Origin of the sequence: Salmonella sp. 32100201201700099SM (assembly GCF_017572645.1) — a bacterium.
In the GTDB taxonomy this organism is placed as follows: domain Bacteria; phylum Pseudomonadota; class Gammaproteobacteria; order Enterobacterales; family Enterobacteriaceae; genus Salmonella; species Salmonella enterica.
Map to the genome: position 1 here is coordinate 229,336 of NZ_JAGERQ010000002.1, position 57,197 is coordinate 286,532.

Genomic DNA, 57,197 nt, shown 5'->3' on the forward strand with positions numbered 1-57,197 from the left:
TCCGCCGGCGACCATTACGCTGGATGCTAAAGGGAATGAGCGGCAGATTAATCTCGATAAACTCACCGTCGCCGCTCTGGAGGGAAAAACCGAACTGAAAGCGCTGGTGGACTGGCAGCAGGCGATTAGCTGGCGTAGCGAACTGACGATGAATGGCATCAATACCGCTAAAGAGATCCCGGACTGGCCCGCGAAGCTTAACGGCGTCATGAAAACCAAAGGCAGCCTCTACGGCGGCACCTGGCAGATGGATGTCCCGGAACTCAAGCTGACCGGCAATGTGAAGCAGAACAGCGTTAACGTCAACGGGACGCTAAAGGGCAACAGCTACATGCAGTGGACGATCCCGGGGCTGCACCTTGCGCTGGGCCCAAACAGCGCCGATATAAAAGGCGAGCTTGGCGTTAAGGAGCTGAATCTTGACGCCGCCATCGATGCGCCAGGGCTGGATAATGCGCTGCCAGGGCTGGGCGGCATGGCAAAAGGAATCGTTAAAGTCCGCGGTACGGTAGAAGCGCCGCAGTTGTTGGCGGATATCACCGCCCGCGGCTTGCGCTGGCAGGAGCTGTCTGTCGCCCAGGCGCGCATTGAGGGCGATATTAAATCCACCGATCAGATAGCGGGCCATCTCAACGTTCGCGTAGAGCGGATTTCGCAGCCCGACGTTAACATCAATCTGGTGACGCTTGACGCCAAAGGCAGCGAGAAGCAGCATCAGCTACAGCTCCGTGTTCAGGGAGAACCGGTATCCGGTCAACTCTCCCTGACAGGCAGTTTTGATCGCGAGGCGGCGCGCTGGAAAGGGACGTTAAGCGACACCCGTTTCCAGACGCCAGTGGGGCCATGGTCGTTGACCCGCGCGATTGCGCTGGACTACCGTAATAAAGAACAGAAAATCAGTATCGGGCCGCATTGTTGGCTGAACCCGAACGCCGAGCTGTGCGTACCGCAAACCATTGATGCGGGCGCCGCAGGACGGGCGGTGGTCAATCTCAACCGCTTTGATCTGGCGATGCTGAAGCCATTTATGCCTGATACCACTCAGGCCAGCGGGATCTTTAGCGGGAAAGCGGACGTGTCGTGGGACACCACCCAGGAGGGATTGCCGCAGGGGAAGGTCACGCTTTCCGGTCGTAATGTGAAGGTCACGCAGACCGTCAATGACGCGCCGTTACCGGTCGCGTTTGAGACGCTGAACCTCAGCGCCGATCTGCACAATAATCGCGCCGAGCTGGGATGGCTGATTCGCCTGACGAACAATGGTCAATTCGATGGCCAGGTGCAGGTAACCGATCCTCAGGGGCGGCGCAATCTCGGCGGTAACGTCAACATGCGCAATCTCAATCTGGCGATGGTCAACCCTGTCTTTTCGCGCGGCGAAAAAGCGGCGGGAATGTTAAACGCCAGACTACGCCTGGGCGGCGATGTACAAAGCCCGCAGTTGTTTGGTCAGTTGCAGCTTAGCGCGCTGGATATTGACGGTAATTTTATGCCGTTTGAGATGCAGCCGAGCCAGCTCACCATGAACTTTAGCGGTACGCGTTCGACGCTCGCCGGTATCGTGCGAACACAACAAGGGCAAATTAACCTGAACGGTAACGCCGACTGGAGCCAGATTGACAACTGGCGCGCGCGGGTGACGGCGAAAGGCAGCCGGGTGCGGATTACCGTTCCGCCGATGGTGCGCCTGGATGTCTCGCCGGATGTGGTCTTTGACGCGACGCCTTCGCTGTTCACGTTGGATGGGCGTGTGGACGTTCCGTGGGCGCGAATTGTGGTGCACGACCTGCCAGAGAGTGCGGTTGGCGTCTCCAGCGATGTGGTTATGCTCAATAATGACCTGCAACCAGAAACGCCGCAGACCGCGTCTATTCCCATCAACAGTAATCTGACGGTTCACGTCGGCAACAACGTGCGTATCGACGCCTTCGGGCTTAAAGCGCGTTTGACCGGCGATTTGAAAGTCGCGCAGGATAAGCAGGGGCTGGGGCTAAATGGTCAAATCAATATTCCTGACGGCCGATTCCGCGCCTACGGCCAGGACCTGCTTGTTCGTAAAGGCGAGCTGCTGTTCTCCGGCCCGCCGGATCAGCCGCTGCTCAATATCGAAGCGATCCGTAACCCTGACGCCACCGAAGACGATGTCATTGCGGGCGTGCGCGTCACAGGCACAGCTGATGAACCCAAAGCGGAAATCTTCTCCGATCCGGCGATGCCGCAGGCTGAAGCGCTTTCTTATCTGCTGCGTGGGCAGGGGTTGGACAGCAATCAGAGTGATAGCGCAGCAATGACTTCCATGCTTATTGGCCTGGGGGTTGCGCAAAGTGGTCAGGTTGTGGGTAAAATCGGAGAGACATTCGGTGTAAGTAATCTGGCGCTGGACACGCAAGGGGTGGGCGATTCGTCCCAGGTTGTGGTCAGCGGCTATGTACTGCCGGGTCTACAGGTGAAGTATGGTGTAGGGATATTTGACTCTCTGGCGACGCTCACGTTACGTTATCGCCTGATGCCTAAGCTATATCTGGAAGCAGTGTCTGGCGTAGATCAGGCACTTGATTTGCTCTATCAGTTTGAGTTTTAGCAATGCGAATATTTGTCTATGGCAGTTTACGACAGAAACAAGGCAACAGTCACTGGATGACCAATGCCCAATTGCTTGGCGATTACCGTATCGATAACTACCAGTTGTATAGTCTGGGCCACTATCCAGGCGCAGTTCCGGGAAACGGAGCGGTATACGGTGAAGTTTATCGAATTGATAACGCCACGCTGGCCGAACTTGATGCTTTGCGCACCAGGGGCGGTGAATACGCACGCCAGTTAATCCAGACGCCTTACGGCAGCGCATGGATGTATGTATATCAACGTCCTGTTGATGGGTTAACTCTGATTGAAAGCGGTGACTGGTTAGACAGAAACCAGCCCTGAACTGAACACGCCACCCTCGGGTGGCGTTGTTTTTTACATTCTGGCTGATGGCGTTAACGCCGGGCATGGTGAGCTCTTATTCTGCCGTAGATCAATAATGACGCGCCGCCCAGGATAACAATGCATCCGAGAACCATAAATCCCTGCATATAGCTGCCGGTTGTCCGGTAAAAATAGCCGACCATTAGGCCTGCCAACGTACCGCCGCCGCCGGCGCCGATGCCATTAATAATACCGGAGGCTGGGCCAATCGCATGGGGTTTAACGTTCGACTGGATAATCGACCAGATATTGGGGGTAAAGCTGGCGGCATAATAACCCATCGCCAGGGTAATGAGCGTGATTTTAAAGCCCGGCGCATCGACAAATGGCAGGAGAAATAACATCACGCCGGGGATTAGTAGGCCCAATGAAGCAATAAGTACACGTTTTTGTGTCTTATCACTGATCCATGAGATGGGGATTGCCAGTATAACCGCAGTCAGATAAGGCAGAGAACTGACCAATGCTTTACTGAATCCGGTATAGCCGAGAGAATTGACAACCATGGGGATCCATAACGTAATTCCCCAGAACAACATCCCTTGAGTGATGTAGGTAAAAATAAGGAGTAGGAAGGGAGTTCCGCCCAGCGATTCCAGAGTAAGTTTAGTTTTCTCTGTTGGCGCCGGCGCACGATAATAAGGCGCTTCTTCCTGTTTTTTCAGCATTGTTATATAAAGTGGAACCACAACAACAATGCCGATCACACCAGTGATAATAAAAACATTTCGCCAACCGAAGGCAGCATCCAGCGGGGACAAAATCATAAATCCCAGGCCTAATGCCAGGAACTGTCCATAATACTGGATAATGCTGTTCGCCTGCGTCCGTTCTTTGTCTGAAAACCAGTCGCTGGCGAAGCGGGACTGCTGCGGCCAATAAATGCCTTCGGTAATGCCAAGCACCAGCCGACAAATCAAAATAACGTACACTGACGAGGTAAATCCGACAAAAACGGTCGCAATCGACCAGATTAGCACCATCAGAATGACTATTTTTTTCGGATCGTATCGCTGGGTAAATACGCCGCCAAAAATATTTGAAAAGGCATAGCCAATAAGAAATATGGTTAATACAATGCTGGCTGTTGCGCCATCAATATTCAGGTCGTGTGTAATCGTAGGTAACGTAACGGAAAGATTAGAACGGTCAAGATAAGCAACAAAAAGGCCGAACATTAATGTCGCGCCGATCCGTAGCCATTTTTGCATTGAGGTCATTTTTCAACTCCGTTTGGCCGCGTGCCAAAATCAATTTGACGAAATAATATTTCACCGGATTTTATGGTCATTTGTGGTACCAGCACATGCGTCCCCGTGAGCGTTTCACCATGAATATCGGCAAATTCAACATGCCTGTTTTTTAATTTAAAGATGGCGATATCGGCAAATGCCCCAGGGGCCAGCGTACCAATTTCTGCTGCCATACCCATTAAAACTGCTGGGGTATGGGTACAGGCGTTAATGACATCGGCAAGCGTGACGCCGAGTGCTAAATATTTCGATAAAATCCATGGTAAGGCGTAAACAGGCCAGGCGAGTTTAGTGATGGTTGAGAGATCGCTACTGATGATATCCGGAAGAAAGCCATTGGCGATGGCCCGGCGTGCCGTGTTCATTGAAAAATGGCTGCGACCATTGGCGGCATCAAATATAACGCCTCGTTCTCTTGCATGACGGACTTCGGCTAAGACCGCGCCTTCATCAGTAAGAATGGTGCTACCTTTGCCGTGAAACGCATGAGCGATAATATCGCCGCGGCGTAGCAAGGAGACAAGTTCTTTCATGGGAACGACGGGATGAGTCGAGTGTATTGCTACGGGGCACCTTAAATCGTTGGCAATACGAAGGGATTCAGTCAGCGGTTTTAAGCCATATTCAGCAATGTCCTCAGTCTGAACCTTGAGTTTTAATCCCTGAAGAACGTTGCGATACTGGCGAAACAGCGCGTGGATCTTATTTTCATCAATATTGTCAGGATCATAATTTTCTTGTGACCAGATTTGGCCCGGCGGCGACACGGTCAGAAACGCTTTGATTCGAACTTTGCTGGCGCAAATCACCGTTCGGTAGAAGGCATCAAAGTTTGCCGTACCGGCAGAACCTGCATCCACGACGGTGGTGACGCCATTCGGCGGCATGTACATATCAGGCCTGACGCCGCCTTCCGTCGCATCATAAAAAACATGCGCGTGATAATCGATAAGACCGGGAGTGACGATCATGCCGTCGGCATGGATAATCCGGGTCTCCGAAGTTACAGGATATTTATCGGCATCAACGATAATATCGTTAATGATGCGTAACTTGTTAATCTCATTAATATTACGAGCGGGATCGATGATATGTCCACCGGTAATTAATATATCATTTTTCATCATAATCTCTTAAAATAGTAAATAATTATGGCAGCCCTTGAAAATATATTAAAAAGTGTGTTTTGAGCGGATGTTATGTTGGATTGAAAATACAGTTATTGGTAGGGAGAGCTTAGGATACCTTATTAAAAAGGTAATCGGGCTTATGCACTAAATAAGAATTTAGCGCTTGCTAATATTTAGGGCGTAAGTCCATGGGAGTCTGGGGGCATTCACAAAACAATTATTATCTTAAGCTTTTTAGAGAAAACGTGAGCGTATTCAACCCTTTTTAATAAAAAATAAGGTAAAGTCTTATTCATTCTGTGAATGTTAAACTAATAATGATAAAAATTGTGTTCTATTCATTAGCCAATAAAAAGGCCCTCATTACTATGAGAGCCTTTATCTTGACGATTATGTAAAAGCGAACTTATTTCTTCGCTGCGCGCTCGAAAGAGGCAACGATTTCCGCTTTAGCCGCTTCGGCGTTGTCCCAACCGTCAACTTTCACCCATTTGCCTTTTTCGAGATCTTTATAATGCTCGAAGAAATGAGTGATCTGCGCTTTCAGCAGTTCCGGCAGATCGTTCACATCTTTAATGTGATCGTACTCTTTGCTCAGTTTGGTGTGCGGTACGGCAACCAGTTTCGCATCTTCACCGGATTCGTCGGTCATTTTCAGTACGCCAACCGGACGGCAACGGATGACGGCGCCTGGCTGCAGCGGGTACGGCGTCGGGACCAGAACGTCTACCGGGTCGCCGTCCAGAGACAGGGTATGGTTGATGTAACCGTAGTTGCACGGATAGAACATCGCGGTGGACATGAAGCGGTCAACGAACAGCGCGCCGCTCTCTTTGTCAACTTCGTATTTGATCGGATCTGCGTTAGCCGGGATCTCGATAACGACGTAGATATCTTCCGGCAGTTCTTTACCCGCCGGGACGTTGAGTAAGCTCATGTCTGTTTCCTTTGAATTTATGACAAACAAGTGGCGAGTATTATAGCCAACTCACGCCGAAAGTCTTCGCTTGTTTTCGTTTCCGCCTCATCTGGCGCGTCGTTGCGGAGCATAAACGACAAAGGTTAAGAACCGAAAAAATCACGGGCCTGATAAGGCAACGCCGCCATCGGACATCTTATTGCCCAATGGCGGCTTCATGCGTTATTCCGCATGGTGGTAAAGATTACGCGTCCGGGTATTCGCGGATAAAGCGTTCCACATCGTCAACCATATGGCGGTTGCCGACGAAGAACGAGCGGCGCTGGTGCAGGCTTTCCGGAATGATATCCAGAATACGTTCTTTACCATCGCTTGCTTTGCCACCGGCCTGTTCCGCGAGGAACGCCATCGGGTTGCATTCATACAGCAGACGCAGTTTCCCCTGCGGATGGCTGGCGGTGCTGGGGTAGAGATAGATGCCGCCTTTCAGCAGGTTGCGGTGGAAATCGGCCACCAGAGAGCCAATGTAACGTGAGGTATAAGGGCGACTTGTTGAACTATCCTCTTCCTGGCAGAATTTGATGTACTTCTTCACGCCATTCGGGAACTTAATGTAGTTGCCTTCGTTAATGGAGTAGGTTTTACCCTTTTCCGGGAAACGCATACGTTCCTGGCACAGACAGAACACGCCCAACGACGGATCGTAGGTGAAAGCGTGTACGCCGCAGCCGGTGGTGTAAACCAGCATGGTGGACGAGCCATACACGACATATCCCGCAGCGACCTGTTTGTTGCCGGGTTGCAGGAAATCTTCTTCGGTGACCGGCGTGCCGACGGGCGTCACGCGGCGATAAATCGAGAAAATCGTACCGACAGAGACGTTAACGTCGATGTTAGAAGAGCCATCCAGAGGGTCCATCAGCACCACATATTTCGCGTGTTCGCAGCCTTCAAAGACGACAATTTCGTCCTCTTCTTCCGATGCGATGCCCGCTACAATATCGCGCGCTTTTAGTGCAGCTTTCAGTTTCTCGTTCGCGAACAGATCGAGTTTCTGCTGAACCTCGCCCTGTACGTTCTCAGCACCGCTGGCACCCAGGATATCGACCAGACCGGCCTTGTTGATATCGCGGTGGATGATCTTGGCGCCCAATTTTATTGCCGACAGCAAAGCAGTGAGCTCACCGGTAGCCTGAGAGAACTCGTGCTGCTTTTCGACAATAAATTCACCTAACGTTTTCATAACACTTTCCCTGCAATTGATTGGAGTAAAGCGACCGTAACAATCTTAACAAACATTTCAGATGATGCGCTCAGGTGAATCGCGCCAGCAAAGTACAGATTTACCTGAAATGCGTTTCTCACTTGCCAGACATGTGCGTAAAATGGCTCGCAGATAAAAAAAGGATAGTGACGTATGCGCATTCATATTTTGGGAATTTGTGGCACTTTCATGGGGGGGCTGGCGATGCTGGCTCGCTCGCTTGGTCATGAAGTAACGGGTTCGGACGCCAATGTGTATCCGCCGATGAGTACCTTACTTGAGAAGCAAGGCATTGATCTGATCCAGGGTTATGACGCCAGCCAGCTCGATCCGCAGCCGGATCTGGTGATTATCGGCAATGCGATGACGCGCGGGAATCCGTGCGTGGAAGCGGTGCTGGAAAAAAACATTCCCTTTATGTCTGGTCCACAGTGGCTGCATGACTTTGTGTTGCGCGACCGCTGGGTACTGGCGGTCGCCGGTACCCACGGTAAAACCACGACCGCAGGCATGGCGACCTGGATACTGGAAGCGTGCGGGTACAAACCGGGCTTCGTGATCGGCGGCGTACCGGGCAATTTTGAGGTTTCCGCACGCCTGGGCGAGAGCCCATTCTTTGTTATCGAAGCGGATGAGTACGACTGCGCGTTCTTTGATAAACGTTCTAAATTTGTGCATTACTGCCCGCGGACGCTGATCCTCAACAACCTTGAGTTTGATCATGCCGACATCTTCGACGATCTGAAAGCGATCCAGAAGCAGTTCCACCACCTGGTGCGCATCGTGCCGGGGCAGGGGCGCATCATCTGGCCGGAAAACGACATCAACCTGAAACAGACCATGGCGCTGGGCTGCTGGAGCGAGCAGGAGCTGGTGGGCGAGCAGGAGCTGGTGGGCGAGCAGGGACACTGGCAGGCGAAGAAGCTGACTACGGATGCTTCCGAGTGGGAAGTGTGGCTGGACGGCGAAAAAGTCGGCGATGTGAAATGGGGCCTGGTCGGCGAACATAACATGCACAACGGTCTGATGGCGATTGCCGCCGCGCGCCACGTGGGCGTCGCGCCCGCAGAAGCAGCCAGCGCGCTGGGGTCATTTATTAACGCCCGCCGCCGTCTGGAGCTACGCGGTGAAGCGAACGGCGTGACGGTGTATGACGATTTTGCTCACCATCCTACGGCAATTCTGGCCACGCTGGCGGCGCTGCGCGGTAAAGTGGGCGGCACCGCGCGCATTATCGCGGTACTGGAGCCGCGTTCTAACACGATGAAGATGGGGTTATGCAAGGATGACCTGGCGCCGTCGTTAGGGCGTGCGGATGAAGTGTTCCTGCTGCAGCCGCCGCATATTCCGTGGCAGGTTTCAGAAGTGGCGGACGCCTGCGTACAGCCTGCTCACTGGAGTGGAGATGTCGATACGCTGGCGGATATGGTGGTGAAAACCGCACAGCCTGGCGATCACATCCTGGTGATGAGCAACGGCGGTTTCGGCGGCATCCATCAGAAATTGCTGGATGGGCTGGCGAAAAAAGCACTGGTTGTGGGGTAAAAAATGCCCGGTGGCGCTGCGCTTACCGGGCCTACAATACGTACATTCCCGTAGGCCGGATGCGGCGCTGCGCGGTAAAGTGGGCGGCACCGCGCGCATTATCGCGGTACTGGAGCCGCGTTCTAACACGATGAAGATGGGGTTATGCAAGGATGACCTGGCGCCGTCGTTAGGGCGTGCGGATGAAGTGTTCCTGCTGCAGCCGCCGCATATTCCGTGGCAGGTTTCAGAAGTGGCGGACGCCTGCGTACAGCCTGCTCACTGGAGTGGAGATGTCGATACGCTGGCGGATATGGTGGTGAAAACCGCACAGCCTGGCGATCACATCCTGGTGATGAGCAACGGCGGTTTCGGCGGCATCCATCAGAAATTGCTGGATGGGCTGGCGAAAAAAGCACTGGTTGTGGGGTAAAAAATGCCCGGTGGCGCTGCGCTTACCGGGCCTACAATACGTACATTCCCGTAGGCCGGATAAGGCGTTAGCGCCGCCATCCGGCAGACGCTATCAACATGTAAAATTACCCTTCGTTTTCCGCCAGCTCGCGCAGATACTGGAAGATCTGACGCGCTGATTTCGGCGGTTTGTTGCCTTCTTTCTCTTTCTTCGCATTGCGGATCAATGAACGAAGCTGTTGACGATCGGCGTGCGGCCACAGGGTCAGTACTTCGGCTACCGCGTCATCGCCTTCGACGATCAGACGATCGCGCAGATGCTCAAGCTTGTGAAACAGCACCACCTGCTGATTATGGCGGTTTTTCAGCTTGTCCAGCGCCTGGCGAATAGGTTCAACGTCGCGTTGGCGCAGCATTTTTCCGATAAGCTGCAACTGGCGGCGGCGTCCTTCCATTTTGATACGCTGGGCCAGTTCAATGGCGTCGCGCAGATCGGTGTCCAGCGGGATCTTATCCAGCGCGTTTTTCCCCAGATCCACCAGTTCCGCGCCCAGGCGTTTTAATTCCTCGGCATCGCGTTTAATTTCACTTTTACTGACCCAGATAATTTCATCGTCTTCGTCTTCTATGTCATCACCGGGAACGTCGTCGAGCCAGTCTTCGGGCTGCTTTGTCATGTCAGGCTCCTTAAAAAAAGAGGCTAATGTTACCAGTTAAGATGCGCACTGAAAAACGGTTCTCTGTTAGACTTCAGAGAAACTCTCTCTACATTATGGCATTTGCAATGAAAGTAATCTCACAAGTTGAAGCGCAGCGTAAGATTCTGGAAGAAGCAGTTTCGACAGCGCTGGAGTTAGCCTCAGGCAAATCGGATGGGGCGGAAGTCGCCGTCAGCAAGACCACCGGCATTAGCGTCAGCACCCGTTATGGTGAAGTAGAGAATGTCGAATTTAATAGCGACGGCGCGCTGGGCATTACGGTGTATCACCAGAACCGCAAAGGCAGCGCCTCTTCGACGGATTTAAGCCCGCAGGCGATTGCCCGTACCGTGCAGGCCGCGCTGGATATCGCGCGTTACACGTCGCCGGACCCGTGCGCAGGCGTGGCGGACAAAGAACTGCTGGCGTTTGACGCGCCGGATCTGGATTTGTTCCACCCGGCAGAGGTTACGCCAGACGAAGCCATTGAACTGGCCGCGCGTGCGGAACAGGCTTCTCTAAAGGCGGATAAACGCATCACCAATACCGAAGGCGGTAGCTTTAACAGCCATTACGGCATTAAAGTGTTCGGCAACAGCCACGGTATGTTGCAGGGATATTGCTCCACGCGCCATTCGCTCTCAAGCTGCGTCATCGCCGAAGAGAACGGCGATATGGAGCGTGATTACGCTTACACCATCGGCCGGGCAATGGCGGATCTGCAAGCGCCGGAATGGGTCGGGGCCGAGTGCGCGCGCCGTACCTTATCCCGCCTGTCGCCGCGCAAGCTCTCCACCATGAAAGCGCCGGTCATTTTCGCCAATGAAGTGGCGACAGGGCTATTTGGTCATCTGGTCGGGGCGATTGCCGGCGGCGCGGTATACCGTAAATCCACTTTTCTGCTCGACTCGCTGGGCAAACAAATTCTGCCGGAATGGTTAACCATCGAAGAACACCCGCATCTGCTAAAAGGGCTGGCGTCTTCACCGTTCGACAGCGAAGGCGTGCGTACGGAGCGCCGGGACATTGTGAAGGATGGCGTACTGACGCAATGGTTGCTGACCAACTATTCCGCCCGCAAACTGGGGCTGAAAAGTACCGGTCATGCTGGCGGCATTCATAACTGGCGTATCGCCGGGCAGGGGCTGAACTTTGAGCAGTTACTGAAAGAGATGGGCACCGGCCTGGTGGTGACGGAACTGATGGGCCAGGGCGTCAGCGGTATTACCGGCGACTACTCCCGCGGCGCTGCGGGATTCTGGGTTGAAAATGGTGAAATCCAGTACCCGGTAAGTGAAATTACCATTGCCGGTAATTTAAAAGAGATGTGGCGTAATATTGTCACCGTAGGCGATGATATTGAAACGCGCAGTAATATACAATGTGGTTCGGTATTGTTACCGGAGATGAAAATCGCCGGACAATAATACCCGTCATACTTCAGGCTGCAGGCGCGTTGGCTGCCTGCAACTCGAATTATTCAGAGTATTACACTTATCGTTAATAATAAAAAGGAAGTGAGCAATGCGTAAAAGCCTGTTAGCTATTCTTGCTGTGTCATCGCTGGTATTCGGTTCGGCTGTTTTTGCTGCCGATCTTGAAGATAATATGGATATTCTCAATGATAACCTGAAAGTTGTTGAGAAAACGGATAGTGCCCCTGAGCTGAAAGCGGCATTAACTAAAATGCGCGCGGCCGCGCTGGATGCTCAAAAAGCTACGCCGCCAAAGCTGGAAGATAAAGCGCCGGATAGCCCGGAAATGAAGGATTTTCGTCACGGTTTTGACATTCTGGTCGGCCAAATTGATGGCGCGCTGAAGCTGGCGAACGAAGGTAACGTTAAAGAAGCGAAAGCGGCGGCGGAAGCGCTAAAAACCACCCGCAATACGTATCATAAGAAGTATCGTTAATTTTTGTGGGATGGCGGCTTCGCTTTATCCGCAGGTCGCCATCCGGCAAAATGTAATACCCATCACACTTTCTCACTTTATACGACAACGTCATTGTTTCGCCATTTCCTCTTTATGCCGCGATAGATCTCACACTTTCCCGGCGATAATTCATCAATGCCGCTTTTTCTGTGGCGCAGATCACCTATCCCACTCGCGTTTCCACTTCGAGGTGGAAAATAACTCGCTACAAACTTTTAACCCTTACCGCTAGTTTTATCTCATTGCCATTAATGGGGTGAGACGCGTGGATAACGGAGCAGTAAAACACGATGCCGGTGAGCGAATTAACGAACTGGCTGAACAGGTGTTAACGCAGGTGGATGGCCTGCTGGGGCGACATCACATTGTCCCCAATGCGGTACAGACGCAAATGCTGACCTCGCACGTTCGCGCGATGGCGCACCGGTCAATTACCGGCGAGCCTTTACCGGAAGTCGATGCCAGCTTGTTTGATGAAATCTCAGCCGAATCAATGGCGCTCGCCCGCGAAATCGTGGCGGCGTTTGGCAACCTTCCTGACGAAGAAGCCTGGCTATTATCGGTACATTTTGAAGTCGCGAAAGACAACCTCTAAGGAGCAAAAAATGGAACAGATTACCGTCGTGATTGGCGATCGCCTGGGTAAAGGCCAGAAAGTGGCGGCAGGCGTGGAAAAAGCGGGCGGTCGCGCGGTCGTCGTACCGGGCGTCGCGGCAGACATGAAGCTGGGCGATGTGATGAAAGCGGAAAACGCCACTTTCGGCATTTCATTTTGCGGCAGCGGCGGCGCGGGCGCTATCACCGCGCAAAACAAGCATGGCTACAAAGCCAAATATGGAATGCGGTCAGTGGATGAAGGCGTCACCGCTATCAATGAAGGCTGCAACGTGTTGGGTTTCGGCTTTATGGATAAAGAAGAGCTCGGCGAGCGCCTGGTGCAGGCGTGGCAAAAGAAATACGGCGCCTGATGATGAAAGAGCAATTCACCACCACGGTGAGAGTAAAAGGCAAGGGCGACGCCAAAGCACGCGCCTTTGCCGATGCGCTGAACCATGTTCAGTCGGCGGTGATGAGAGAGTCGCCGTATATCTTACTGCGTATTGAGCCACAGGATGTGCGGATTGTTCAGGCGCATGAGTCGGTGCGTAAAGAGGCCTTTCTGTTTTTCTTTTTGCGCCGGGAACGACGCACTTACAGCGTGGAGCTGGATGTGACCGTCAACGTGACCGCCATCAATCTCGACAGGGTGGATTTCGTCGCGAAACGCTGATTTTTATTAAAAAGGCATAGTTATGTTCCTGATAATACTAATTAAATCGCTCATTATCGGCGCGCTGGTCGGCGTAGGGGTGGGCGCTGGGGCTGCACGCATGTTTCACGCGCCAACCACGCAGGGGATGGGTGCGTTCCGTACGTTGGGCGAACTCAACTCTTGTGAAGGCGACCCGGCATCTCACTTCTCCTTTGGACTGGGTTTCTTCTTTAACGCCTGGGCGTCGTCTGTGGCGGCCGGATCGTTCACCCAGGATGTCGATCACCGCATCATCCCTAACTGGGGCGCGGCGGCGCTAATGATCAAAAACCGTAACGTCGGCGAGACGCTGCACGACCCGAAAAAAATGGCGATCGCCTGCGCCGTCATCGGCATGATCGTCGTGACGTTCCTTAACCTGACCGCCTCATCCGTGCCAGAAGCGCTACAGGTGACGGCGGTTAAGGTGCTGGTACCGGCGGCAAACCTGCTGGTCAACATCGTCATGCCTGTGATCTTCTGGTTAGCGGCGATCGACGCTGGTAAAAAATCGGGTTTCTGGGCCACCGTTTTCGGCGGCGCGGCGCAGCTCATCATGGGGAACGCCGTACCGGGGCTGGTACTGGGTATTTTGATCGGTAAAGGCGTAGAAGAGAGCGGCTGGAACCATGTCACCAAAGTGATGATGGTCGCCATCGTTTTGCTGTTTGTGTTGAGCGGCTTCTTCCGCGGCTTCGACATGAAAATGATCGAGTCTTTCAACATGACGGTACCGAACTGGCTTGAACTGATCCACAACTCGCTCAGCGGCAAATAACGGAGGCCACAATGGAAGAGAATAAAGGTTTTTGGTATGCCGACTGGTCGTTCCCGATCTTTGTTGGCCTGCTCTCCTCCGGCGTTTTCGCCGGGACGCATATGTACTATCTGTACGGTATCGGCGCATTTAACGAAGTCGCTTTTGTGGCGATGTTGAAAGCGGGGATGGATACCGGCGTCTACGGCACGGTCGCCGCTTTCGGCGCCAGCTTTTTATTTGCCCGCATTATCGAAGGTTCGCTGGTCGGGATTCTGGATATCGGCGGGGCAATTCAGACTGGCGTGGGCTTAGGGGTTCCGGCGTTACTGCTGGGGGCTGGCTTTGTCTTCCCGGTGGCGAACTTTATCGCTTCGCTGATAACCGGTCTGGTGATTGGCCTGGCGATTGGCTACATCATTATTCTGGCGCGTAAGTTCACTATTAATCAGAGCGACTCCACGTACGGGGCGGACGTCATGATGGGGGCCGGTAACACTTCAGGCCGTTTTCTGGGGCCGTTGATTATCCTCAGCGCCATGACGGCATCGATTCCTATTGGTCTGGGCTCTCTGGTGGGCGCGCTGCTGTTTTATATCTGGCAGAAGCCGATTACCGGCGGCGCGATTTTAGGCGCGATGATCCTCGGTTCCATCTTCCCGGTTGCGATTAGCTAACTGTTGATTTGTAGGCCGGATAAGGCAGTTGCGCCGCCATCCGGCAAAGGAGAGAACGATGTTTGATTTACTCCTGCGCCATGCGCGTCTGGTCGATGACACGCTGACTAATATTGCCCTGCAAGATGGCAAAATCGCGGCGTTGGGCGACGTTGATGATCCGGCGCTGAAAACCATTGACCTGCGCGGCGAGTGTTACGCCAGCGCGGGTTGGATTGATTCGCACGTCCACTGTTACCCAAAATCGCCGATTTATTTCGATGAGCCGGATAGCATCGGCATCGCGACGGGGGTGACGACGGTGATTGATGCAGGCAGCACTGGCGCAGACGATATTGATGATTTCTATGCTCTGACCCGTCAGGCGACCACCGAGGTTTATGCGCTGCTGAATGTTTCACGCGTTGGGCTTATTGCCCAAAACGAGCTGGCTAACATGGCCAATATTGACGCCGATGCGGTCCGGCAGGCGGTAAAACGCCACCCGGATTTTATCGTCGGCCTCAAGGCGCGGATGAGCAGCAGCGTGGTAGGCGTTAACGGCATCACGCCGCTGGAACGCGCTAAAGCCATGCAGCAAGAAAACGGCAACCTGCCGCTGATGGTGCATATTGGCAATAACCCGCCGGATCTGGACGAAATAGCGGAGCGTCTGACGGCGGGCGATATCATTACCCACTGTTACAACGGTAAGCCGAACCGTATTCTGACGCCGGAAGGCGAGCTGCGCGCCTCGGTGACACGAGCGCTGGCGCGCGGCGTGCGTCTGGACATCGGGCATGGCACCGCCAGCCTGAGCTTTGCGGTGGCGAAACGCGCCATTAGCTTGGGGATTTTACCGCATACCATCAGTTCCGATATCTACTGCCATAACCGCATCAATGGCCCGGTGCATTCGCTGGCTAATGTGATGTCGAAATTCCTCGCCATCGGCATGTCGCTGCCGCAGGTCATTGCGTGCGTGACGGCCAATGCCGCCGATAGCCTGAATCTGAAAACCAAAGGTCGTCTTCAGCCTGGTCTGGATGCCGACCTGACCCTCTTTACGCTTAAACGCCAGCCCACCGTGTTGGTAGACGCGGAAAACGACAGCTTACAGGCTGAAGAATTGCTGACGCCGCTTGCCGCGATACGCGCAGGCAAGGGCTATATGACCGAACAAGGGAGCGCGGAACATGCCTTCGATTTTTGAGAAGTATCAATTAAAACAGGTGATTAACGCCTCCGGACGTATGACGGCGCTCGGCGTCTCTACGCCGCGCCCGGAAGTGATAGACGCGGCGATGGCCGGAATGAATCAGTATTTCGAGATGAAAGATCTGGTGAATAAAACCGGTGAGTACATTGCGAAATTGCTGGAGGTGGAAGGGGCGACGGTAGTCTCCTGCGCCAGTGCGGGCCTTGCCCAGTCGGTTGCCGCGGTACTGGTTCAGGACAGCGACTGGCTGCTGGAAAATCTGCACGTTACACCGATTGAAAATAACGAAATCGTCCTGCCAAAGGGCCACAACGTCAACTTTGGCGCGCCGGTGGGAACGATGGTGGCGCTGGGCGGCGGCAAACTGGTGGAAGCCGGTTACGCCAACGAATGTTCCGCCGCGCAGTTGGCGGCGGCCATTACGCCGCGCACGGCGGCTATTCTCTATATCAAATCTCACCACTGCGTACAGAAAAGTATGCTCAGCGTGGAGCAGGCTGCGGTGGTGGCGCGCACGCATAATCTCCCGCTGATTGTGGACGCGGCGGCGGAGGAAGATTTGCAGTGCTACTACCGCGTGGGCGCAGATCTCGTTATCTATAGCGGCGCGAAAGCGATTGAAGGGCCGACCAGCGGGCTGGTGATTGGCAAAACGCAGTATGTTGAGTGGGTAAAACGTCAGTCAGCGGGCATTGGTCGGGCGATGAAGGTCGGCAAAGAAGGAATTGTTGGCCTGACCTGCGCCATTGAATTGTACCTGCGGGCGCAAAAAGAGAGCGGCGCGGAGATGGTAGAAAAAATGGCGCCCTTTATCGACACGTTGAACACGTTTAACGGCGTCAGCGCCCGCGTGGTGTGGGACAGCGCCGGACGCGACATCGCGCGCACGGAAATTAAGTTTGATGAAGCCGTTACCGGCATCGCCACAGGCGAACTGGTAGACGCGCTGAAGCAAGGGGAATACGCGATTTACTTTCGCGGATACAAAGCCAACGAAGGGATTATTGAAGCGGATGTCCGCAGCGTCGATCGCGCGCAGTTAGCGATTGTGGCGCGTCGTATTAGTGAGGTGATTAATCAGGAGAAAAAAGCATGAAACTGACCCCTAACTTTTACCGCGATCGCGTTTGCCTGAACGTACTGGCCGGTTCGAAAGATAACGCCCGGGAAATCTACGCGGCGGCGGAAGGTCATGTGCTGGTTGGCGTGCTCTCCAAAAACTATCCGGATGTGGCAAGCGCAGTCGCAGATATGCGTGAATATGCGGCGCTTATCGATAATGCGCTCTCCGTCGGACTGGGGGCAGGCGATCCTAACCAGTCGTCGATGGTGAGCGAAATCTCGCGTCAGGTACAGCCGCAGCATGTCAACCAGGTGTTTACCGGCGTAGGGGCCAGTCGGGCGCTGCTGGGGCAAAATGAGACGGTGGTCAACGGTCTTGTCTCGCCGACCGGCACGCCGGGACGGGTGAAAATTTCCACCGGCCCGCTAAGCAGCCGCGCGCCGGACGGCATCGTACCCATAGAAACGGCGATTGCGCTACTCAAAGACATGGGCGGCAGCTCCATTAAATACTTTCCGATGGGAGGGCTCACCTGTCGCGACGAGTATAAAGCGGTGGCTGAGGCCTGCGCCCGTCATGATTTCTGGCTGGAACCGACGGGCGGCATCGATCTGGAAAACTTCGCCGAGATTCTGCACATCGCCCTTGATGCAGGTGTAAGCAAAATCATTCCTCACATTTATAGTTCGATTATTGATAAGGTGAGCGGCAACACCCGTGTGGACGATGTGCGTCAGTTACTTGCTATCGTCCGGTCGCGTGTCGGCTAATCATGAGGAGAGAGACGTGCGATTCCCCAACCAACGTTTAGCGCAGCTATTTGCGATGCTGCAAAACGAGACGCTGCCGCAGGACGAACTGGCGCAGCGGTTGTCGGTCTCCACGCGTACCGTTCGGGCGGATATCGCCGCGCTGAACATGTTGCTGACGCCGCATGGCGCGCAATTTACTCTCAGCCGCGGCAACGGGTATCAGCTCAAAATTGATGATCCGGCACGTTATCAATCCCTGCAAACGCAGCAATCTCCCACGCTGGCGCGCGGTCCGCGCACCAGCCAGGAGCGGATCCACTATTTGCTGGCGCGTTTTTTAACCTCCGCCTTCTCGCTGAAGCTGGAGGATTTAGCAGATGAATGGTTTGTCAGCCGTGCGACGTTGCAGAACGATATGGCGGACGTGCGCGAGCATTTGCTGCGTTATCATCTGACGCTGGAAACGCGTCCGCGTCATGGCATGAAATTGTTTGGCGGAGAGATGGCGATTCGCGCCTGTCTGACCGACCTTTTATGGACGCTGGCGCAGCAGGAGCCCTCCCATCCGTTAATTGTTAGTACCACGCTGAACACCGAGGTGTCTCAACGGCTGCAGTCTCTTTTGCCGGATATTTTCTCTCATTGTCAAATCCGCCTGACCGATGAGGGCGAGCTGTTTCTGCGTTTATACTGCGCGGTGGCGGTACGGCGTATTCGCGAGGGGTATCCGTTATCGGAATGCGTGGCAGAGGAGGTCGATGAAAAGGTGCGCCATGCGGCGCATGAGATTGCGGAGCTACTACAACAGCTGGCTGACAAGCCGCTGTCGGAGCCGGAAGTAAGCTGGCTGAAGGTGCATATTGCCGCCCGCCAGGTACAGGAGATTGCCCCCAGCGCCATTAATGCCGATGATGAAGAGGCGCTGGTGCACTATATCCTCAATTTTATTAATACCCAGTACAACTATAACCTGTTGAATGATAAACAGCTTCACGCGGACTTGCTGACCCACATCAAAACGATGATCACCCGCGTGCGCTACCAGATCATGATCCCCAACCCACTACTGGAAAATATTAAGCAGCACTATCCGATGGCGTGGGATATGACGTTGGCGGCGATATCGAGTTGGGGAAAATACACGCCGTATACCATTAGCGAAAACGAAATCGGTTTTCTGGTGCTGCATATTGGCGTTGGGCTGGAACGTAGTTACAACATTGGCTACCAGCGGCAGCCGCAGGTACTGCTGGTGTGCGATGCTGGTAATGTGATGGTGCGGATGATTGAAGCGGTACTGGCGCGGAAATACCCGCAGATTGAGATTGCCCGCACTCTGACGCTACGCGACTATGAGGCGCGGGACAGTATTGTGGAGGATTTTGTGATTTCCACAGCGCGGATCGGCGAAAAAGATAAGCCGGTCATCATGATCGCACCCTTTCCTACCGACTATCAATTGGAGCAGATCGGTAAGCTGGTGCTGGTGGACAGAACCCGTCCGTGGATGCTGGATAAATATTTCGATGCCTCGCATTTTCGCATCGTGGAGGGGGAAATAGATCAACAGGCGCTGTTTAAAACGCTGTGCGATCAGTTGCACGAGGAAGGCTTTGTTGATGCGGCGTTTCTCGATTCGGTTATTGAACGTGAAGCTATCGTCAGTACGTTATTAGGCGACGGGATTGCCTTGCCACACGCGCTGGGGCTGCTGGCGAAGAAAACGGTGGTTTATACGGTGCTCGCGCCGCAGGGGATTGTCTGGGGTGACGAAACGGCGCATGTTATTTTTTTACTCGCCATCAGCAAAAGTGAATATGAAGAGGCGATGGCCATCTACGATATTTTCGTCACTTTCCTGCGCGAACGCGCCATGACGCGCCTCTGCGCATGTCAGAATTTTACGCAATTTAAAACGGTCGCGATGGAGTGCGTGAGTCGTTTTTGAGAGGCGTTATCCAGAATTCGATGTAATGCGAATGTAATGCTAAACTGCATTACACATTCGATTCTCCTGGAGGCATAATGGCCACGCTGAACGTCCGTCTGGATGACAAACTCAAAAATGAGGCTTATGCCGTGCTGGAAAAACTGAACATTACTCCAACGGAAGCCGTGCGATTACTGTTCCAGTACGTCGCGGAAACGGGGCGCATGCCAGTGAAAACCGTCACTCTTAGCGACAGTGAAGATGCATTGATTCAGACAGTTCGGGAGAGGCTGTCTAGTCCGCAAAAGGGAATCAAGGTTAGTCTGGATGACTTATGAACTGGAATTCGACCCGAGGGCCTTAAAAGAGTGGCATAAGCTGGGCGATACGGTGAAGGCTCAGCTTAAGAAAAAGTTGGCTGATGTGCTATTGAACCCCAGAATCGACTCTGCCCGTTTAAACGGTCTTCCTGACTGCTATAAAATTAAGCTTAAATCGTCCGGTTATCGTCTGGTGTACCAGGTTCGGGATGACGTTGTGATTGTGTTTGTTGTTGCGGTCGGCAAGCGAGAACATTCAGCCGTCTATCACGATGCAAACAAACGGCTTTAGCGATCAACGCAAATGATGCACTACCTGGTTGCTGCTACCGCGCCAGATAAGCGCCGGGTCTTTCAGAGCCTGCACAAATTTGCCATCGACCAGCACGTTGATGAGATCGACTACCTGCATCTGTGCGGCGTTGAGTTCATCGAGCTTGTAGCCGGTCCACACCCAGATATCTTTCCCCGGGCACTCCGCGTGGATGCGTTGTACCAGTGCCAGGATATCCGGTACGTTTTGCGGATGCAGCGGATCGCCGCCCGACAGCGAGATCCCCTGACGGTGAATGCGCGTGTCGTTCAGATCGGCAATGATCTTATCTTCCATCTCTTTGGTAAACGGCTGGCCGGAATTGAGCCGCCAGGTGCTTTTGTTATAGCAGCCAGGGCATTCGTGCACGCACCCTGACACAAACAGGGTGCAGCGGGTGCCGGGGCCGTTAACGATATCGACGGGGTAGTATTGATGAAAGTTCATGTTTCCTCGTTGCATTTGGCGCTGTAGCGGCGTTGGCCGCTCTCACTTACCCAGGTCACTTACTTATGTAAGCTCCCTGGGATTCGTTCGTTTGCCGCCTTGCTACAACACCAACTGCTTAGAGGAAACTCATGAAATTGGAACTATAGCCAGCGGTTGTAGGCCGGATAAGGTGTTTACACCGCCATCCGGCATTTACGCATTGCAAACGGAGGATTAACCTATCTGCCCGTTGCCTAAATGCTTCACGCGGCGCTTCACTTCTTCCTGCTTACCGGCGTTAAACGGGCGTGCGTCCGGGCTGCCTAAATAACCGCACACGCGGCGGGTGACCGAGACGCGCGCGGCATCGTGGTTGCCGCATTTCGGGCAGGTGAAACCTTTACTGGTACATTCGAACTCGCCGGTAAAGCCGCACTCGTAGCATTCATCGATCGGCGTGTTGGTGCCGTAATAGGGTACATGCTGATAGCTGTAATCCCAGACATCTTCCAGCGCTTTCAGGTTGTGCTGAATGTTCGGGTATTCGCCGTAGCAAATGAAACCCCCGTTCGCCAGCGGCGGATACGGCGCTTCGAAATCGATTTTGTCGTACGGGTTGACCTTCTTCTCCACGTCGAGGTGGAAGCTGTTGGTGTAGTAACCTTTATCGGTTACGCCCGGCACCACGCCGAACTCGGCGGTATCCAGACGGCAGAAGCGGTCACAGAGGTTTTCACTTGGCGTGCTGTACAGGCTAAAGCCGTAGCCGGTCTCGTCTTTCCACTGATCCACGGCCTGGCGCAGACGCTCCACAATCGCGATGCCTTTAGCGCGAAGTTGCTCGCTGTCGTACAGGTGTTCGCCGCCAAACAGCGCGTTAATGGTTTCATGGATACCAATGTAGCCCAGAGAGATGGACGCACGACCATTTTTAAAGATTTCAGACACGTCGTCGTCCGCTTTCAGCCGCACGCCGCAGGCGCCTTCCATATACAGGATAGGCGCGACGCGGGCTTTCACGCCTTCAAGGCGGGCGATACGGGTCATCAGCGCCTTCCGCGCCAGCGCCAGACGTTCATCCAGCAGTTTCCAGAATGTGGTTTCGTCGCCTTTTGCTTCCAGCGCGATGCGCGGCAGGTTAAGGCTAATCACGCCCAGGTTGTTACGCCCGTCGTGGATCTGCTCGCCGTTTTCGTTCTCCCACACGCCGAGGAAGCTGCGGCAGCCCATTGGCGTTTTGAACGAACCGGTGACTTTGACCACCTGATCGTAGTTGAGAATGTCCGGATACATGCGCTTGCTCGCGCACTCCAGCGCCAGTTGTTTAATGTCGTAGTTCGGATCGCCAAACTTGTGGTTCAAACCGTCGCGGATAGCGAAGACCAGTTTCGGGAACACGGCGGTTTTGCGATTTTTACCCAGACCGGCGATACGGTTACGCAAAATAGACGCCTGGATCAGACGCGACTCCCAACTGGTGCCGAGGCCAAAACCAAAGGTCACGAAAGGCGTCTGGCCGTTAGCGGTGTGCAGCGTGTTAACTTCGTATTCCAGCGACTGGAAGGCGTCGTAGCACTCTTTTTCGGTGCGAGAACGCGCATACCCTTCGGCATCCGGGATCTGCCACTCATCGGCGGTTTTGCGGTGCTTGTTATAGCTTTCGGTGACAAACGGCGCCAGCACTTCGTCGATACGGTTAATGGTGGTGCCGCCATAAATATGGCTGGCGACCTGCGCGATAATCTGCGCGGTAACGGCAGTGGCGGTAGAGATAGATTTTGGCGGTTCGATCTCGGCGTTACCCATCTTAAAGCCCTGGGTCAACATGCCTTTCAGGTCGATCAACATACAGTTGAACATCGGGAAGAACGGCGAATAGTCGAGATCGTGATAGTGGATATCGCCGCGCTCATGCGCTTGTACTACGTCACGCGGCAACAGGTGCTGGCGGGCATAGTGTTTGGCGACAATCCCGGCCAGCAAATCGCGCTGGGTGGGAATGACTTTACTGTCTTTGTTGGCGTTTTCATTGAGCAACGCGGAGTTGGTTTGCTCTACCAGGCCGCGAATTTCCTGGTTCAGACGACCACGCTTTTCACGCTGAATGTCGCGATCGTGACGGTATTCGATGTAGGCGCGGGCAAGCTGTTTGTACGGGCCGGACATCAGTTGGTTTTCAACCGCAGTTTGGATCTCGTTAATATCCACCTGACTGCGCGCGTTCATTTGGCTGCTAACGACTTCTGCGACGGTGGCACAGTAATCTGCGTCATCGACTCCCGCTGCTTTAGCTGCACGTAGAATGGCTTCCTTAATGCGCTCTGATTTGAATGGCACTTTACAGCCATCTCGTTTCATCACATGCGGTGTCATGATCACTCCATATTTGTAAGAACAGGTTATCCACAGAGGCCGGGGAAGCCATAACAGGTTTATTCATCTCTTTTCCAACGACTTCCCGCAATCCTGACCCAGGTTATCCACAATTCACCTTGTGTCGAGTGAACGGATGTTGTAGCAATTGTAGTCAATTAATACAACATATTGGGTCGGTGTGCATTTTAAAGTCTATATGTAGTGATTTGCATCAAGGATGTTTGCAATTTTATTGATGTAGAACAAGGTAAAAATCAGAGCGTACAGATGGCGGGCGCTGTAGCGTTTGTAAAAGATAGCAAGAAAAATCTGATTAATTATTCAACAAAAACAGTCAGTAACCTGGAGCAACGCCACAGCCCGTGTCAATAGGTTTGTGGCGTTTATCCGTATAAGGACGTCGCGTTAGCGTTGTAACCACCAGATGGCTTCAAATGGGCGCAGCGTCATCGCAGCTGGCTGGCTGGCGACCTCGCCATAATTATGCAGTAGCGCCTGCCACTGTCCTTTGATATGCGGTGGATGCCACTCCTGGCACTGGTTACTCAGATTGGCGACAACCAGCAGGATTTGCCCCTGCCACTGGCGGCGATAACACCATACTGATGGGCTATCCGGGAGGAGATCCTGATAATCGCCCCAGATCAATACAGGCTGGGTTTTACGTAGCGCAATCAGCTTTTGATAGGTGTAAAACACCGAGTTTTCATCGCGTAATGCCGCCGCGACATTAACCTCCGTATAATTATCGCACAGGCTTATCCACGGCTCGCCCTGGGTGAAACCGGCGTTTTTACCGTTGTCCCACTGCATCGGCGTGCGGCTGTTGTCGCGGGATTTACTGGCCAGGATAGCCAGTAGTTCGTCGGGGTCGCGTCCGGCGGCGCGTAGCGCGGCAAACATATTATGACTTTCCACGTCGCGATAATCGGTGATGCGGGTAAAGTGTGGGTTGGTCATGCCGATTTCTTCGCCCTGATAGATATAAGGCGTCCCTTGCATACCGTGCAGCGCCATCGCCAGCATTTTCGCGGCTGGAACCCGGTATTCCCCCTCGTCGCCAAAGCGGGAAACGATGCGCGGCTGATCGTGATTACACCAGAATAACGCGTTCCAGGCGACGTTATGCATCCCCTGTTGCCAGTGGCGGAACAACGCTTTCAGCGCCACATAATCAGGTTTTGCCAGCGTCCACTTTTCGCCATTGGGGTAATCCACCTTCAGATGATGAAAATTGAAGGTCATTGAGAGTTCGTCGCCGCTAAGCGCGGCATATTGCTGGCAGTTTTCCAGCGTGGTAGAGGACATTTCGCCTACCGTCATCAGATTACGCGGCGTAAAAACGTCACGGTTCATTTCGCGTAAAAACGTATGCGCGCGCGGCCCGTCGGTATAAAAGCGGCGTCCGTCGCCCGTCGGATCGTCAGGAAAATCCTGATCTTTGGCGATCAGGTTCACCACGTCCAGACGTAGGCCATCCACGCCGCGATCGGCCCAGAATTCACAAACCTTTTTCAGCTCGGCGCGTACGGCGGGGTTTTCCCAGTTCAGGTCGGCCTGTTCAGGCGCGAAAAGGTGTAAATAATATTGTTCGCTCTGGCTATGCCAGCGCCAGGCGCTGCCGCCAAATTTGGATTGCCAGTTATTCGGGCAGACATCCGGCGTGCCGTCGCGCCAGATGTAAAACTGACGGTATGGGCTCTCTTTGTTCAGCGCTTCGCGAAACCAGGTGTGCTGGGTAGAAGTATGGTTAAACACCATATCCAGGATGATGCGAATGCCGCGTGCTTTCGCCTGCGCGACCAGCTCGTCAAAATCATCCAGCGTGCCGTAGGTCGGGTCGATAGCCGTATAATTTGCGACGTCATAACCGTTATCCACCTGCGGCGAGATATAAAACGGCGTGAGCCAGATGGCGTCCACGCCGAGTCGCTGTAGATAGTCAAGGCGCTGCGTGACGCCGCGTAAATCGCCGGTGCCGCTGCCGGTCGTGTCCTGAAAACTTTTCGGGTAGATCTGATAAATAACGCCGTTTTGCCACCAGAGGGGGATAGTCATTGTAGTTTCCTGCAAGTACGTTGGGACGCAACTGCGCCCCGAAGAAGAATTAGACAATTTGTAATGTGCCCTGACGATGCTTACGCTGATAGATAAAGGTGGTCAGAATCACCGGGATAACGATCGCGATAACCATCGCCATCGCAAACACCTGCCAGTAAGTCGGCTGGATAGAGAGAATGCCCGGCAGGCCGCCAACGCCGATGCCGTTTGCCATTACGCCATTCAGACCACAGAGCAGACCGGCAAGGCCAGAGCCGATCATCGCGCACAGCATCGGGAAGCGATATTTGATGTTGATGCCGTACATTGCCGGTTCGGTCACCCCCAGATAGGCGGAGATCGCCGCCGGAACGGAAATTTCACGTTCATTGTGTTTACGGCTGGAGATGATGATGCCCACCACGGCGGAGGCTTGCGCGATATTCGACAGCGCAATCAGCGGCCAGACTGGCGTACCGCCCATGCTCTGAACCATCTGCATATCGATAGCGAGCGTGGTCTGGTGGACGCCGGTAATGACCAGCGGGGCATACAGGAAGCCGAACAGCGCCGCGCCTATCGGGGCGAAACTGCCGGTCATCAGATAACGTACCGCAAAGGCCACGCCGTCGCCGATCATACGACCAAAGGGGCCAATAAAGGCGTGGGCGAGAAAGACGGCCAGTATCAACGAACACACCGGGACGACGACCAGGTAGAGATAATCCGGCACGATGCGTTTCAACCGCGTTTCAATAAACCCAAGCGCCAGTCCTGCCAGTAGCGCCGGGATAACCTGCGCCTGGTAGCCTATTTTCTCAATACTAAATACGCCGAAGTTCCAGACGTCCGGCGTTTGCTGGCCCAGCAGATACGCATTCATCAACTGCGGCGACACCAGCGTTACGCCGAGCACGATACCAAGAATCGGCGTGCCGCCCATTTTTTTCACCGCCGACCAGCAGATCCCCACCGGCAGATAGAAAAAGATCGCTTCGCCGATCAACCATAAAAAATCATAAAGCGTTTTTAGCGCCGGATGCATCTGCGCCAGCGTTTGACCGTGGCTCATCGGCACATCGCCGATCACGTTACGAAAGCCTAAGATCAAACCGCCGCTGATCAACGCCGGTAGTAGCGGAAAGAAGATCTCCGCAAAGTGGGAAATTAACTGCTCATGCCACTTCATGTTCTGGCGAGCGGCTTTTTTGGCCTGCTCTTTATCAGCATACGCTTTGCCGGTGGTCTCCAGCAGCGCGTTATAGTAATCGCCAACGTCGGTGCCAATCACCACCTGAAACTGCCCGGCGTTGGTGAAACAGCCTTTAACCATCGGCAATTGTTCGATCTCTTTTGGTCGGGCGTTCGCGGGCTGGTGGAGCACAAAGCGCAGGCGAGTAATGCAGTGGCTCACCGCGGCGATGTTGTCGCGCCCGCCAACCAGGTCAATCAGCCGGTCGATATCGGCTTGTTTTACTTTGCTCATCGTAAAGCCTCATGGCAGAGGAGGTAAGTTATGGGTTGGCGCAAGAGTAGCTCTTCAACGTTGGTTTAAAAATGGGAACGTTCCCGAAACACGGCGAAGATCACAAATTACTCGTGGTATTCCGTTTAATCAGTCACTCAGGCGAGGGTAGAAGGAATGACGATCCGGCGCGGATCGCAGCGGCCATTGATCTGTTCGATCAGCTGCGAAGCCGCCTGCCGTCCGGCTTCAGCATAGCCAGGATCGACAGTGACGATCTCCGGGTGCAGGAATTTTATCAGCGGCGTGTTCCCGACGCTTGCCAGTTGCAGCGTTTCAATACGTTGCTCCTGTAAATACTTACTGGCGCCCAACGCCAGCGTATCGGTGGCGCAGACTAACGCGGTGGTATCCGGCATGATGACACTTGCCGTATGCTCATAGCCCTGCTTCATGGCAAGACCGGGCAGGGCGGCGACGGGATGAAGTTTATGTTTTTTGCAAAACGCCAGGTATGCGTCATGCCGACGTTTGCCGGTGGTAATATCGCTATGGGGAACGCCCAGAAAGCTAATGTTGCGGTGTCCCTGCTCATACAGCCGCTGCATAAGGATATGAATCGCGCCCTCGTCGTCGTAACAGACGGAGGCAAAACCTTGCGCATCTCTTGCCAGCAGCACCAGCGAAGCTTTCCAGGGGGAGATCAACTCTTCTGTGATGCCGGTAAAGCCAAACAGCACCACGCCATCAATGTTACGTCGTCTGAGCATGCCCAGATGTTCCATTACCAGCGTCGGAGAGAACTGACTTTCCATCATAATAGGGTCGTAGCCCTGTTCGTAAAACGCAGGCAGCATGGTCTGAACCGCGAGGTTTTCAGACAACGAATCAAGGCGAGTGACGATAATAGCGACCACTTTATCACTTTGTCCCCGCATCGCGCGGGCGGAGCGGGACGGGGAGAAACCGTGTTGATTCATCACCGCTTCGACACGCTCGCGGGTACGTTCGCTTACGCCGCTTTCATTGTTAAGCACGCGGGAAACGGTTGATTTCCCTACGCCGCTCAGGCGGGCGATGTCTTTGATAGTGAGCCGGTTTTGCATCCTGTTTTCCCGTGGCGTGACGCTGATGGTGATAAAAAGAGTAACTTTACTCAAGCGAAGGGCAATGGGCAAAGTCTGGTTTATCGTTGGTTTAATTACGTAACGGTATGATACCGCCATAATTGCCACAAAACTTATGGATTTATGCGTATAATCCGCGGCGCAAATTATTTACTTACCGGAGGCGACATGGACCCTGAACCCACCCCTCTCCCGCGATGGAGAACTTTCCTTTTCCGGTAAGCCTGCCTCTGCTGTCTTACCGGTGTGTAAGACAGTGACACAATAACGTCCCTGTTTTTATTTAAACATTGCTCATCGGGCAAAGCTTTGCCGCGCCTGAAGAATTTTCTGCGCCTGACTTCGGCGCGGAGGGATTACCTATGCTAAAAACCATTACCCGCCAGCTTTTTGCCCGGCTTAATCGTCATTTGCCTTATCGTCTGGTTCACCGCGATCCGCTGCCCGGCGCGCAGACCGCGGTAAATGCGACTATCCCGCCTTCGCTGAGCGAGCGCTGTCTGAAAGTCGCGGCAATGGAGCAGGAGACTCTCTGGCGCGTTTTTGATACGCACCCGGAGGGATTAAACGCCGCCGAAGTGACGCGCGCGCGTGAAAAGCATGGCGAAAACCGCCTTCCGGCACAGAAACCCTCGCCGTGGTGGGTGCATCTGTGGGTATGTTATCGCAATCCTTTCAACATCTTACTCACGATTCTTGGCGGCATTTCTTATGCCACGGAGGATCTGTTTGCCGCAGGCGTTATCGCCCTGATGGTCGGTATCTCAACACTGCTGAATTTTGTGCAGGAAGCGCGCTCGACGAAAGCGGCGGACGCGCTAAAAGCGATGGTGAGCAATACCGCTACCGTACTGAGGGTTATTAATGAAAATGGCGAAAACGCCTGGCTGGAATTACCCATCGATCAACTGGTGCCCGGCGATATTATTAAACTGGCGGCGGGGGATATGATCCCGGCGGATTTACGGATTATCCAGGCGCGCGATCTGTTTGTCGCCTAGGCGTCGCTGACCGGCGAATCTCTGCCGGTCGAGAAAGTCGCCACGACGCGTGAGCCCCGGCAAAATAACCCGCTTGAGTGCGACACGCTGTGCTTTATGGGGACGAACGTCGTGAGCGGAACGGCGCAGGCCGTGGTGATGGCGACCGGCGCCGACACCTGGTTTGGTCAATTGGCGGGGCGCGTGTCGGAACAAGATAACGAGCAGAACGCTTTCCAGAAAGGAATTAGCCGCGTCAGTATGTTGCTGATCCGCTTTATGCTGGTCATGGCGCCGGTAGTACTGATTATTAATGGTTACACGAAAGGTGACTGGTGGGAAGCGGCGCTATTTGCGCTCTCGGTCGCGGTAGGACTCACCCCGGAAATGTTGCCGATGATCGTCACCTCTACCCTCGCGCGCGGGGCGGTGAAGCTCTCGAAACAGAAAGTTATCGTGAAGCACCTTGATGCGATTCAGAACTTCGGCGCGATGGATATTCTGTGCACCGATAAAACCGGCACATTGACGCAGGACAAAATTGTGCTGGAAAATCATACGGATATTTCTGGTAAGCCCAGCGAGCATGTACTGCATTGCGCCTGGCTGAACAGCCATTATCAGACCGGTCTAAAAAATTTACTGGATACGGCGGTCCTGGAGGGAGTAGACGAAACCGCCGCGCGTCAGCTCTCCGGACGCTGGCAGAAAATCGATGAGATCCCGTTTGATTTTGAGCGTCGCCGGATGTCGGTGGTGGTCGCCGAAGATTCGAACGTGCATCAACTGGTCTGCAAAGGCGCGTTACAGGAGATCCTGAACGTGTGTACTCAGGTGCGCCACAACGGCGATATTGTGCCGCTGGACGACAATATGCTGCGCCGGGTGAAACGCGTTACCGACACGCTGAACCGTCAGGGGCTACGCGTGGTCGCCGTCGCGACCAAATACCTGCCTGCGCGTGAGGGCGATTACCAGCGTATCGATGAATCTGACCTGATCCTGGAAGGGTATATCGCTTTTCTCGATCCGCCGAAAGAGACCACCGCGCCGGCGCTGAAAGCGCTGAAGGCGAGCGGAATTACGGTGAAAATTCTCACCGGCGACAGCGAGCTGGTAGCGGCGAAAGTTTGCCATGAGGTTGGGCTGGATGCGGGCGATGTCGTTATTGGCAGTGATATTGAAGGGTTAAGCGACGACGCGCTGGCGGCGCTGGCCGCCCGTACGACGTTGTTTGCGCGTCTGACGCCGATGCATAAAGAGCGCATCGTCACTTTGCTCAAACGCGAGGGGCATGTGGTCGGTTTTATGGGCGACGGGATTAACGATGCTCCGGCGTTGCGGGCGGCGGATATTGGTATCTCGGTAGATGGCGCGGTGGACATCGCCCGTGAGGCGGCCGATATTATCCTGCTGGAAAAGAGCCTGATGGTGCTGGAAGAAGGCGTCATTGAAGGTCGTCGTACTTTTTCTAATATGTTGAAATATATCAAGATGACGGCCAGCTCAAATTTCGGTAACGTGTTTAGCGTGCTGGTGGCGAGTGCCTTTTTGCCGTTCCTGCCAATGCTGCCGCTGCACTTGCTGATTCAAAACCTGCTGTACGATGTATCCCAGGTGGCGATTCCGTTTGATAATGTCGATGAAGAACAAATTCAAAAGCCGCAGCGCTGGAATCCGGCTGATTTGGGGCGCTTTATGGTCTTTTTCGGTCCGATCAGCTCGATTTTCGACATTTTGACCTTTTGTCTGATGTGGTGGGTATTTCATGCGAATACGCCAGAAACGCAAACCTTGTTCCAGTCCGGCTGGTTTGTGGTGGGATTACTGTCGCAAACGCTGATTGTGCATATGATCCGTACCCGTCGTCTGCCGTTTATTCAAAGTCGCGCCGCCTGGCCGCTGATGGCGATGACATTGTTGGTGATGGTGGTGGGAGTCTCGTTGCCGTTTTCGCCGCTGGCGTCTTACCTGCAGTTGCAGGCGCTGCCGTTAAGCTATTTCCCGTGGCTGATTGCTATTCTGGCGGGCTATATGACGTTAACCCAGTTAGTGAAAGGGTTTTACAGCCGACGTTATGGCTGGCAGTAAACACTTTCGTCGGGGATTCGCCAGCGTGCTTAATCCCCGATATCGCTAACCAGGCCAGATGCCCGTAAAGCTCGACAAGTTTAACGCGATCGGCTTTATCTTTAAATTTCAGGGCTTATTCAAGCAACTGTAGAATGCTATATGCAGGCATAAAAAAGAGGAATGTCCAGCTAAGTTTGTAAAATACATTCTCTGCCCCCGAGCCAGAACGAGAGGAGGAGATGTCCCACCGCCGGATATGTTTTGCAGATATGCGACGAAAGCGGCGAATATAGCTAATGCAATAAACTAAGTAAGGAGGAATCGCTAAGGCGGCAGTGGGTTTAGGAAACATAAGGGTAAGCAATATGGCTGCGACAATGAAGCATAAAAAGACTATCTTCGCGGTAGATTCTATCTGTTTTAATTCCTGGCGTACGCTTTCAGCATGCTTCTCTTGCCAGCGACGGAGCGTGCTGTTGCTAAATCCATATTCTTCGCACAACGCCTTATTCGGTACGCCGTTTTTCGACTGTTGCAGAAAATCGGCTATTTGTTCCTCGGTAAAACGCGATCTTACCATTGCCGCCTCTCCATGGCTGTTGGTGCCCCGAACCGGGCAAACTTGCGCCGCCCGGCGGGGATAACGTCCGGCGCTTAGCGACGAACAGCGATCGCTTCAATCTCAATTTTCACGTCTTTCGGCAGACGGGCAACTTCCACGCAGGAACGCGCCGGGAAGGTGGCGTTGTGCTCGGTGAAGAAGGCTTCGTAGGTGGCGTTGACGGTCGCGAAATCGTTCAGGTCTTTCACGAATACGGTCGTTTTCACAATGTCGCCTACTTTCAGGCCAGCGGCTTCCACGATAGCTTTAACGTTTTCCAGCGACTGACGTGCCTGAGCGGATACGTCTTCCGCTACGGCACCGGTTTTCGGATCGACCGGGATCTGACCGGAAGTGATTACCATGCTACCCAGGTCAACGCCCTGTACGTATGGGCCGATTGCTGCTGGTGCATTTTCCGTCGCAATAGTTTTGCTCATGATTTCTCCTGAATTACAGCGGTAATAGAATGTCCCCGCTCATTATAGGGAGTCGGGATCTCATAACCAACCCAAATTAGTTGGCCAGCACCACATAATGCGAAAACTCTTTTTCACAGTATTTGCATTTGAGGGCGATATCATTGGCGCGTTTTTTCACTGCAAAGCTGGAGGATACCGGTTCCGCGTGGCTGATGCAGTTGCTGTTCGGGCAAACCAGCACATTATTAATACGCTCTGGCAGGCTGGGGCGTGATTTCCCGACTACGTCGTAGTTGTCGATGCGGTTAACGGTGGCCTGCGGCGCGTACAGAGCAAGTTGGTTAATCTGCTCATCGGTGAGGAAGGTGTTTTCTATTTTGATTAAGTCTTTACGCCCCATCTCGCCAGACGGGAGATTCAGACCGATAGTGATTCGCTGATCGGTCTCGGTCAATTTAAACAGACTCAGCAGTTTAAAGCCTACCTGCGCAGGGATATGGTCAATCACGGTGCCGCATTTAATGGCTTCAACCTGCAGTTTGTTATCGTGTGTCATCGCTTTTCTCCCTTACAGACTCAGTTCGCTATTCAGTACCAATGCCAGTAACGCCTGGCGAGCGAAAATACCGTTGCCCGCCTGTTGGAAGTACCAGGCGTGTGGCGTTTTATCCACATCCGTGGTGATTTCATCAATCCGCGGCAGCGGGTGCAGTACTTTCATATTTTCACGCGCGCCGTTCAGGTCGCTGGCGCGCAGAACAAACTGCGCCTTCACATTGGCGTACTCCGACGGGTCGAGACGCTCTTTCTGTACGCGAGTCATATAGAGGATGTCGACGTCGGCCATGACCTCTTCAATAGAACCATGCAGGCTCCAGGCCATCCCTTTTTCATCCAGCATATCCAGAATGTACTGCGGCATCGCCAGCGCGTCCGGCGCGATAAAATAAAAACGGTTGCCGCTAAATTTCGCCAGCGCCTGGGTTAGCGAATGCACGGTGCGGCCATATTTCAGATCGCCGACCATCGCGATATGCAGGTTATCCAGACGGCCCTGCGTTTCCTGGATGGTGAACAGATCCAACAGGGTTTGCGTCGGATGCTGATTCGAACCGTCGCCCGCATTGAGCACCGGCACCTGACCGGAAAACTCCGTCGCCAGACGTGCCGCGCCTTCTTGCGGATGGCGCATCACAATCGCGTCCACGTAAGTGCTAATCACTGAGATCGTGTCGGCTAACGTTTCTCCTTTTTTCCCCAGCGACGTGTTGGCGCTGTCGGAGAAGCCCACTACGCTGGCACCCAGGCGATGCATTGAAGTTTCAAACGACAGGCGGGTACGCGTGGAGGCTTCGAAAAAGCAGCTGGCGATCACTTTATGTTTCAAAAGCTCCGGCTGCGGGTTGGCTTTTAATTTCGCCGCCGTCGCCAGTACCAGATTAAGATCGTCGCGGCTGAGGTCGTTTATGGAAATGATATGTTTTTGATATAGCGGGTTAGCCATGTTTATCTCCTGACGCCTGGGCAAAAAAAAGCCCCTCAATTGAGGGGCTTGGTATTGGTTTTCAACGGAAAGAAAAACGGCAGGCCTGCGTCTTTTTTCAGACGCGGTAAGACAGAATGTCGTACACACTGAACCATGCTTCCTCCCGGCAAATTGTCCGCGATTATACTCAGCTCTGTTTTGGGATCAAGCGAATTAATGCATGATTTACTTGTCGCAAACGGTTCTTATGAATTTAAATTCATTTTAAGCAAATAATTAATTTGTTTGTGTACCAGCGCCGTGCGCTGAACGACCCGCGGTGCGACCCAGACAATACTGCTACCGGCAACGACGCCGAGAATTTCCGGCAATGCGTGGTAATCCAGAATTCTCGCGACGGCGCGACCATAACCTGCCGCCGTATGGATAAGGATAAATTCGCTATTATGTTCAACGCTAACGACCATTTCGGCTATTGAACGTCCGGCATCCGGCGAAGGACGCCGCTGGGGATTTACGGAATAAATCTTTTGTCCCTTCGTATTTCTGATTTTTATTGCGCCCAGCAGTTTGAGCAGGCGCGAAACCGTAGACTGACTGATACCTTCAAATCCCTCATTTTGTAAATCGCGGCGAATCTCCTCCTGGGACAGGTAACTTTTTTCACTAATCAGGCGCTGACAAACCGCCAGTTGCTGTTGTTCTTTGGCGGAGTAATCATCGTATTCCTTCATAAATGCACCTTATCTTTATTATTAATATCAACGGACTGGCGAAATTCATCACATTTGTCACATTGATTGCGGATCAATCGGGCGGTTTTGCAGGAAAATGAGAAGCCGATCAAAAAAGGTGACGGCGTGCCTGATGGCGCTGTGCTTATCAGTCCTGTCGGATAAGACGCGTCGCCATCTGGCTCGTTACATCATCGCTCCGATGCTCAGTACCGCCATATTCAGCAATGTCAGGATCAGTAACAGCGGCGCGACCCATTTCAGATAGCGAACATAGGGAACCCGCGCGATCGCCAGACCGCCCATGACCACGGCGGAGGTGGGCGTGACCAGGTTCACAATCCCGGAGGCCGACTGGTAGGCGGTTACGACCAAATCCCGCTGTACGTGGGCAAAATCCGCTAACGGCGCCATAATGGGCATCGTCAATACGGCAAGACCGGAAGAGGAGGGCACCAGGAAGGAAAGCAATACTTCCAGCCAGTAGGTTACGTTTATGAAAATAGTGGTAGAGAGGCCGGAAACCAGACTTTCCGCGCTGTGCAAAATGGTGTGGGTAATCATACCGTTATCCATGACCACCACAATGCCGCGCGCGATACCAATAATTAGCGCCACGCCGAGTAAATCCCGCGCGCCGTCAATAAAGGTACTGGTGAACGCTTCCTCGCCCATCCGCGTTATCACGCCAACGATAATCGCCGCCGCCAGAAAGACGCCGGAGATTTCCGCCATCCACCAGCCGAGAACCGCCACGCCGTAAATCATCACCGCGAAAGAGGCGGCGAAGATCAGCAGCACCCATTTCCGGGTAGCCGTAAACTCCAGCAGTGTATTCGCGATTGCCGAGAAATGAGCGCGATTTTCCTCCATTTTATCCGCCACGATAGAAAGCTCAGGATGGGCGCGGACTTTGCGCGCATAGCGCATTACCCAAAACACGCACAGTACGTAGCCGACAATTAACAGCAGTACTCGCATCAGCATTCCCTGAGTAAAAGGGATGCCGGCGGCGTTGGCGGCAATGACCGTGGCGAAAGGGTTAATGGTCGAACCGAGCGTGCCTATCCCTGCGCCGAGCAGTACGGTTGCCGCCGCCACTAACGGATCGAAGCGGGCCGCCATCATGACCGGCACCAGCAGCGTGTAGAAGGGCAACGACTCCTCCGCCATGCCATAGATAGTGCCGCCTGCGGCGAACAGCGCCATCAGAATGGGGATCATCCACTCATCTTTGCCGTTGAGTTTGATCGTTACCCGTTCAATACCGGCATCAATCGCCCCCGTTTTATTCACCACCCCCAGAAAGCCGCCGATAATCAAGACAAACAGCGCGACGTCAATGGCGCCGGCGGTGTAGGTTTCGTGATTATAGAGGCCGTCAATCGGCGCCAGTAAAACAGCGGTAATCCCTTGCGGATGCGCGTCCACGGGAGCATACGTTCCCGCCACCGGCACCTCTTTTCCCAGCGTGGCGTTCATCGCCATTTGGTATTTTCCCGCCGGCACAATCCAGGTCATCACTGCGACCAGGGCAATAAGAATAAACAGGATGGTATAAGCGGTGGGAAATTTAAATTTACCCATGATGTTCTCTCCTGATATCACGGATATGCGCCGCAAGGGCGCATATCCTGTGGGATTAGTCGCCGAGCGTCGCCACCATGACCGCTTTGATGGTGTGCATCCGGTTTTCCGCTTCATCGAAGACTATCGAGCCTGCGGACTCGAACACCTCTTCCGTGACCTCCAGTCCTTTCAGGCCGTAAGCCATTTCGATTTCGCGTCCTACTTTGGTGTGCTCGTTATGGAAGGCGGGTAGGCAGTGCATAAACTTCACATCAGGATTACCGGTAGCGTTTACCACCTGCTGGTTGACCTGATATGGCGTCATCAGACTGACGCGCTCCGCCCAGGCTTCTTTGGGCTCTCCCATCGAGACCCAGACGTCGGTATAGAGGAAATCCACACCGTGAACGCCATCTTCAACGCTCTCCGTTAAGGTGATACGAGCGCCGGTAACGCTGGCGATTTCCCGGCACTGTGCGACCAGCGCGGCATCAGGCCAGAAGGACTTTGGCGCTATCAGGCGGATATCCATGCCCATCTTCGCCGCGCCCACCATCAGCGAGTTGCCCATGTTGTTGCGCGCGTCGCCCAGGTAGGCGAAGCTCAGTTCCGGCAGCGTTTTACCCGGCGCATGTTCCAGCATGGTCATTAGATCGGCCAGGATCTGTGTGGGGTGAAATTCATCGGTCAGGCCGTTCCAGACGGGAACGCCCGCGTATTCCCCCAGCTCTTCCACAATGTGTTGACCAAAACCGCGATATTCGATGCCGTCATACATCCGCCCCAGGACGCGAGCAGTATCTTTCATGGACTCTTTATGGCCGATCTGCGAGCCGCTTGGGCCGAGATAAGTCACCTGCGCGCCCTGGTCGAAAGCGGCGACTTCAAACGCGCATCGGGTGCGGGTAGAGGTTTTTTCAAAAATCAGCGCGATGTTTTTGCCGATCAGTGTTTGCTTTTCGCATCCGGCTTTTTTTGCGGCTTTCAGCTCAATAGCCAGATCGATGAGGTGTTGGATTTCCGCCGGGGTGTAGTCAAGCAGCTTCAAAAAGTTACGATTTTTCAGTGAAATAACCATTACAATATCCTTGTTAAAATGAATTGCCTGATGGCGCTGCGCTTATCCGGCCCACGGTTATGCGCGCTCTGTAGGCCGAATAAGGCGGAAGCCGCCATCCGGTAAAAAGCCTTATGCGTCAACGTCGGCGGTTTCACACCGAATCAAAGTACCTTTCTCGCCCGCGAGAATGGCTTGCCCATCCGCCAGCGAGCCGATTCCGGCAATGCCGCGGCAATGGCTGACAAACTCAGCGCAGGCGGTCACTTTCGGGCCCATCGAACCGGCGTCGAACTGCATTTCACGAAGCAGCTCCGGCGTAACCTGCGCCAGCGGGCGTTGGGTGGGCTTGCCCCAGTCGAGATACACCGCGTCGGCATCGGTCAGAATGAGCAGCGCGTCGGCGTGAATTTGGCTGGCAAGCAGGGCGGCGGACAGATCTTTGTCGATCACCGCCTCGATACCGTGGTAGACATCGGCTTTTTCCACGACCGGCACGCCGCCGCCGCCGTTACAGATAACCAGGTGATCGCGGCTAATCAGCGCGCGGATGGCATCGTTTTCCACAATGCGTTTCGGCTGCGGGGAGGGCACAACGCGGCGGAAGGCGTTACCGTCGGCTTTGAATACCCAGCCCTTTTCTGCCTGTAACGCACGGGCTTGCGCTTCGTCGTAAATGGGGCCGATATATTTGGTTGGATTGAGGAATGCCGGGTCGTTGGCATCGACTTCGACCTGGGTGAGCAGGACGCTGATTTCACGCTCCGGCAGATGATTCTTCAGCGCCTGTTGCAGCATGTAGCCAATCATGCCCTGGCTTTCCGCACCGAGAATATCGAGCGGGTAGGGTGTAACGTTAGCGTAGGCGCTATTTTGTAGCGCCAGCAGTCCTACCTGTGGGCCGTTGCCGTGCACTAACACCACGCGCCATTGCCGCGTAAGCTGGGCGATGGTTCTGGCCGCCAGTTCGATATTTTTACGCTGAATATCAGCCTCCAGCGGTTCGCCGCGTTTGAGCAGCGCATTGCCGCCCAGCGCGACGACCAGTGTGCGTTTGTTTTCCATAACGTCTCCTTTAAATACCATCGCGTTCCAGTGGACAGCTCATGCAGCGTGCGCCTCCGCGCCCGCGACCCAGTTCATCGCCGGGAATGGGAAGGACGGTAATGCCGGCTTTGTCGTATTTTTCGTTGGTCCAGATGTTGCGCTCATAGCCCACCACCACGCCGGGACGTAGGGTGAGCACGTTATTGGCGTCATTCCACTGTTCGCGCTCAGCTTCAAATGCGTCGCCGCCAGTGGTGATTAAGCGCACCTGATCGATGCCAAGCGCTGTTTCAAGAGCATGAACCAGCGTGCTCTCCTGGGTTCGTTTCAGACCGCCGCGTCCGTCTGGCGTCAGCGTCCAGCACTGAACGTCCGGGCGAACGACTTCCGGATAGACGGAGAAGGTGTCGATATCAATGTGGGTCATGACGGTGTCAAGGTGCATGCAGGAGCGATGTTTTGGCAGTTCAACGGCAATGACGCGTTCCGCCTGACGATGTTTAAACAATGCCTGCGCCAGGAACTCGACACCCTGCGGCGTAGTACGTTCAGACATACCGATCAACACCGCGCCGCGGCCAATCACCAGCACATCGCCGCCCTCTAAAGTGGCGTGGTCGTAATTAATGTCCTCGTCGCCGAAATATTTAATGAAATCACCGTCTGCGAATTGTGGATGCCAGCGATAAATAGCACGTAAATTATTCGTTTCACGTTGGCGTGCAGGTTTCGCCATGGGGTTAATTGAGACGCCGTTATATATCCAGCAGGACGTGTCACGGGTAAATAGGTGATTCGGTAATGGCTTCATAATAAAGTCATTAATATCGTGAGTATCGACCACCATATTTTTTATGGAGGCGGGGATTTCGCCGTAAGTTAAACCGCCGCTTAAATGGCGAGCCAGTTCACGGTGCGGCATATCCGCCAGCCAGGCGCGAATATCTGCGGCAAAGGTGGGCCCAAGGCGATAATCGGAAATTTGCGTATCCAGTAGCCAGGCTTTAGCGTCAGCCACATCCAGCGTTTGGGTGAGCAGGTCGGTTAACAGCAACACTTCTATCCCTTGCTGGCGCAGCGTGTTGGCAAAAATGTCATGCTCTTCGCCAGCGCGCTCTACGGATAATACATCGTCAAAAAGTAATTCCTGACAATTTGAAGGGGTAAGTCTTTTTAGGCTGAGATTGGGACGATGCAACATTACGCTGCGTAATTGACCGATTTCAGAACCGACAAAATGCTTTTCCATCATTATACCTTTTACATAATTTCAAGAATAAAGAAGGAGTGGCTGCAAATATTTAGCGTGCTTGCAGTCGCGGCGTTTCAGTTAAATTCGGGAGCAATGATTGAATTTTATTTGGGTTGTTAATGTGATGAGATTCACATCAATTAAGGAGTGCTATTTTTCTTACTTAATATATGAGCCGGGTCAAATAAATTGTAAAAACAATAAAGAGTTAAATGAATTACTATGCAGCTATATGGTTTGTTATTTTTTATTGTTAATTATTTGTTTGTTATATTGAATGATATATAAATCTTAACTCATTGAAAATAAAGTGATTATTTTTAAGAATTGCATAACTATGCGTGAGGGGGATTTTATTATCGGGAATATTTAAATAATTTAAAAATAACTATGGATATAGAAGTCATTTATGCAGGGAGAGCGAATTGTGATCGCTAAAACGTTTTTATGTTAACGCCTTTAATATCAAAGCGTTGTTAGTGATGGCAATTTGGCGCCGCTGGGGTTTATGCATAGGAGCTGCATAAAGTTGGGTGAACTATTAACAATATATAAACACCGCTGGCTATAAACATGCGCTGGCGCAAAATCGATGAGAGTAAGGGTAGTATGGCAGCCATTTTTCTCGTATAAAGAGAAATATAAAACGCTGTTTTAACTAAGGGGGTGCGATGATTATTGGCAATATTGAACATCTGGAGGCCTGGCTGCCGACGGCGTTACGGCAGGCGATTGAGCACGTCAACGCGCATGTCACGGCAACGACCGCGCCAGGTAAGTATGACATTGACGGCGACAGGCTGTTTTATATGATTTCTGAAAATATGACGGAGCCGGGCGAATCGCGCAGCGCAGAGTATCACGCCCGTTATCTTGATATTCAGATTGTGCTACAAGGTCAGGAAGGGATGGCATTCAGTACCCGGCCTGCGGGAACGCCGCACACGGACTGGCTGGCGGATAAAGACATTGCATTTTTACCGACGAGCGTCGACGAGAAAACCGTCGTCCTGAACGAAAGTGACTTTGTGGTGTTTTATCCCGGCGAAGTGCATAAGCCCCTGTGTGCGGTGGGAGAACCGGCGCGGGTACGTAAAGCGGTTGTGAAAATGCTGATAGCGTAATGTTTTTATGCCGGATGGCGGCGCCTGCACGTTGCGATTTTGTAGGCCAACCGCCATCCGGCATCATAACGACATTATTTAGACAGCGTCGCTACCATTACCGCTTTGATGGTATGCATTCGGTTTTCCGCTTCATCAAAGACAATGCTGGCCGCAGACTCAAAAACCTCGTCGGTCACTTCCATCCCGCCATGTAAACCGTACTCTTCGGCCATTTTTTTGCCGAGCGTGGTTTCGTCATCATGGAACGCAGGCAGACAATGCAGGAACTTAACCTGCGGATTGCCGGTTAAGGCCATCATCTGGCTGTTGACCTGATAATCACGCAGCAGGGCAATACGCTCCGCCCATTTCTCTTTAGGTTCGCCCATAGAGACCCAAACATCGGTATAGATAAAATCCGCGCCTTTTACGCCCGAGGCGATATCTTCGGTCAGGGTGATGGCGCCGCCGTTCTTTTTCGCCATGGCGCTGCACTCCGCCACTAACGCGGCTTGCGGCCAGCAGGCTTTTGGCGCGACCAGACGGAGATCCAATCCTGTTAACGCGGCGGCTTCCAGCATGGAGTTACCCATGTTATTACGCGCGTCTCCGGCATAGACCAACGTCATCTCGTTAAAGGCTTTACCCGGCAGATGTTCCTGCATGGTGAGCAGATCCGCCAGTAATTGCGTTGGGTGATACTCATCGGTTAAACCGTTCCATACCGGCACACCGGAATATTCAGCCAGCGTTTCGACGATCTCCTGGCCATATCCTCGATACTGAATACCGTCAAACATCCGGCCCAGGACGCGGGCAGTATCTTTGATGGACTCTTTATGGCCGATCTGGCTCCCGCTGGAACCCAGGTACGTCACGCGCGCCCCCTGATCGTATGCGGCAACTTCGAAAGAGCATCGTGTCCGGGTCGAGTCTTTTTCGAAGATGAGCGCAATATTCTTACCCACCAGCTTTTGTTCTTCTTTACCGTTTTTCTTATCGGCTTTCAGTTTGGCGGCAAGCTGCAACAGAGCAGTGAGTTCACTGGCGGTGAAATCAAGTAACTTTAAAAAAGGTTTTTGGTAAAACGTAGACATACTTCCCTCACATGGCTTAGGCTTCTCATTGAATTAAAATTCACTTTATATGGATGATTATTCATTTGCAACCCTGTTTGATAAAACTTTTCTCGATAAGGTGGAGGCAACGTCGGCGGTATGTGACAATAAGAGTATCGGCAGGACATCTATGAGGAACGAGCTATGGCAAACCCGGAATTACTGGAAGAGCAGCGTGAAGAAACTCGGTTAATTATTGAAGAGTTACTTGAGGATGGCAGCGATCCGGATGCGCTGTACACTATCGAGCATCACCTTTCCGCTGACGATTTCGAAACGTTGGAAAAAGCCGCGGTAGAAGCCTTTAAACTCGGCTATGAAGTGACGGAGCCGGAAGAGCTGGAAGTGGAAGAGGGCGATACGGTTATTTGTTGCGACATCCTCAGCGAGTGCGCGTTGAACGCCGAACTCATCGACGCTCAGGTTGAGCAACTGATGAACCTGGCGGAAAAATATGATGTTGAATACGACGGCTGGGGAACCTATTTCGAAGACCCTAATGGCGAAGAGGGTGATGACGACGATTATGTCGATGAAGATGACGACGGCGTGCGTCACTAAAGCTGTATAGTATGACGGTACGGCAGCGTCTGCTGTCGTATTTTTTTAACAGGTTACGTATGAATTACCCGCAAATACTCTCTCCGGTGCTTAATTTCCTGCATTGCCCGACGCCGCAGGCGTGGATTGTCCAGGCCCGCGATCCGCAAAATCTTCCTCTTCTGCTTACCGATCACCTGATCTGCGAACTGAAGGCTGCGCAAACCGCGTTGCTGTTAGTGCGTAAATATGTCGCCGATAAATCGGGCGCCGACGCGCTGCTCGCCTGGCTGCAACCTTACGAGGCGTTCGCGTTTCGTCAGGGGCCGGAGCCGGATTTTGTTGCCCTGCATAGACAGATTAGCAAAAGCGCCATGCCGCAAACTGATGACCCCTGGGGACGTCAGCTTATTGACCGTATGGTGTTATTGATTAAAGAGGAGTTGCACCATTTTTGGCAGGTACGCGAGGTCATGCAGGCCAGAAACATTCCTTATGTGAAAATCACCGCCAGCCGCTACGCGAAAGGAATGTTGAAAGCGGTACGCACGCACGAACCGCTCACCTTAATTGATAAGCTGATTTGCGGGGCGTATATCGAAGCCCGCTCCTGCGAACGTTTTGCCGCTCTGGCGCCCAGGCTGGATGAGGATTTACAGACGTTTTATCTCTCGCTTCTGCGCTCCGAAGCGCGGCATTATCAGGATTACCTGGCGCTGGCGCAGCAGATTTCCGCCGAGGACATTTCTGCGCGCGTGCGCTATTTTGGCGAGGTGGAAGCTGACCTTATCTTGTCGCCAGACCGCGAGTTTCGTTTTCATAGCGGCGTGCCAGCCGCCGGATAAAGGGTAAAATTAAAGATTAGCGTTTTTATCTTTTACGCTATCGCCACCTGCGTGGTCATTCCGCCCGGCATCAAGCTGCTGGCGAGCAGGAAAGGTCATTTTCATGATATTCTGTCCTGAGTAAAGCCTGCCCTGCGGCAGGCAAAAAGAACTCACTCAGTGTTATATTCCCGAAAGGTGACCGTGAACAATGCCATTATTGCATCATCACTACGGGTTCTTGTGTTGAAATAGTTACTGTTTCACGCCTTTTGACGCTTCAGAGCAGGTCTTGCCAACAAAGGTTTGTTTAATTTTGTTGATGGAGGTTGTTTTATTACCTCCTGCATCGACATCCGATTTCATGGTCATCGCAAATTCTGTATCGCTTATTTTCGTCGTTTCTACAATAGAGTGCGATTTGACATCAGGATTATTACAGACAGTCTCATTGATCAGTTTGGTATCCGTACTTTCTACAAATGTTGTCGTGCAACCGCCTGCACTGGTAGAAAACCCCTTCACCATTTTTTTAGAAACTTCAGACATTTTAGGGGTATAACACATAAGCGTCGCTATGCCCGAATTTTTTTCATCCATTAATACTTCTTTTGTATCTGGATTGATGGTGCGCATTTCTATATTTTCCATTTTCCATTCGCCGGGCTGTATATCTAATGCATATACATTAGAGATACTAATAAACATAGCGGGGAAAACAATTGCTGATAATAGGCGTTTCATTTATAACTTCCTTGAATAATAAATGATTCCCGGATAACAGGATGTTTCCGGGATTACTTATATCAGCAAAAATAATACCTGGCGAGGATAAATAAACGCCTGGTTTTCAGAGATCCTTTAACATCCTCACTTCGCAATCGACATGTCCGGTGCAGCCGAGCGGTTCGCTAATATGTTCAAATCCTAAACGTTCGTATAGCGCAATCGCCTCGCGTAAAAAAGCCGTTGTTTCCAGATAGCAGCGTTTAAAACCCTGTTCACGGGCATGATCCAGCGCCATCAGCGCCAGCTTTTTCGCCAGCCCCTGGCCACGAATCACCGGTAAAAAATACATTTTTTGCAGTTCACAAATGTCTGGTTCGCTACAGGATAACGGCGCCACGCCGCCGCCGCCCACCACACAACCGTTTTGCTCTACCACCCAGTAGGCCGCGCCCGCTTGGCTATAAACCTGATACAGTTCATCCAGATTGGGGTCGGCAACGGTATAACCTTTATCGGCGGTAAGTCCGTATTCCGCTGAAACCTGACGGATGACACGGGCAATAGCGGCATTGTCGGCGGTAGTGATTCGGCGCACCGTGAGCGTTGGCGAGGCGACATTATTCATAATATGGCTCAATTTTTAAAATTTATTTATAGATTACTTTAATACCACCGTCTTGAGTCACGCGCAAGGAGATCCTGAATCAGACAAAATAAAAGGCGGAAAAATTAAACAAAAATAGTATCGTAGTCAAATCAGTAACGATTTACTGGTTTTTATTATTAATTCTAATAGATTGTAATTCAGGGATATGATTCATGAATAACGTTATCAGTAGTAAAGATAACCATAATCACACGTTGGTGTTTACAGGCAAGGGCGGAAAGTATTTTGTTATTTGCCTTGTGAATTTCTTGTTGACGTGTATCACGTTTGGAATCTATGCGCCGTGGGCGATGGTGAAATGTCGACGTTATATTTATACTAATATGACGCTAAACAATCAGCCTTTTGCTTACAAAGCCACGGGCGGCGCATTATTTATTAGTGTGTTGTTAGTTTTTATTATTTATATTGTTAGCCTCTCTCTTATTGAACACGGTCATCCCGGTCTCGGTTTTACGCTATTCGGCTTATTAATTGCGATTATTCCTTTTATGGCGGTGAAAGGATTACAGTATCAGGCGATGATGACTTCGCTTAATGGCGTACATTTTGGATTCCAGTGTTCCATGCGGCGCGCATGGTGGTACATGTTCGCTCTCCCGGTACTCCTGATGGTGGCGCTTTATATTGTTCTTTACATTATCTCACTGGTAACCATCGCCGTCGGCGGTTTAGTGTTCAATATCGTTTTTCTCGGTTTGCTGGCTATTATTGGGATAGGGGTCATTAACGGTATTACCTACAGCAAATGGATGACCTTGTTTGGCAATGGCGCAAACTTTGGCATTCATCGTTTCTCGATTCAGGTTAATGTTAAAACGTGCATCAGAGGGTGCGTGTTGGCAATGTTGACCCTTTTCCCTTTTGCTGTCGTGATTGGTTATCTAATCGCGCCGGTGTTCACCGACATGATTCTTTTGAGTATGATGGGGAATGCGCAGGCAGGAGGGGCGCTTATTCTGCAATATTATGGCCAGATAATGGCATGTTATTTCCTCTATTTTCTCGCGATTATTGTGGTAACCAGTTACTTATATGTGGCGTTACGCAACCTGTTTTTAAACAATTTGTCACTGGCGAACGATTCGATTCGTTTTCATTCCTCTGTCACTGCACACGGTATGCTGTGGCGGTTACTGGTGGTGTTTGTGATTTCCGGCGTGACCTTAGGGCTGGCTTATCCGTGGTTGAAAATTTGGCTGGTGAGCTGGCTGGCGCAGAATACACAGGTCCAGGGCGATCTGGATTCGCTTGAGTTAACCAATGATGAGAAGCCGCTGGAAAACAGCCCGCTAATGTGGATTTCTCGTGGCATCATGCCTTACTTCCCGTTTATCTGATGTAAAAAGGCCGACGTTTACGTCGGCCCATAATTCATGTTGTCGGATGGCGGCGTGAATGCCTTATCCGGCCTACCGATCGCGCCATGTCAATAAGCGAACGTGTAGGCCTGGTAAGCGAAGCGCCATCAGGCTTTCAGATTACAGCGCGCTAATAACCGCCTGCTGCTCAATCAGCTTCGCTTTGGCTTCTGCATAACCGTCCAGCTTCTCACGCTCTTTGGCGATCACCGCTTCCGGCGCGCGGGCAACGAAACCTTCGTTGGACAGTTTGCCTTCGATACGGGCAATCTCGCCTTCGATTTTCGCCACTTCTTTCGCCAGACGCGCCAGCTCATCTTCTTTGTTGATGAGACCCGCCATCGGGATCAGCAGTTCGGCACCGTCGATGATTTTGGTCACGGAAACCGGACCTTTGTCATCGGCTGGCAGCACGGTGATGCTTTCCAGACGCGCCAGGTTCAGCAGGAAGCTACGGTTGTCGTTAACACGACGAACGGCTTCTTCACTACAGCCGCGCAGCAGCAGTTCCAGCGGTTTGCCCGGGGCGATGTTCATTTCCGCACGAATGTTACGTACGGCAACGATCGCCTGCTTCAGCCACTCGGTATCGGCCAACGCGGCTTCATCCACCTGCGCGGCGTTATATTCCGGGAACGGCTGCAGCATAATGGTATCGGCGGTAATGCCACAGATAACCTTCACGCGCTGCCAGATGGTTTCGGTGATGAACGGAATGATCGGGTGCGCCAGACGCAGCAAACCTTCCAGCACGGTGACCAGCGTATGGCGGGTGCCACGCAGTTCAGACTCGGAACCCCCGGTCATTACCGGTTTGGTCAGCTCCAGATACCAGTCGCAGAACTGGTTCCAGGTGAACTCGTACAGGATGCCTGCGGCGATATCGAAGCGGAAGTTATCCAGTGCTTCGCGGTAGGCTTTAACGGTCTGGTTGAATTCCGCCAGGATCCAGCGGTCCGCCAGCGACAGGGTCATTTCGCCGCCGTTGAAGCCGCAATCCTGCTCTTCAGTGTTCATCAGCACAAAGCGGCTGGCGTTCCACAGCTTGTTACAGAAGTTACGGTAGCCTTCCAGACGCTTCATATCCCAGTTGATGTCGCGGCCGGTCGAGGCTAGCGCCGCCAGGGTAAAGCGCAGGGCGTCGGTGCCGTGCGGCTCGATGCCGTTCGGGAACTGCTTCTCGGTACGCTTGCGGATTTTCTCCGCCATCTGCGGCTGCATCATGTTGCCGGTGCGTTTCTCCAGCAGTTCCGGCAGGGAGATGCCGTCCACCATATCCAGCGGGTCGATAACGTTACCCTTGGATTTGGACATCTTCTGGCCTTCGTCGTCGCGAATCAGACCGGTCATGTAGACAGTATGGAACGGCACCTGCGGCTTGCCGTTTTCATCTTTGATGAAGTGCATGGTCATCATGATCATGCGGGCAATCCAGAAGAAGATGATATCGAAGCCGGACACCATCACGCTGGTGGGATGGAACTGACGCAGGGCGTCGGTGTTTTCTGGCCAGCCGAGGGTGGAGAAGGTCCACAGCGCGGAGGAGAACCAGGTATCAAGAACGTCTTCGTCCTGACGAAGCTGAACGTCGGCACCGAGGTTATTTTCCTGACGCACTTCGTCTTCGGTACGGCCAACGTAGACGTTGCCGTCGTTGCCATACCATGCCGGGATACGGTGACCCCACCACAGCTGACGAGAGATACACCAGTCCTGAATATCGCGCATCCAGGAGAAGTACATGTTTTCGTACTGCTTCGGCACGAACTGAATGTCGCCGTTTTCAACCGCTTCCACCGCCGGTTTCGCCAGCACGTCTGCACGGACGTACCACTGGTCGGTCAGCATCGGTTCGATAACTACGCCGCCACGGTCGCCGTAAGGGACGGTCAGATCGTGCGGTTTAATTTCTTCCAGCAGGCCCAGCGCGTCAACGGCAGCAACGATGGCCTTACGGGCAGCAAAGCGTTCCAGCTTCTGGAACTCAGCCGGAATCTCGCTGGAATAAACGTTAGACTCTTCACCTTTGGTATCGAACACTTCCGCGCTTTCGCGAATGTCGCCATCAAAGGTCAGGATGTTGATCATCGGCAGGGCGTGACGTTTCCCGACTTCATAGTCGTTAAAGTCGTGCGCCGGGGTGATCTTCACGCAGCCGGTACCTTTTTCCATATCGGCGTGTTCGTCGCCCACAATCGGAATGCGGCGGTTAACCAGCGGCAGAATAACGAATTTGCCAATCAGATCCTTATAACGCGGATCTTCCGGGTTCACGGCCACGCCGGTATCGCCCAGTACGGTTTCCGGACGGGTGGTGGCGACGACCAGGTAATCTTTACCGTCTGCGGTTTTCGCGCCGTCGGCCAGCGGATAGCGGATGTGCCACATCGAGCCTTTGGACTCGCGGTTTTCCACTTCCAGGTCAGAGATGGCGGTGCGCAGCTTCGGATCCCAGTTCACCAGGCGTTTGCCACGGTAAATCAGGTCTTCTTTGTACAGGCGGACAAAGACTTCTTTCACGGCATTGGAAAGGCCTTCGTCCATGGTGAAGCGCTCGCGCTCCCAGTCAACGGAGTTGCCGAGACGGCGCATCTGACGGGTAATGGTGCCGCCGGATTCCGCTTTCCACTGCCAGATTTTGTCGATAAACGCATCGCGGCCGTAGTCGTGACGGGTTTTACCTTCTTCAGCGGCAATCTTGCGCTCAACCACCATCTGGGTTGCGATCCCGGCGTGGTCGGTGCCGACCTGCCACAGGGTGTTTTTACCCTGCATACGCTGGTAACGGATCATGGTATCCATGATGGTTTGCTGGAAAGCATGTCCCATATGCAAACTGCCGGTGACGTTCGGCGGCGGGATCATGATGCAGAAGGACTCTTTGCTTTCGTCGCCGTTAGGCTTGAAATAGCCCTGCTTTTCCCAGTGCTCGTAAAGCGGCTGTTCGATATCTTGGGGGTTATATGTCTTTTCCATTATTTCCAGGTTGCCGTATTCAGGTTAAAACCAGCCACGCGGTAGGCTTTGTAGCGTTCGCGCGCCAGTTGTTTCAAAGTTTCTTCGTAAGGGACGAAGTCTACCACTTCTGTGAAAGCGGTGGCAAAATCTGCAAAGCTTGTACGCAGGCTGATTAAAATATCGCGCGGGCTGCTGTTGCGTTTTTGCGGCCAGGCGATTTCAACCGGCGCGCCGCCGCGTGGGCCTTCGCCTGCCAGATTGTGCGGGACAAAACTTTCCGCCGGTCTTGCCCACAGCGCTTCATCCAGCCGAATGGCCTGCTTCTCATCTTCGCAGGCGATCAGCACGCGCTTGCCAGCGCGCCAACGTTCTGCGGCAATTTCACACACCAGTTGTTCAACGGCGCTTAAACCGTTGACGGTGGTGTCATTGTCCAGAAGATAGAACGTCGCATTCTTCATATATGAGGCTTCTTGTGGTGGATTTAAATGCGTTGCCATGATGCACCCCGTAGGCCGGATAAGCGTGGCGCCATCCGGCAAAACGCCTGATGGTGGCGCTAATGCGCCTTATCAGGCCTACGGGGTAATCTCAAACTTACTCTTCGCCGTTAAAGCCCGCACGATTGAGCAGGAACTGCGACAGCAGCGCTACCGGACGACCGGTGGCACCTTTGGCTTTACCGGAACGCCAGGCGGTACCGGCGATATCCAGGTGCGCCCAGTTGTACTTACGGGTAAAGCGCGACAGGAAGCAGCCCGCGGTGATAGCGCCGCCAGGACGACCACCAATGTTCGCCATATCCGCAAAGTTGGACTCCAGTTGTTCCTGGAACTCATCGCCCAGCGGCAGACGCCACGCGCGGTCGCCCGCTTGCTCGGACGCGCCGATCAGTTCATGCGCCAGCGGGTTATGGTTCGACATCAGACCGGTAATGTGATGGCCCAGCGCAATCACGCAGGCGCCGGTTAGCGTCGCGACGTCAATGACCGCTTCCGGTTCGAAGCGCTCAACGTAGGTCAGCACGTCGCACAAAACCAGACGGCCTTCGGCGTCGGTGTTCAGGACTTCAACGGTTTGACCAGACATAGTGGTCAGCACGTCGCCAGGGCGATAAGCGCGTCCGCCCGGCATGTTTTCACAGCCCGCCAGTACGCCGATAACGTTAATCGGAAGCTGAAGCTCGGCGACCATACGCATCACGCCGTAAACCGCCGCCGCGCCGCACATGTCGTACTTCATCTCGTCCATCCCTTCAGATGGCTTGATGGAGATGCCGCCGGAGTCGAAGGTCAGGCCTTTACCTACCAGCACGATCGGGCGCGCGTCTTCGGACGGATTGCCCTTGTACTCAATCACCGACATCAGCGATTCATTCTGCGAACCGTGGCCGACCGCCAGATAAGCGTTCATACCCAGTTCGCGCATTTGCTGTTCGCCGATCACGCGGGTGATGACATTTTTGCTGTAGCTGTCGGCCAACTGGCGCGCCTGTGACGCCAGGTAGGCGGCGTTACAGATATTGGGCGGCATGTTGCCGAGATCTTTCGCAGCCTTAATCCCGGCGGCGATGGCCAGACCGTGCTGAATGGCGCGTTCGCCGCTGGTGAGCTCACGGCGGGTCGGCACATTAAAGACCATCTTACGTAGCGGGCGGCGCGGCTCGCTCTTGTTGGTCTTGAGTTGATCAAAGCTATAAAGCGTCTCTTTGGCCGTTTCGACGGCCTGACGCACTTTCCAGTAGTTGTTGCGGCCTTTAACGTGCAGTTCGGTCAGGAAACAGACGGCTTCCATCGAACCAGTATCATTCAGAGTATTTATCGTTTTCTGAATAACCTGCTTATACTGACGTTCATCAAGCTCGCGCTCTTTGCCGCAACCAATGAGGAGGATTCGCTCGGAAAGAACGTTAGGAACATGGTGCAGCAACAGAGTCTGCCCCGGTTTTCCTTCCAGTTCGCCGCGACGCAGCAATGCGCTGATGTATCCGTCGCTAATTTTGTCGAGCTGTTCTGCAATCGGAGAAAGGCGACGCGGTTCAAAGACGCCCACGACAATGCAGGCACTCCGCTGTTTCTCCGGGCTACCGCTTTTTACACTGAACTCCATGCACTATGCTCCTGAATCTTAAAGACAACAGTGGTGGCTACAGCTATACTCGTCGTCTTTCAAGTTGCAGATGCGTTGGCTGCGCCTGCTCACCCCTGTCGCTTACCTGATGTAAGCTCCGGGGCTCCACAGTCCTGCCGCCTGCCTGCAACTCGAAATCCATTAGAGTATAGAAATTGAAAGCTTTCGTAACTCATATCCGCTGTTGCGGTGACTTCGTGTTAATCTTAACGTTATTACGGCATTGGCACGTCAGAACAAGTTCTGAGAGGTGAATCCGCTGAGTATAATGATCTTAGCGATGATTTCGACGACTCAAGAGAATAAATGACGTTTAAGCCATGAAACAAGCTAAATTCCAGCAAAAAAATGGGTTTTTACGGGCGTATTTAAAGTGATAATCATAAGATATCTGGTGCGGGAGACGCTCAAAAGCCAGCTGGCGATACTCTTCATCTTACTTTTGATCTTCTTTTGTCAAAAGTTAGTGAGGATTCTCGGCGCGGCGGTTGACGGCGATATTCCCGCAAATCTGGTGCTCTCGCTTCTGGGGCTGGGCGTACCGGAAATGGCGCAGCTCATCCTGCCTTTAAGCCTGTTCCTGGGGCTGCTGATGACGCTGGGCAAACTGTATACCGAAAGTGAAATTACGGTCATGCACGCCTGTGGGTTGAGCAAAGCCGTGCTGGTAAAGGCCGCCATGGTACTGGCGTTATTTACCGGTATCCTTGCGGCGGTTAACGTGATGTGGGCCGGCCCCTGGTCGTCAAAACACCAGGATGAAGTGCTGGCGGAGGCGAAAGCGACCCCCGGTATGGCGGCGTTGGCGCAGGGGCAATTCCAGCAGGCGACCAACGGCAGCTCGGTGCTGTTTATCGAAAGCGTTGACGGCAGCGACTTCCACGATGTTTTCCTGGCGCAAATTCGTCCTAAGGGCAATGCTCGTCCTTCTGTGGTAGTGGCCGATTCCGGACACCTTACTCAGTTGCGCGATGGTTCCCAGGTTGTCACCTTAAACAAAGGGACGCGTTTTGAAGGGACGGCGTTGCTACGCGATTTTCGCATCACCGACTTCCAGAACTATCAGGCGATTATTGGTCATCAGGCCGTGGCGCTGGACCCGAACGATACCGACCAGATGGACATGCGCACGCTGTGGAATACCGACAACGATCGCGCTCGCGCCGAGCTGCACTGGCGTATCACGTTAGTCTTTACCGTATTTATGATGGCGCTGATGGTCGTGCCGCTCAGCGTGGTGAATCCACGTCAGGGGCGCGTCTTGTCTATGTTGCCCGCTATGCTGCTTTATCTGCTGTTCTTCCTGATCCAGACCTCCATTAAATCGAATGGCGGTAAAGGCAAACTGGACCCGGTTATCTGGATGTGGGCGGTCAACCTGATCTATCTGGCGTTGGCGATTGGTTTAAACCTGTGGGATACGGTGCCGGTTCGCCGCCTGCGTGCCCGTTTTCTGCGTAAAGGAGCGGTATAATGCAGCCATTTGGTGTACTTGACCGCTATATCGGTAAAACCATTTTTACCACCATCATGATGACGTTGTTCATGCTGGTGTCGCTCTCCGGGATCATCAAGTTTGTCGATCAGCTGAAAAAAGCGGGGCAGGGTAACTACGACGCGCTGGGCGCGGGTATGTACACCCTGCTCAGCGTACCTAAGGATATCCAGATCTTCTTTCCTATGGCGGCGCTGCTTGGCGCGCTGCTGGGGCTGGGGATGCTGGCGCAGCGTAGCGAACTGGTGGTGATGCAGGCATCGGGTTTCACCCGTATGCAGGTGGCGCTGTCGGTGATGAAAACGGCTATCCCCCTGGTGCTGTTAACCATGGCGATCGGCGAATGGGTCGCCCCGCAGGGCGAGCAGATGGCGCGTAACTATCGTGCGCAGGCGATGTATGGCGGCTCGCTGCTTTCCACCCAGCAAGGTCTGTGGGCGAAAGACGGGAATAACTTTGTCTATATTGAACGGGTGAAGGGCGACGAGGAGCTGGCCGGCATTAGTATTTACGCTTTCAACGATCAGCGTCGTTTGCAGTCGGTGCGTTACGCCGCTTCGGCAAAATTCGACCCGGAGCATAAGGTCTGGCGTTTGTCGCAGGTGGATGAGTCCGATCTGCAAAACCCGAAACAGATCACCGGTTCGCAGACGGTGAGCGGCACCTGGAAAACGAATCTGACGCCGGATAAGTTAGGCGTGGTGGCGCTGGACCCGGATGCGCTTTCCATCAGCGGTCTGCATAACTACGTTAAATATCTGAAGTCGAGCGGACAGGACGCCGGACGTTATCAGCTCAATATGTGGAGTAAAATCTTCCAGCCGCTCTCCGTGGCGGTGATGATGCTGATGGCGCTGTCGTTTATCTTTGGCCCGCTGCGTAGTGTGCCGATGGGCGTGCGCGTGGTGACGGGGATTAGCTTCGGCTTCGTCTTCTACGTCCTCGACCAGATTTTTGGCCCGCTGACGCTGGTATATGGCATTCCGCCGATTGTCGGCGCGCTGCTGCCGAGCGCGTCTTTCTTCCTGATTAGCCTGTGGCTAATGCTGCGTAAGTCGTAATCACAGTAATCGTAGGCCTGATAAGTCCTTTCCGCCGCCATCCGGCAGACCGCCTGGTATTCCTCGAATGATGTAGTGCGTAACCTGACGCGTGGCGCTTTTGGCTACGCGTTAAGCTCAGGCAAGCTGCGGGAAAAAGTAGATCAAAAAATTTATAACGTGCTGCCGTGATAAATCTGATAACCCAAATCAATCGTATTATGGTTGAGATCGTTATTTTTAATTTTGTTGAGCAACATCTGCGCGGCTCTGCGCCCGATCTCAAAACGAGGGGTAATTACGCTGGCGAGGCTCGGTATCATTTGCCTGCCCATCTCCAGACCGTGGAAGCCGGCGATGGAGATCTGCTCCGGTACGGCCAGTTGACGCTCGCGGCACCACAGTAGAGCGCCCATTGCGATATCGTCATTTGTACAAAAGACGCCATCCACGTCCGGGTGCGCAGTAAGCGCATCACGCATTAGCTGTATCCCCAGATGGATAGAGGAGATAGCGCGGGGATTGATGCGCAACGGCGCCAGCCCCCGGCGCGTCATCGCATCGCAGTAGCCGTGATAACGCTGCTCATCACGGATATCGTCTTTTGAACCCAGATAGAGAATTTTCCGCCGCTGGCGTTTATCCAGCATGGTGCTGACCATATCAAAGGCGGCCTGACGGTTATCAAACCCCACCTCCATATCTAAGCGATCGCCCTGGATATCCATGAGTTCTACAATCGGAAGGGTAGCTGAGCGCAGGAATTTGACGGTTCTGAGGGTATGATATTTTTCTGAAAGAATAATGCCGTCGATATTGTAAGACAGTAAATTGATAACGGACTCTTCTTCCGAATCGCGATTGTAATTGTAATTCGCAATGAGAGTTTGGTAGTTATGACCCGACGTTACGGATTCAATCCCGGCGAGAATGTCGGCAAACAACTGATTCTGAAAAGAGGGGATCAGCACGCCCAGAGTGTAACTTTGCGCGTTTAACAGCATAGCAGGCGCGCGATTTGGTATGTAGTTAATTTCCTCCATGATCTGCGCAATACGCTCGCCGGTTTCCCTGGCGACTTTTTTCGGCGAGCGGATGTAACGGCTCACCGTCATTTTTGTCACGCCAGCAAGCGTAGCGATATCCTGCAAAGAAATTCTGTGATTCCTCATGTTTTCTCCAGTACCGGGGGCGGGAACGTCGCCCCCATGGTTAATTGGGCTGCGGATGATGAATTAATGCAGAACCGCATTCAGCGCCAGTACGCCCAGCAACCCCATGACAGAAATCAATGTTTCCATAACGGTCCAGGTGCGTAGGGTTTCCCCGACGCTAAGATTAAAATACCCTTTAAACAGCCAAAAACCGGGATCGTTAACATGTGATGCAATAACGCTTCCCGCGCCTGTCGCCAGTACCATTAACGCCGGATCGGCGTGGGTTACGTTAATAATCGGCAATACGACGCCCGCTGTGGTTATCGCGGCCACGGTCGCGGAACCTAACGCAATACGCAGCACGGCGGCTACCGTCCAGCACATTAATAACGGAGATAGCGAGGTGCCGGTCATTAATTGCGAGATATATTGACCCACGCCGCTATCCACCAGCACTTGCTTAAACGCGCCGCCGCCCGCGATGATAAAAACAATCATCGCAATAGCGCCAATGGACTCGCCGACGATATCCATCACCTGCTCAACCGTACGTCCATTGCGTCGCCCCAGCGTAAAAATGGCGATGATAATGGCAATAAACAACGCCACTGCTGGATTACCGATAAATTCGAAGAAAACCCGCACGGCATTCGTTTTTGGCAGCGTGATTTCACATACCGCTGCGATGGCCATCAGAATGACCGGGATCACGGCGGCAAAAATACTGTTCCAGAATGACGGCATCTCCTCTTCACTGAATAGATGAGGATTAAATAATCCTTCAGGCGGCGCTTTTTCAAATCGCGCCAGCAATTTTGAAAACAGAGGGCCGGCAACAATCACGGTCGGTATGGTAATGATTAACCCATACAGCAGGGTCGTACCGAGATTTGCCTCAAAAATTGTCGCAATAGCGGTAGGGCCGGGATGCGGCGGCAGGAAGCAGTGCGTAACGGATAAGGCGGCGACCATTGGAACCCCGACATACAGCAATGGCAGTCCCGATGAGGCCACAATTGTAAAAACGAGCGGCAACAGCAGTACGAATCCGACTTCAAAAAACATTGCCAGGCCGACGATAAGCCCGGTGATCACCAGCGCCCATTGCACGCGTTTTTTGCCGAACGTATTAATGAGCGTCGTCGCAATGCGCTGCGCGGCGCCGGTATCGGAAATTAATCTTCCCAGCATCGCGCCAAAACCGAGGATCATGGCGAGTCCGCCCAGAGTACCGCCAATTCCGTTTTGTATGGAGTGCAGGACGTCTTGCGCGCCCATTCCTTCGGCAAATCCCACCACGGCGGCAACCAGAACAAGGGCGATAAAGCCGTTAACTTTAAAGCCAATCATTAAGACCAACAGCAGCGCAACGCCTGCCGCAATAATTATTAATGGCATATTCGTCTCTCTTATTAGCGCCAAAATAGCAGCGCTTACGCGCTGCGTCGTATTTCCCTGGTCAGACGGCAACCAGCATACCGCCATCGACAAACAGCAGATGTCCGTTAACAAAGTCGGAAGCTTTTGACGAGAGAAACACCGCTGCGCCAATAAGCTCCTGGGGATCGCCCCAGCGTGCGGCAGGCGTACGTTTGCATAGCCAGGAGGTGAAGGCTTCATCTTCAACCAGCGCTTTGGTCATCTCCGTTTTGAAGTACCCCGGCGCAATACCGTTGACCTGGATATTATGACGCGCCAGCTCCACGCACATGCCGCGAGTCAGCATCTTCACGGCACCCTTCGACGCGGCGTATGGCGTAATCGTGTCGCGGCCCAGCTCGCTTTGCATCGAACAGATGTTGATCACTTTTCCTGCCTGACGCGCCACCATACGGCGCGTAACGGCCTGAGAGACGAGAAAAACCGCGGTCTGATTTACGGCGATGACGTCATTCCACTCCTGCTCGGGAAACTCAGTAAACGGATGACGGCGCTGGATACCAGCGTTATTTATCAGGACGTCAATGACGCCGATATCTTTTTCGATATGTTCAACCGCAGCTTCAATATCCTGTTTATGAGTGACATTAAAAGGAGCGGCAATAGCCTTTATCCCTTCCTGCTGAAGTTTCGTCACGGCTGTTTCGGCGCGCTCCGGGGTAATATCGTTAACAATAATGCGCGCGCCATAGCGACCAAGACCGGTCGCCAGCAAATAACCAATTCCCTGAGCGGCTCCGGTGATAAGGATATTTTTACCTGCCAGTGAAAAAAGATCGTTCATGATAGTGTCCCTTATTTTACTTTCTCAGAAAACGAGCTGAACTTTTGCCGCCTGTGTTTTGTCTCCGGCAAAGATCAGCGCCGCTTCCAGGTCGGTAAATGGATATTCCGCGCTCAGTAACGGCAGCGGATTGATAACGCGGTTGGCAAACCAGGAAACCGCAGTATTAAATTCGGTAGTAAAGCGGAAAGAGCCTTTCAGCGAGATCTCTTTGCTTATTAGCATCATCATCGGGAAGTTGGGGACTGCGCCGCCCATGCCAACCTGCACCATCACGCCTTTGGCCCGTGTGACTTCCAGACACGTTGAGATAGAGGAAGGATGCCCAGAGACTTCAAAACTGATATCGAAATACCCTTTTTCTGCTTTCCAGCCATCAAGAGAATCATGCTGTGGGTTCACCAGCGTATCCGCGCCCATCTGCCGAGCCAGCGAGAGAGAACGGGTACTGATATCGGCACATACCACTTCCGCCGCGCCCAGCGTTTTTACCGCGCTAACAATCAGGCAGCCGATAGGGCCAACGCCGGAGATAAAGACGCGTTTGCCCTGCAGATCGCCCGCCTCATGAGCCGCATGAATGGCAACCGCCAGCGGTTCGGCAAAGGCCATGGCTTTTTCGTCCGCCTGTTCCGGCCAGGGAATGCACTGAGCGGTATCGACAGCTTTAAATCGGGTAAAACCGCCATCGACATGCGGAAAATACATGGCGCTGCCAAAGAAACGCATTTCAGTACAGTGGTTTTCTTCATGCTGCAGACAGTATTTGCAATGACCGCAAGGCT

The 57,197-nt window shown here is 53.1% G+C and carries 55 protein-coding genes and 3 pseudogenes (2 of these 58 only partly in view); 27 read left to right on the forward strand and 31 right to left on the reverse strand.

What is annotated here, in order from left to right; all coding sequences use genetic code 11:
* Together tamB and J4685_RS04480 are read left to right on the forward strand one after the other, a co-directional pair.
* Positions 1–2,581 carry the 3' portion of an autotransporter assembly complex protein TamB gene (gene tamB / locus J4685_RS04475; RefSeq protein WP_000060832.1) on the forward strand. The gene continues 1,199 nt to the left of window position 1, outside the view, so only the last 2,581 of its 3,780 coding nucleotides appear in the window; its start codon lies beyond the left edge, outside the window; the stop codon is at positions 2,579–2,581.
* Between the two features lie 2 nt (positions 2,582–2,583).
* Positions 2,584–2,928 (forward strand): gamma-glutamylcyclotransferase, encoded by a 345-nt coding sequence (locus tag J4685_RS04480; protein WP_001219167.1) that lies wholly within the window; start codon positions 2,584–2,586, stop codon positions 2,926–2,928.
* A gap of 53 nt (positions 2,929–2,981) precedes the next feature.
* Here J4685_RS04480 and J4685_RS04485 read toward each other — a convergent pair whose 3' ends face one another.
* The 4 genes from J4685_RS04485 to fbp all read right to left on the reverse strand — a co-directional run bounded on the left by J4685_RS04485 (position 2,982) and on the right by fbp (position 7,515).
* On the reverse strand, positions 2,982–4,190 hold the full coding sequence (locus J4685_RS04485; protein ID WP_000203131.1) for an MFS transporter: 1,209 nt from the start codon (positions 4,188–4,190) through the stop codon (positions 2,982–2,984).
* The gene (locus tag J4685_RS04490) at positions 4,187–5,350 is read right to left on the reverse strand and encodes a metallo-dependent hydrolase (protein WP_000977193.1); all 1,164 of its coding nucleotides are present in this window, start codon (positions 5,348–5,350) and stop codon (positions 4,187–4,189) included. Before J4685_RS04490 ends, J4685_RS04485 begins: the two co-directional genes overlap by 4 nt.
* Positions 5,351–5,759: 409 nt before the next feature.
* A complete protein-coding gene (gene ppa / locus J4685_RS04495; RefSeq protein ID WP_000055079.1) occupies positions 5,760–6,290 on the reverse strand; it encodes an inorganic diphosphatase in 531 nt (176 codons plus the stop codon).
* 226 nt (positions 6,291–6,516) lie between these two features.
* Complete coding sequence (gene fbp / locus J4685_RS04500; RefSeq protein ID WP_000853764.1) at positions 6,517–7,515, reverse strand: class 1 fructose-bisphosphatase; 999 nt, start codon at positions 7,513–7,515, stop codon at positions 6,517–6,519.
* A gap of 174 nt (positions 7,516–7,689) precedes the next feature.
* On the opposite strand from fbp, the gene mpl reads away from it, so the two are divergent.
* Together mpl and J4685_RS04510 are read left to right on the forward strand one after the other, a co-directional pair.
* On the forward strand, positions 7,690–9,081 hold the full coding sequence (mpl, locus tag J4685_RS04505) for a UDP-N-acetylmuramate:L-alanyl-gamma-D-glutamyl-meso-diaminopimelate ligase (protein WP_001219824.1): 1,392 nt from the start codon (positions 7,690–7,692) through the stop codon (positions 9,079–9,081).
* A gap of 61 nt (positions 9,082–9,142) precedes the next feature.
* Positions 9,143–9,493: pseudogene (locus J4685_RS04510) on the forward strand (UDP-N-acetylmuramate:L-alanyl-gamma-D-glutamyl-meso-diaminopimelate ligase); the annotation flags it as partial.
* A gap of 106 nt (positions 9,494–9,599) precedes the next feature.
* Here the strand turns inward: J4685_RS04510 and yjgA are convergent.
* On the reverse strand, positions 9,600–10,151 hold the full coding sequence (yjgA, locus tag J4685_RS04515) for a ribosome biogenesis factor YjgA (protein WP_000166291.1): 552 nt from the start codon (positions 10,149–10,151) through the stop codon (positions 9,600–9,602).
* A 95-nt stretch (positions 10,152–10,246) separates the two neighbouring features.
* Between yjgA and pmbA the strand changes: the two genes are divergently transcribed.
* From pmbA to J4685_RS04580, 13 genes are all read left to right on the forward strand, one after another.
* Positions 10,247–11,599 (forward strand): metalloprotease PmbA, encoded by a 1,353-nt coding sequence (pmbA, locus tag J4685_RS04520; protein WP_000852994.1) that lies wholly within the window; start codon positions 10,247–10,249, stop codon positions 11,597–11,599.
* A 97-nt stretch (positions 11,600–11,696) separates the two neighbouring features.
* Positions 11,697–12,083, forward strand: a complete 387-nt coding sequence (cybC, locus tag J4685_RS04525) for a cytochrome b562 (RefSeq protein ID WP_001232231.1) — start codon at positions 11,697–11,699, stop codon at positions 12,081–12,083.
* A 277-nt stretch (positions 12,084–12,360) separates the two neighbouring features.
* Positions 12,361–12,699, forward strand: coding sequence for a glycine dehydrogenase (locus tag J4685_RS04530; protein WP_001255103.1), 339 nt, complete (start codon positions 12,361–12,363; stop codon positions 12,697–12,699).
* A 10-nt stretch (positions 12,700–12,709) separates the two neighbouring features.
* Positions 12,710–13,072, forward strand: a complete 363-nt coding sequence (locus tag J4685_RS04535) for an SFCGS family glycine-rich protein (RefSeq protein WP_000435389.1) — start codon at positions 12,710–12,712, stop codon at positions 13,070–13,072.
* Positions 13,072–13,374, forward strand: coding sequence for a DUF4312 family protein (locus tag J4685_RS04540; protein ID WP_000975187.1), 303 nt, complete (start codon positions 13,072–13,074; stop codon positions 13,372–13,374). The genes J4685_RS04535 and J4685_RS04540 overlap by 1 nt, the downstream gene beginning before the upstream one ends.
* A 22-nt stretch (positions 13,375–13,396) precedes the next feature.
* On the forward strand, positions 13,397–14,173 hold the full coding sequence (locus J4685_RS04545) for a DUF4311 domain-containing protein (RefSeq protein WP_000478578.1): 777 nt from the start codon (positions 13,397–13,399) through the stop codon (positions 14,171–14,173).
* Positions 14,174–14,184: 11 nt separating this feature from the next.
* Complete coding sequence (locus J4685_RS04550) at positions 14,185–14,829, forward strand: DUF4310 family protein (RefSeq protein ID WP_000392131.1); 645 nt, start codon at positions 14,185–14,187, stop codon at positions 14,827–14,829.
* A gap of 58 nt (positions 14,830–14,887) precedes the next feature.
* Positions 14,888–16,021, forward strand: coding sequence for an amidohydrolase/deacetylase family metallohydrolase (locus J4685_RS04555; protein ID WP_000459927.1), 1,134 nt, complete (start codon positions 14,888–14,890; stop codon positions 16,019–16,021).
* A complete protein-coding gene (locus J4685_RS04560; protein WP_001139183.1) occupies positions 16,005–17,123 on the forward strand; it encodes a DgaE family pyridoxal phosphate-dependent ammonia lyase in 1,119 nt (372 codons plus the stop codon). The genes J4685_RS04555 and J4685_RS04560 overlap by 17 nt, the downstream gene beginning before the upstream one ends.
* Positions 17,120–17,860 (forward strand): 2-dehydro-3-deoxy-phosphogluconate aldolase, encoded by a 741-nt coding sequence (gene dagF, locus J4685_RS04565; RefSeq protein ID WP_000779266.1) that lies wholly within the window; start codon positions 17,120–17,122, stop codon positions 17,858–17,860. The genes J4685_RS04560 and dagF overlap by 4 nt, the downstream gene beginning before the upstream one ends.
* A gap of 16 nt (positions 17,861–17,876) precedes the next feature.
* Entirely contained in the window at positions 17,877–19,790 is a 1,914-nt protein-coding gene (locus tag J4685_RS04570) for a BglG family transcription antiterminator (RefSeq protein WP_001212144.1), read from the forward strand.
* A 77-nt stretch (positions 19,791–19,867) separates the two neighbouring features.
* A complete protein-coding gene (locus J4685_RS04575) occupies positions 19,868–20,110 on the forward strand; it encodes a type II toxin-antitoxin system RelB/DinJ family antitoxin (RefSeq protein ID WP_000212724.1) in 243 nt (80 codons plus the stop codon).
* The gene (locus J4685_RS04580; protein ID WP_000220578.1) at positions 20,100–20,384 is read left to right on the forward strand and encodes a type II toxin-antitoxin system RelE family toxin; all 285 of its coding nucleotides are present in this window, start codon (positions 20,100–20,102) and stop codon (positions 20,382–20,384) included. Before J4685_RS04575 ends, J4685_RS04580 begins: the two co-directional genes overlap by 11 nt.
* A 3-nt stretch (positions 20,385–20,387) precedes the next feature.
* Here J4685_RS04580 and nrdG read toward each other — a convergent pair whose 3' ends face one another.
* From nrdG to treR, 5 genes are all read right to left on the reverse strand, one after another.
* Positions 20,388–20,852, reverse strand: a complete 465-nt coding sequence (gene nrdG / locus J4685_RS04585) for an anaerobic ribonucleoside-triphosphate reductase-activating protein (RefSeq protein WP_001009172.1) — start codon at positions 20,850–20,852, stop codon at positions 20,388–20,390.
* Between the two features lie 216 nt (positions 20,853–21,068).
* Positions 21,069–23,207, reverse strand: a complete 2,139-nt coding sequence (nrdD, locus tag J4685_RS04590) for an anaerobic ribonucleoside-triphosphate reductase (RefSeq protein WP_000187826.1) — start codon at positions 23,205–23,207, stop codon at positions 21,069–21,071.
* A gap of 408 nt (positions 23,208–23,615) precedes the next feature.
* Positions 23,616–25,268: an alpha,alpha-phosphotrehalase gene (gene treC, locus J4685_RS04595; RefSeq protein ID WP_000155064.1), complete on the reverse strand. Its 1,653-nt coding sequence runs from the start codon at positions 25,266–25,268 to the stop codon at positions 23,616–23,618.
* Between the two features lie 49 nt (positions 25,269–25,317).
* A complete protein-coding gene (gene treB / locus J4685_RS04600) occupies positions 25,318–26,736 on the reverse strand; it encodes a PTS trehalose transporter subunit IIBC (protein ID WP_000048813.1) in 1,419 nt (472 codons plus the stop codon).
* A 137-nt stretch (positions 26,737–26,873) separates the two neighbouring features.
* Positions 26,874–27,821, reverse strand: a complete 948-nt coding sequence (gene treR / locus J4685_RS04605) for a trehalose operon repressor TreR (RefSeq protein WP_001181303.1) — start codon at positions 27,819–27,821, stop codon at positions 26,874–26,876.
* A gap of 189 nt (positions 27,822–28,010) precedes the next feature.
* Here treR and mgtL point away from each other — a divergent pair, with 189 nt between their 5' ends.
* Positions 28,011–28,064, forward strand: coding sequence for a mgtA regulatory leader peptide MgtL (gene mgtL / locus J4685_RS22740; protein WP_223229583.1), 54 nt, complete (start codon positions 28,011–28,013; stop codon positions 28,062–28,064).
* 140 nt (positions 28,065–28,204) lie between these two features.
* Positions 28,205–30,913: pseudogene (mgtA, locus tag J4685_RS04615) on the forward strand (magnesium-translocating P-type ATPase).
* Positions 30,914–31,028: 115 nt separating this feature from the next.
* Here mgtA and J4685_RS04620 read toward each other — a convergent pair.
* The 5 genes from J4685_RS04620 to pyrL all read right to left on the reverse strand — a co-directional run bounded on the left by J4685_RS04620 (position 31,029) and on the right by pyrL (position 33,559).
* A complete protein-coding gene (locus tag J4685_RS04620; protein ID WP_000252555.1) occupies positions 31,029–31,475 on the reverse strand; it encodes a transposase in 447 nt (148 codons plus the stop codon).
* Positions 31,476–31,549: 74 nt separating this feature from the next.
* A complete protein-coding gene (ridA, locus tag J4685_RS04625) occupies positions 31,550–31,936 on the reverse strand; it encodes a 2-iminobutanoate/2-iminopropanoate deaminase (protein WP_000047544.1) in 387 nt (128 codons plus the stop codon).
* Positions 31,937–32,012: 76 nt separating this feature from the next.
* Complete coding sequence (gene pyrI, locus J4685_RS04630) at positions 32,013–32,474, reverse strand: aspartate carbamoyltransferase regulatory subunit (RefSeq protein ID WP_000148563.1); 462 nt, start codon at positions 32,472–32,474, stop codon at positions 32,013–32,015.
* Positions 32,475–32,486: 12 nt separating this feature from the next.
* On the reverse strand, positions 32,487–33,422 hold the full coding sequence (gene pyrB, locus J4685_RS04635) for an aspartate carbamoyltransferase (protein WP_000013055.1): 936 nt from the start codon (positions 33,420–33,422) through the stop codon (positions 32,487–32,489).
* Positions 33,423–33,457: 35 nt separating this feature from the next.
* Positions 33,458–33,559: a pyr operon leader peptide gene (gene pyrL, locus J4685_RS04640; RefSeq protein ID WP_000249504.1), complete on the reverse strand. Its 102-nt coding sequence runs from the start codon at positions 33,557–33,559 to the stop codon at positions 33,458–33,460.
* On the opposite strand from pyrL, the pseudogene J4685_RS04645 reads away from it, so the two are divergent.
* A pseudogene (locus J4685_RS04645) lies at positions 33,539–33,680 on the forward strand (hypothetical protein). The gene pyrL and the pseudogene J4685_RS04645 sit on opposite strands and share 21 nt — an antisense overlap.
* Here J4685_RS04645 and J4685_RS04650 read toward each other — a convergent pair.
* The 5 genes from J4685_RS04650 to arcA form a co-directional block, all read right to left on the reverse strand.
* On the reverse strand, positions 33,650–34,138 hold the full coding sequence (locus J4685_RS04650; protein ID WP_000666051.1) for an arginine repressor: 489 nt from the start codon (positions 34,136–34,138) through the stop codon (positions 33,650–33,652). The pseudogene J4685_RS04645 and the gene J4685_RS04650 overlap by 31 nt on opposite strands.
* Positions 34,139–34,324: 186 nt before the next feature.
* Entirely contained in the window at positions 34,325–35,725 is a 1,401-nt protein-coding gene (locus J4685_RS04655) for a YfcC family protein (RefSeq protein ID WP_000514427.1), read from the reverse strand.
* A 55-nt stretch (positions 35,726–35,780) separates the two neighbouring features.
* Positions 35,781–36,785 carry an ornithine carbamoyltransferase gene (gene argF, locus J4685_RS04660; RefSeq protein WP_000237031.1) on the reverse strand — a complete coding sequence of 335 codons (1,005 nt, stop codon included), beginning with the start codon at positions 36,783–36,785 and terminating at the stop codon, positions 35,781–35,783.
* Between the two features lie 111 nt (positions 36,786–36,896).
* Complete coding sequence (gene arcC, locus J4685_RS04665) at positions 36,897–37,829, reverse strand: carbamate kinase (protein ID WP_000428752.1); 933 nt, start codon at positions 37,827–37,829, stop codon at positions 36,897–36,899.
* Between the two features lie 10 nt (positions 37,830–37,839).
* Positions 37,840–39,060 (reverse strand): arginine deiminase, encoded by a 1,221-nt coding sequence (gene arcA, locus J4685_RS04670; protein WP_000410839.1) that lies wholly within the window; start codon positions 39,058–39,060, stop codon positions 37,840–37,842.
* 674 nt (positions 39,061–39,734) lie between these two features.
* Here arcA and J4685_RS04675 point away from each other — a divergent pair.
* Positions 39,735–40,187 (forward strand): YhcH/YjgK/YiaL family protein, encoded by a 453-nt coding sequence (locus J4685_RS04675; protein ID WP_000583456.1) that lies wholly within the window; start codon positions 39,735–39,737, stop codon positions 40,185–40,187.
* 74 nt (positions 40,188–40,261) lie between these two features.
* On the opposite strand, the gene argF (J4685_RS04680) is transcribed toward J4685_RS04675, so the two are convergent.
* Both argF (J4685_RS04680) and argL read right to left on the reverse strand, forming a co-directional pair.
* The gene (gene argF, locus J4685_RS04680) at positions 40,262–41,266 is read right to left on the reverse strand and encodes an ornithine carbamoyltransferase (RefSeq protein ID WP_000103041.1); all 1,005 of its coding nucleotides are present in this window, start codon (positions 41,264–41,266) and stop codon (positions 40,262–40,264) included.
* Positions 41,236–41,415, reverse strand: coding sequence for a putative translational regulatory protein ArgL (gene argL, locus J4685_RS22745; protein WP_372784285.1), 180 nt, complete (start codon positions 41,413–41,415; stop codon positions 41,236–41,238). Before argL ends, argF (J4685_RS04680) begins: the two co-directional genes overlap by 31 nt.
* Positions 41,416–41,431: 16 nt before the next feature.
* Between argL and rraB the strand changes: the two genes are divergently transcribed.
* Together rraB and miaE are read left to right on the forward strand one after the other, a co-directional pair.
* Positions 41,432–41,848 carry a ribonuclease E inhibitor RraB gene (rraB, locus tag J4685_RS04685; RefSeq protein ID WP_000002940.1) on the forward strand — a complete coding sequence of 139 codons (417 nt, stop codon included), beginning with the start codon at positions 41,432–41,434 and terminating at the stop codon, positions 41,846–41,848.
* Positions 41,849–41,859: 11 nt separating this feature from the next.
* Positions 41,860–42,672 carry a tRNA isopentenyl-2-thiomethyl-A-37 hydroxylase MiaE gene (gene miaE, locus J4685_RS04690; protein WP_000218449.1) on the forward strand — a complete coding sequence of 271 codons (813 nt, stop codon included), beginning with the start codon at positions 41,860–41,862 and terminating at the stop codon, positions 42,670–42,672.
* 234 nt (positions 42,673–42,906) lie between these two features.
* Here the strand turns inward: miaE and J4685_RS04695 are convergent, their stop codons facing one another.
* Both J4685_RS04695 and J4685_RS04700 read right to left on the reverse strand, forming a co-directional pair.
* The gene (locus tag J4685_RS04695; RefSeq protein ID WP_000826196.1) at positions 42,907–43,395 is read right to left on the reverse strand and encodes a DUF3617 domain-containing protein; all 489 of its coding nucleotides are present in this window, start codon (positions 43,393–43,395) and stop codon (positions 42,907–42,909) included.
* Between the two features lie 106 nt (positions 43,396–43,501).
* Positions 43,502–44,005, reverse strand: coding sequence for a GNAT family N-acetyltransferase (locus tag J4685_RS04700; protein WP_016505091.1), 504 nt, complete (start codon positions 44,003–44,005; stop codon positions 43,502–43,504).
* Between the two features lie 194 nt (positions 44,006–44,199).
* On the opposite strand from J4685_RS04700, the gene J4685_RS04705 reads away from it, so the two are divergent.
* Entirely contained in the window at positions 44,200–45,387 is a 1,188-nt protein-coding gene (locus tag J4685_RS04705) for a YjgN family protein (RefSeq protein ID WP_001066968.1), read from the forward strand.
* A 141-nt stretch (positions 45,388–45,528) separates the two neighbouring features.
* On the opposite strand, the gene J4685_RS04710 is transcribed toward J4685_RS04705, so the two are convergent.
* The 3 genes from J4685_RS04710 to pepA all read right to left on the reverse strand — a co-directional run bounded on the left by J4685_RS04710 (position 45,529) and on the right by pepA (position 50,475).
* Positions 45,529–48,384: a valine--tRNA ligase gene (locus J4685_RS04710; protein ID WP_000416349.1), complete on the reverse strand. Its 2,856-nt coding sequence runs from the start codon at positions 48,382–48,384 to the stop codon at positions 45,529–45,531.
* Positions 48,384–48,827 (reverse strand): DNA polymerase III subunit chi, encoded by a 444-nt coding sequence (holC, locus tag J4685_RS04715; RefSeq protein WP_001523689.1) that lies wholly within the window; start codon positions 48,825–48,827, stop codon positions 48,384–48,386. Before holC ends, J4685_RS04710 begins: the two co-directional genes overlap by 1 nt.
* 136 nt (positions 48,828–48,963) lie before the next feature.
* Positions 48,964–50,475 (reverse strand): leucyl aminopeptidase, encoded by a 1,512-nt coding sequence (gene pepA, locus J4685_RS04720; RefSeq protein ID WP_000397158.1) that lies wholly within the window; start codon positions 50,473–50,475, stop codon positions 48,964–48,966.
* 280 nt (positions 50,476–50,755) lie between these two features.
* On the opposite strand from pepA, the gene J4685_RS22460 reads away from it, so the two are divergent.
* The 3 genes from J4685_RS22460 (at position 50,756) to lptG (ending at position 53,052) form a co-directional block, all read left to right on the forward strand.
* On the forward strand, positions 50,756–50,806 hold the full coding sequence (locus tag J4685_RS22460; RefSeq protein ID WP_212724070.1) for a hypothetical protein: 51 nt from the start codon (positions 50,756–50,758) through the stop codon (positions 50,804–50,806).
* Between the two features lie 63 nt (positions 50,807–50,869).
* Positions 50,870–51,970 (forward strand): LPS export ABC transporter permease LptF, encoded by a 1,101-nt coding sequence (gene lptF / locus J4685_RS04725; protein WP_000584135.1) that lies wholly within the window; start codon positions 50,870–50,872, stop codon positions 51,968–51,970.
* On the forward strand, positions 51,970–53,052 hold the full coding sequence (lptG, locus tag J4685_RS04730) for an LPS export ABC transporter permease LptG (RefSeq protein WP_001182242.1): 1,083 nt from the start codon (positions 51,970–51,972) through the stop codon (positions 53,050–53,052). Before lptF ends, lptG begins: the two co-directional genes overlap by 1 nt.
* A 152-nt stretch (positions 53,053–53,204) precedes the next feature.
* Here the strand turns inward: lptG and J4685_RS04735 are convergent, their stop codons facing one another.
* From J4685_RS04735 to idnD, 4 genes are all read right to left on the reverse strand, one after another.
* Complete coding sequence (locus J4685_RS04735) at positions 53,205–54,203, reverse strand: LacI family DNA-binding transcriptional regulator (protein ID WP_001244065.1); 999 nt, start codon at positions 54,201–54,203, stop codon at positions 53,205–53,207.
* Between the two features lie 63 nt (positions 54,204–54,266).
* Complete coding sequence (idnT, locus tag J4685_RS04740) at positions 54,267–55,586, reverse strand: gnt-II system L-idonate transporter (protein WP_001128356.1); 1,320 nt, start codon at positions 55,584–55,586, stop codon at positions 54,267–54,269.
* 61 nt (positions 55,587–55,647) lie between these two features.
* Positions 55,648–56,412, reverse strand: coding sequence for a gluconate 5-dehydrogenase (gene idnO / locus J4685_RS04745; protein WP_000998688.1), 765 nt, complete (start codon positions 56,410–56,412; stop codon positions 55,648–55,650).
* A 24-nt stretch (positions 56,413–56,436) separates the two neighbouring features.
* On the reverse strand, positions 56,437–57,197 hold the 3' portion of the coding sequence (gene idnD, locus J4685_RS04750; RefSeq protein WP_000453352.1) for an L-idonate 5-dehydrogenase. It continues 271 nt past the right edge of the window; only the last 761 of its 1,032 coding nucleotides appear in the window; its start codon lies beyond the right edge, outside the window; it ends in the stop codon at positions 56,437–56,439.

Excerpts from the sequence above, each read along its gene's own strand:
- J4685_RS04480 (WP_001219167.1), top strand. The coding sequence starts at position 2,584 with ATGCGAATATTTGTCTATGGCAGTTTACGACAGAAACAAGGCAACAGT.
- J4685_RS04485 (WP_000203131.1), bottom strand. The coding sequence starts at position 4,190 with ATGACCTCAATGCAAAAATGGCTACGGATCGGCGCGACATTAATGTTC.
- J4685_RS04490 (WP_000977193.1), bottom strand. The coding sequence starts at position 5,350 with ATGATGAAAAATGATATATTAATTACCGGTGGACATATCATCGATCCC.
- ppa (WP_000055079.1), bottom strand. The coding sequence starts at position 6,290 with ATGAGCTTACTCAACGTCCCGGCGGGTAAAGAACTGCCGGAAGATATC.
- fbp (WP_000853764.1), bottom strand. The coding sequence starts at position 7,515 with ATGAAAACGTTAGGTGAATTTATTGTCGAAAAGCAGCACGAGTTCTCT.
- mpl (WP_001219824.1), top strand. The coding sequence starts at position 7,690 with ATGCGCATTCATATTTTGGGAATTTGTGGCACTTTCATGGGGGGGCTG.
- yjgA (WP_000166291.1), bottom strand. The coding sequence starts at position 10,151 with ATGACAAAGCAGCCCGAAGACTGGCTCGACGACGTTCCCGGTGATGAC.
- pmbA (WP_000852994.1), top strand. The coding sequence starts at position 10,247 with ATGGCATTTGCAATGAAAGTAATCTCACAAGTTGAAGCGCAGCGTAAG.
- cybC (WP_001232231.1), top strand. The coding sequence starts at position 11,697 with ATGCGTAAAAGCCTGTTAGCTATTCTTGCTGTGTCATCGCTGGTATTC.
- J4685_RS04535 (WP_000435389.1), top strand. The coding sequence starts at position 12,710 with ATGGAACAGATTACCGTCGTGATTGGCGATCGCCTGGGTAAAGGCCAG.
- J4685_RS04540 (WP_000975187.1), top strand. The coding sequence starts at position 13,072 with ATGATGAAAGAGCAATTCACCACCACGGTGAGAGTAAAAGGCAAGGGC.
- J4685_RS04545 (WP_000478578.1), top strand. The coding sequence starts at position 13,397 with ATGTTCCTGATAATACTAATTAAATCGCTCATTATCGGCGCGCTGGTC.
- J4685_RS04550 (WP_000392131.1), top strand. The coding sequence starts at position 14,185 with ATGGAAGAGAATAAAGGTTTTTGGTATGCCGACTGGTCGTTCCCGATC.
- J4685_RS04555 (WP_000459927.1), top strand. The coding sequence starts at position 14,888 with ATGTTTGATTTACTCCTGCGCCATGCGCGTCTGGTCGATGACACGCTG.
- J4685_RS04560 (WP_001139183.1), top strand. The coding sequence starts at position 16,005 with ATGCCTTCGATTTTTGAGAAGTATCAATTAAAACAGGTGATTAACGCC.
- dagF (WP_000779266.1), top strand. The coding sequence starts at position 17,120 with ATGAAACTGACCCCTAACTTTTACCGCGATCGCGTTTGCCTGAACGTA.
- J4685_RS04575 (WP_000212724.1), top strand. The coding sequence starts at position 19,868 with ATGGCCACGCTGAACGTCCGTCTGGATGACAAACTCAAAAATGAGGCT.
- J4685_RS04580 (WP_000220578.1), top strand. The coding sequence starts at position 20,100 with ATGACTTATGAACTGGAATTCGACCCGAGGGCCTTAAAAGAGTGGCAT.
- nrdG (WP_001009172.1), bottom strand. The coding sequence starts at position 20,852 with ATGAACTTTCATCAATACTACCCCGTCGATATCGTTAACGGCCCCGGC.
- nrdD (WP_000187826.1), bottom strand. The coding sequence starts at position 23,207 with ATGACACCGCATGTGATGAAACGAGATGGCTGTAAAGTGCCATTCAAA.
- treC (WP_000155064.1), bottom strand. The coding sequence starts at position 25,268 with ATGACTATCCCCCTCTGGTGGCAAAACGGCGTTATTTATCAGATCTAC.
- treB (WP_000048813.1), bottom strand. The coding sequence starts at position 26,736 with ATGAGCAAAGTAAAACAAGCCGATATCGACCGGCTGATTGACCTGGTT.
- treR (WP_001181303.1), bottom strand. The coding sequence starts at position 27,821 with ATGCAAAACCGGCTCACTATCAAAGACATCGCCCGCCTGAGCGGCGTA.
- J4685_RS04620 (WP_000252555.1), bottom strand. The coding sequence starts at position 31,475 with ATGGTAAGATCGCGTTTTACCGAGGAACAAATAGCCGATTTTCTGCAA.
- ridA (WP_000047544.1), bottom strand. The coding sequence starts at position 31,936 with ATGAGCAAAACTATTGCGACGGAAAATGCACCAGCAGCAATCGGCCCA.
- pyrI (WP_000148563.1), bottom strand. The coding sequence starts at position 32,474 with ATGACACACGATAACAAACTGCAGGTTGAAGCCATTAAATGCGGCACC.
- pyrB (WP_000013055.1), bottom strand. The coding sequence starts at position 33,422 with ATGGCTAACCCGCTATATCAAAAACATATCATTTCCATAAACGACCTC.
- pyrL (WP_000249504.1), bottom strand. The coding sequence starts at position 33,559 with ATGGTTCAGTGTGTACGACATTCTGTCTTACCGCGTCTGAAAAAAGAC.
- J4685_RS04650 (WP_000666051.1), bottom strand. The coding sequence starts at position 34,138 with ATGAAGGAATACGATGATTACTCCGCCAAAGAACAACAGCAACTGGCG.
- J4685_RS04655 (WP_000514427.1), bottom strand. The coding sequence starts at position 35,725 with ATGGGTAAATTTAAATTTCCCACCGCTTATACCATCCTGTTTATTCTT.
- argF (WP_000237031.1), bottom strand. The coding sequence starts at position 36,785 with ATGGTTATTTCACTGAAAAATCGTAACTTTTTGAAGCTGCTTGACTAC.
- arcC (WP_000428752.1), bottom strand. The coding sequence starts at position 37,829 with ATGGAAAACAAACGCACACTGGTCGTCGCGCTGGGCGGCAATGCGCTG.
- arcA (WP_000410839.1), bottom strand. The coding sequence starts at position 39,060 with ATGGAAAAGCATTTTGTCGGTTCTGAAATCGGTCAATTACGCAGCGTA.
- J4685_RS04675 (WP_000583456.1), top strand. The coding sequence starts at position 39,735 with ATGATTATTGGCAATATTGAACATCTGGAGGCCTGGCTGCCGACGGCG.
- argF (WP_000103041.1), bottom strand. The coding sequence starts at position 41,266 with ATGTCTACGTTTTACCAAAAACCTTTTTTAAAGTTACTTGATTTCACC.
- argL (WP_372784285.1), bottom strand. The coding sequence starts at position 41,415 with ATGTCCTGCCGATACTCTTATTGTCACATACCGCCGACGTTGCCTCCA.
- rraB (WP_000002940.1), top strand. The coding sequence starts at position 41,432 with ATGGCAAACCCGGAATTACTGGAAGAGCAGCGTGAAGAAACTCGGTTA.
- miaE (WP_000218449.1), top strand. The coding sequence starts at position 41,860 with ATGACGGTACGGCAGCGTCTGCTGTCGTATTTTTTTAACAGGTTACGT.
- J4685_RS04695 (WP_000826196.1), bottom strand. The coding sequence starts at position 43,395 with ATGAAACGCCTATTATCAGCAATTGTTTTCCCCGCTATGTTTATTAGT.
- J4685_RS04700 (WP_016505091.1), bottom strand. The coding sequence starts at position 44,005 with ATGAATAATGTCGCCTCGCCAACGCTCACGGTGCGCCGAATCACTACC.
- J4685_RS04705 (WP_001066968.1), top strand. The coding sequence starts at position 44,200 with ATGAATAACGTTATCAGTAGTAAAGATAACCATAATCACACGTTGGTG.
- J4685_RS04710 (WP_000416349.1), bottom strand. The coding sequence starts at position 48,384 with ATGGAAAAGACATATAACCCCCAAGATATCGAACAGCCGCTTTACGAG.
- holC (WP_001523689.1), bottom strand. The coding sequence starts at position 48,827 with ATGAAGAATGCGACGTTCTATCTTCTGGACAATGACACCACCGTCAAC.
- pepA (WP_000397158.1), bottom strand. The coding sequence starts at position 50,475 with ATGGAGTTCAGTGTAAAAAGCGGTAGCCCGGAGAAACAGCGGAGTGCC.
- lptG (WP_001182242.1), top strand. The coding sequence starts at position 51,970 with ATGCAGCCATTTGGTGTACTTGACCGCTATATCGGTAAAACCATTTTT.
- J4685_RS04735 (WP_001244065.1), bottom strand. The coding sequence starts at position 54,203 with ATGAGGAATCACAGAATTTCTTTGCAGGATATCGCTACGCTTGCTGGC.
- idnT (WP_001128356.1), bottom strand. The coding sequence starts at position 55,586 with ATGCCATTAATAATTATTGCGGCAGGCGTTGCGCTGCTGTTGGTCTTA.
- idnO (WP_000998688.1), bottom strand. The coding sequence starts at position 56,412 with ATGAACGATCTTTTTTCACTGGCAGGTAAAAATATCCTTATCACCGGA.